The sequence below is a fragment of the Diaphorobacter aerolatus genome (genome assembly GCF_014489535.1).
GTDB lineage: Bacteria > Pseudomonadota > Gammaproteobacteria > Burkholderiales > Burkholderiaceae_C > Diaphorobacter_A > Diaphorobacter_A aerolatus.
The window spans coordinates 3,651,826-3,708,666 of sequence record NZ_CP060783.1; the positions used below are offsets into that span (position 1 = coordinate 3,651,826).

Genomic DNA, 56,841 nt, shown 5'->3' on the forward strand with positions numbered 1-56,841 from the left:
TCGATGATCGGCCTGCGCAAGGGCTCGGAGTATCAGAAGGACATCGACAAGCTCAACCCGGTCCACATCATCGTGGTGGGACTGTTGGGACTGGTTCTGCTGGTCGTGGGCCTGATCGCGCTGGTGAACTGGATCGTCTGAGAAACAACACATAACCGATCACAGAGAATTCGAGAGATACAGGAGCTGACATGAGTGCAACAACCCCGGGCACCACGCCTTATTACTACGTTCCGGCAGATTCGCGTCATCCGGTGATGGCGTCATTCGGACTGTTTCTGGTGATTCTTGGCGCGAGTCAATGGATCAACGGCCATGACTGGGGCAAATATTCGCTCTTCATCGGGCTGGTCTGGTGGCTGTTCGTACTCTGGCAGTGGTTTGGCGACGCGCGCCGCGAGAGCGAGGGCGGCCTCTACAGCACGAAGATCGATCTCTCCTACCGCTGGAGCATGAGCTGGTTCATCTTCTCCGAAGTGATGTTCTTCGGCGCATTTTTCACTGCACTGTGGTGGGCCCGTTCGCACTCGGTACCGGCGCTCGGCAGTCTCGACAACGCCTTGCTCTGGCCCGACTTCAAGGCCGTGTGGCCCAGCGTTGCCGCGGGCGTGACCGCTGCACCCGCAGGGCTGGTCGAACCCTTCCAGACCGTCGGCCCATTCTGGCTGCCCACCATCAACACCGCGCTGCTGCTGACCTCGGGCGTGACGCTGACGATCGCTCACCACGCGCTGCGCGAAAACCATCGCAGCAAGTGCATCACCTTCATGTGGATCACGGTGATTCTGGGCTTCGTGTTCCTCTGCGTGCAGGGCTATGAATACTTCCACCTGTACACCGAGTTGAACCTCAAACTTAACTCCGGCATCTACGGCTCGACCTTCTACATGCTGACCGGCTTTCACGGCTTCCACGTGTTCGTGGGCATGTTGATGCTGTTCTTCATCACACTGCGCCTGATGAAGGGCGACTTCACCGCCGAGAAGCATTTCGGCTTCGAAGGCGCTGCGTGGTACTGGCACTTTGTGGACGTGGTGTGGCTGGGGCTGTACATCCTCGTTTACTGGATGTGACGATCGCCAACGGCGACCGTGCCATCGCAACCAAGAAGAGCGCCCTCGGGCGCTTTTTTTGTCGTGCAGAGGATCCCTAGATCGCTGCCCAAAGCATATGGTCGCCGTCAAACTCGCCAAAGCGCTCGGTGAACACCTCGACCTGGTTCTGCACCCTGCGCGCGCCAAATAGCTGCCGCCTGAACGAGCCTTGAAATTCGAATTCGCGGATATGTTCGATGGCAAATTTGGGCTCGCACGCCAGGCAGGGCTCATCGGGCGAGAAGAACAACAAAACCAGCGGACTCCTGCCGAGGGGGTGGAGAGGAACCAGTCCACGTCGAGGGCTGAGGGCTGGGGTCGCAACAGCCGCGTTCTGGAACATGGAATACGCGTGCTGTCCAGGCCTTGGCCGCTTCTGGGCAGGGTGATGAGGAAGGAATGGAGTTCGCGGGCCGTCTCGCTGGCGACGGGCTGAATCTTTCCGCGACGCAGCCACTTCTGGAGATACCCCTGTTCTAGAACCGGCCGGGCCCGTCCGGCCCGCTGCCTTGCGATTGTGTCGTTCAGAAGCTCTCGAAACATGAGTTCAATAGGGAAGCTGCGAATGTCTCGTAGGACTTGCCGACGCGCGGCGCGGCTGCGAAAAAAATGACCGACCCGAAGGTCGGTCACCTCAGCAAGTTGATACTGGAGTTTCTAAGACCGATCAACCCTTGACGCTGATACCGAGGTTGATTAGCCAAAATACAAGCCCCGGATGACCAATGTATCTAATTTTGGTATTTGAAAATAGTTAATTGTGGCTAATATTTTTGTGATTTTTATTGGGTTAGGCTAATTGATGTAGCGCAAACATAAATTTTATTAATCGGAATAACTTGACTGGTAATACACCTGAAGTAAGTCAACGCCGTGAAGGTTGACGGGTGATCAAATGTAAATAGGCAATGCGTATCGCGTCCAAACCCCATAAACTCAGACACTTCGTCGGTGAATTGGGGTAGCTCAGGATTGGTAAGATCGGCAACTTGCGATATTGTTCAAGAGTTTGCCAAAGTAGTTGGTTTTGGTGATAGCAAATTGGAGCCGCGCGAAAAATGAAGGTGATTAGCGAGTCTTTGCCGAAATTGCGAGCGCCTTGTAGCCGTTCGAATAGTTTGCTGGAGGACGATCTGGACCTGGCCGTACAGCAGCAAACCTTGACGAAGATCACCATCGCCGAGACTTCCGAAGGCTTTTATCTGATCGTGCGTCTGAAATGGGCGGATCAGAAGGACTGGTATCTCTGCACGCGCCGCGACCGGACGCAGCCGCGTCTCTTCAAGGATTTGAACCGGTTGAATGAGCACCTCAAGGAGGCCTACCCGACGGAAAGTCTGGAGTTGCTGCGCAATCAGGGACTGCCGGAACCGGGTTCCGACAAGCGCATCAGCCAGTTGGGCAAAGGCGAGTGACGTGCCCGTTGGCCGGTCAGCCGACGCCGGTGGATCTCGGCAGGCCGGTCGGGTGGAGGTATCCGAGCTTCCATGCCAGCAGGATGCACAGAAAGAGCACAATGGAGAAGGCGACCCGGGCGGTCAACGCATAGGCCATGCGCTTGCTGCGCGAGCGGTCGTCACCTTTGCCGCGCATCATGAAGAACAGCGCGGATCCCAAGCTTGCCAGGATGGCGATGAATGCCAGGGCGACCAGAATTTTCATGGAGTCATTATCTCGTGAACAGTGCGCAGCGTGTGTTGGGTTGGCGTTTCTGGATGATTACGCTGGCGGCACTGGTGACCATGGCCATCACCGCCTCTCTGGGGCGCTGGCAGCTCTCGCGCGCGGCGCAGAAGCAGGCGATGCAGGCGGCCATGGACAGCCGCATGGCGCAGGCGCCGTTGACTGTCCCCCAGCTCCTGGCTCAGCTCTCGCCCCCGCGCACGCCCGATGCCGACGCGCTGACGGACGCAACCACGGACCCGTTGCTGCATCGCCAGGTGGCGCTTGAGGGCCGCTGGCTTGCCGACCGGACGGTTTTTCTCGACAACCGCCAGATGCATGGGCGTCCGGGCTTTTACGTCCTCACACCGCTGCAACTCGATGATGACAAACGTTCGGTGGTGATGGTGCAGCGCGGCTGGGTGCCGCGCAATTTTGAAGACCGGACCCGGCTCCCCGAACTGCGCACCAAGTCGGGCGCGGTGCAGGTTCTGGGCCGTGTCGCGGCTCGCCCGGCGCGGCTCTATGAATTCGACACATCCGGAAACGGCACAAGGGCTTCCGCGATCCGGCAAAATCTCGATCTGGTCACCTTTGGGGCCGAGACGGGTCTGCCGATACTGCCGTTGTCAGTGGTGCAGACGTCGGGCGATGCGGACGATGGCCTGCTGCGCGATTGGCCGGCGGTGGATTCCGGCGTCGACAAGCATTACGGTTACGCATTCCAATGGTTCGGGCTTTGCGCCCTGGTGGCAATTCTCTATGTCTGGTTCCAACTCATCCGACGCTTCCTTCGCCCACGCAGCCAGCCGTCCGCCTGAGGCTGCGGCGGCGCAAAGCCCGCTCGCGTTCACCGTGCACAGCATGCCGCGCGCCGGTGAAGCCATGGCCGACGCCGAGGCGCGCCAGATGCGCACGGGTCGCTGGAAGATGCTCTCCGTGCTGCTGATCTGCGCGGCCCCGGTGATCGCGTCGTACTTCACGTATTACGTGGTTCGTCCGGAAGGTCGCCGCAATTTTGGCGAGCTGATCCAGCCCCAACTCGCGATGCCGCCGCAGGCGATGGTGACCACGCTGGACGGCAAGAACGAGCCGCTCGATCAATTCAAAGGTCAATGGCTGCTGGTGAGCGTGGCGGGCGCCGCGTGCGAGGACGCGTGTCGCGAGAATCTCTATCTGCAGCGCCAGTTGCGCGAGAGTCTGGGCAAGGAGAAGGAACGTGTGGACCGGCTCTGGCTGGTCAGCGATCAGGCGACGATTCCCGCTGAAATCGCGCCCGGTCTCAAGGAGGCCGCCGTGGTGCGCGCCGATCCCGCCCTGATCGCGCAGTGGTTGAAGCCGGCGGACGGGCAGGCCCTGTCGGACCATCTCTATGTGGTCGACCCCATGGGCCACTGGATGATGCGCTTTCCCGCGAAGATGGACCGCAAGAGCGCATCGCAGGCCAAACGCGATCTGGATCGTCTGCTGCGTGCCTCGTCGTCGTGGGACAAAGCCGGGCGGGATGAGGAGATCGTCAAGCCATGAGCGCGGGCGACCTGCAACCGCTGTACGACTTCGCTCCGGTGCTGGAGTTGATGGCGTTCGGCCTCGTCATTGCGCTGGCACCCATCAGCTGGGTATGGCTGCGCAACCGGCACCATGCGCCGGTGCGCAAACTGCAGGCGCTCACGGTGCTCACGCTGTTCCTCACGTTCGATCTGGTGTTGTTCGGCGCCTTCACGCGGCTCACCGATTCGGGCCTTGGCTGCCCCGACTGGCCCGGTTGCTATGGCAGCTCAAGCCCGGTGGGCGCAAAGGCGGAAATCACGGCGGCCGAGACCGCCATGCCCACGGGCCCGGTCACACACGGCAAGGCTTGGGTGGAGATGATTCATCGCTATCTTGCCACTACCGTCGGCGTGCTCATCATCGTGATGACGGCCGGTGCCTGGTGGCAGCGCCACGCGGCCAGACGGCAACGTGCGCCGGAACCTGCCATCAGTCCCTGGTGGCCCACGTTCACACTGTTCTGGGTCTGCCTTCAGGGCGCGTTCGGCGCATGGACGGTGACGATGAAACTGTTCCCCGCCATCGTCACCGCGCACCTGATTGGCGGCTCGGTGCTGCTCATGCTGTTGTGCACGCAGGCAGTGCACAAGACGCTGCAGACCCGCAACCTGCAACCGGTTCCGGTGCCCGTCGGCATTCGTGTGGGCATGGCTGCGACGGCGCTGCTGGTGGTGATCCAAACGCTGCTGGGCGGCTGGGTCAGCACCAACTATGCGGTGCTCGCCTGCACCACCTTTCCCACGTGCCAGGGCAGCTTCTGGCCCGACATGGATTTCTCGCAAGGGTTTCAGATCTGGCGCGAGCTGGGACTGCTCAAAGACGGTAGCCACATCAGTTTTCAGGCGCTGACGGCCATCCACTACGTTCACCGACTCGCGGCATACGTCGTGCTGGCCGCCTTGTTCGCGCTGGCCTGGCGCATGCATCGCGCGCAGGTGCTGCGTGACCCGATGCGCTGGCTCGTCGGACTTGCGCTGTTGCAGTTCCTGACCGGACTGTCGAACGTGGTGCTCGACTGGCCGCTGGTGGCGGCCGTGCTGCACACGGGCGGTGCTGCGGCGCTGCTTGTCGTGTTGACCTGGGGACTGGCTGCAAGCCGATCCGCCGATGCTGCTGAAATCGCCGCGGCTCAAACCCGGCCCGAACAGCAAAAGGTGCGCCTGCGCACCACGAAAGTTTCCGCATGAGCGCAGCTCCCACTTCTTCCGCAACGAAAACCGCTGCATCGCCGGTTGCGCACCTGCCCTCGCGCTTTGCGCAGTTCTACGCGCTCACCAAGCCGCGTGTCGTGCAACTCATCGTGTTCTGTGCCTTCATCGGCATGGTGCTCGCCGTGCCCGGCATGCCGAGCCTGCAGCAATGGGGTTTGATGGCCGTTGCCAGCGCCGGTATCTGGCTCGTGGCGGGGGCCGCAGCCGCGTTCAATTGCATCGTCGAGCAGGGAATCGACGCAAAAATGAAGCGCACCGCCTGGCGTCCCACGGCCAAGGGGGAGCTGTCCAATGTGCAGACCTTGCTGTTCTCCGCCGTGCTCTGCGTGGTCGGCTCGGCGATTCTGTACGTGTTCGTGAATCCGCTCACGATGTGGTTGACGTTCGCCACATTCGTCGGCTATGCGGTGGTCTACACCGTGATCCTGAAACCGCTCACGCCGCAGAACATCGTGATCGGCGGTGCCTCGGGCGCGATGCCTCCGGTGCTCGGTTGGGCCGCGATGACCAACAACGTCGGCCCGAGGCGCTGATCCTTTTTCTCATCATCTTCCTGTGGACCCCGCCGCATTTCTGGGCGCTTGCGCTGTACCGCGTGGAGGACTACCGCAAGTCGGGCCTGCCGATGCTGCCGGTCACGCATGGCAACGAGTTCACACGCCTGCAAGTGTTTCTCTACACCATCATCTTGTTCGCAGGCTGCCTGATGCCGTTCGTCTACGGCATGAGTTCGTGGATCTACCTCGTTGCGGCCATCGCGCTCGGTCTCGGCTTCTGCGCCTATGGCTTTTTGCTGTGGCGCGAGTATTCCGACAAGCTTGCGCGCAAGACCTTCCGTTTTTCGCTGATCCACCTGAGCGTGCTGTTTGCCGCGCTGCTGGTGGATCACTATATCCTGTGATGTGAACAGTGAACCGAGTGAGTGCCAAGCGTATGAAGATCGACAAGCGTGATGCCCTGAAACGAATCGCCCGCGTGGGAGTTGCGACTGCGGCATCGACCGTGTTGATGGCCTGCTCGCCATCCACGAAATCGCCCAAGTTCCAGGGCGTCGATGTGACCGGGGCGGAGTACGCCAGGGACTTCGCGCTGCCCGATCAGGACGGCAAGATGCGCAGCATGAAGGATTTTGCGGGCAAGGTGGTGGTGGTGTTCTTCGGCTACACGCAATGCCCCGACGTCTGCCCGACGACGATGAGCGAGCTGGCAGAAGTCAAACGCTCGCTCGGCGAGGACGGCAAGCGCCTGCAGGGCATCTTCATCACCGTCGACCCCGCGCGCGACACGCCCGAGGTGCTCAAGGCCTATATGGCGAACTTCGATCCGAGCTTCGTGGGATTGACCGGCACGCCCGAGCAGTTGGCCGCCGTCGCCAAGGACTTCAAGATCTACTACAAGAAGGTCGATGGCAAGACACCCACCAGCTACACCATGGACCACTCGGCGGCGAGCTTCATCTTCGATCCCAAGGGCAATGTGCGCGTGTATTCACGCTACGGAAGCGGCGCGCAGGCATTGCAGTCGGACGTGAAGGCGCTGCTCGCCGGTTGAACAGGCGCTATTCCGCCCGGATGTTCTGATCCTTGATGATCTTGCCCATCGTCGCAGTGTCCGCCTTGATGCGATTGGCCAGACCCTCGGGCGATGAGCCCACCGCCTGCCAGCCCTGATTGAACATCTTGCTGCGTACCTCGGGCGAACGCGCGATTTCTATCAGCGCATCGGACAGCCGGGCGCGGATATTCGCGGGCATGCTCGCCGGTGCCGCGAACGCATTCCACAACTCCAGATTCAGCTGGGGAACGCCCGCTTCGGCGAGGCTCGGCACGTCGGGTGTCAAGGTGCTGCGCCCGCCCGCAGTCACACCGATGAGGCGCAGCTTGCCCGCCTTTTCCTGGGCGAGCGCAAGCGCCGGCGGAAGCAGCGCCATCTGCAACTGACCGCCGAGCATCGCCTGCGCCACCTGCGGATAACCGGGGTAGGGCACGTGCACAGGAGCGATCCCGGTGCGCGCCTTCATCAGTTCGGTGCCGATATGGCCGACCGTGCCCACGCCCGGCGTGCCGTAGCTCCACTTGTCGCCCGCCTTACGGGCGGCGTCCAGAAACGCACGCGCGTCCTGCCCATCCGGCGCATCGGGCAGATGCACCGGCGCGGTCAACACGAGCGGTGACACTCCGACGAGCGTGAGTGGTGCCAAATCCTTCTGCGGGTTGTAGGGCACACGCTTGTTGATCAGATTGGCGATGGTGAGGTTGCCGTTGATGAACAGCCCGATCGTGTGATCGTCCTTCGCCTTCGCGATGTAGTCGGCAGCGATGTTGCCGCCTGCGCCGACCTTGTTCTCGACGATCACCGGCTGGCCGATGATCTTCGACAGCGGCTCGGCGAACGTGCGAGCGGTCAGGTCGGGCGATGAGCCACCGGGAAAACCGACGACGATGCGAAGCGGCCTGGCGGGCCAGCCCGGCGTGGCGCTGACATTGCTGCTGCTGGTAGTGCTGGAGTCCGTCGCCGAGAACGCGACGCCGGAAGAGATTGTTGCGGTCAGTGCCAGCGCCAGAACCACGCTGCGGCGAACCATCGGAATAGGAGACATGGAGATGTGATCTTTCATCTGCACAAAAACAAAAGCGCGCAGGGTTTAATCTGCGCGCTTTGGATTATCCACCCTGGCCGGTTGAGGCTCGGGAGGCTCAGGCGTACTCAGCCAACGCCTTCTTCATCTTCTTCATCGCGGCCACCTCGATCTGGCGAATGCGTTCTGCGCTCACGCCATATTCGGAGGCCAGTTCGTGCAGCGTCATGCCGCCCGAGCCGTCATCGTTCACCTTCAACCAGCGCTCCTGCACAATGCGACGGCTGCGATCATCCAGGCTCTCCAAGGCGGTCGTGATGCCGTCGGTTGCCAGCGAATCACGCTGACGGCTCTCGAGCATCGCCGTCGGCTCATGGCTTGCATCCGACAGATAGGCGATCGGGCCGAACGCCTGCTCGCCATCGTCGGACGGAGAAGGGTCAAGCAGCACATCACCACCCGAGAGGCGGGTTTCCATCTCGATCACTTCCTCGCGCTTGACATTCAGCTGTTCGGCCACCATATCAATTTCATGGTCGGTCAGCGTGTCACGAACCACGGCGGCATCGTCCATCGCCGAATCGGCCTTGAACCCCTGCTTCATCGAGCGCAGATTGAAGAACAGCTTGCGCTGAGCCTTGGTGGTCGCCACCTTGACCATGCGCCAATTCTTCAGGATGTATTCGTGAATTTCGGCCTTGATCCAGTGCATGGCGTAGGACACCAGACGCACACCCTGATCAGGGTCGAAACGCTTGACGGCCTTCATCAGACCGACATTGCCCTCCTGGATCAGGTCGCCATGCGGCAACCCGTACCCGAGATATTGGCGAGAAATCGAAACCACGAGACGCAGATGCGAGAGCACCAGGCGACCGGCAGCATCGACATCGCTGTCATTCTTGAGACGCCGCGCATAGCTCTGCTCCTCCTCAGCAGTCAGCAGAGGCAGACGATTCACGGCGGAAATATAAGCATCCAGATTCCCGAGCGGCGGCACCAGCGCCCAAGGGTTGGCAGGCGCCAGAGACGTCGAGGATGATGCGGTTTGCAGGTTCATCAGAGACATCCTTTCAACAGTTCGATCCATATTAGCACTCTGTTGGAGTGAGTGCTAAGGGATAAGTTCCGCACTTTTTTACTTGGGTATTCTTGCTTTGATTTCAATAGCAATAACACTCCAAAAATCGGGGATTCCCCGGAATTTGCCACGAACGCCGATCTCCAAAGCCTGATTTCCAGTAGAGAAATCAGCGTCAGCAGGGGCATTGTGCATCGCAACAGCGACGGGCTCTAGTCGCCCAACTTTGATCTCGTTTGTCGGAAAAGTTCTGGTGTCGGCGTTGAGCCATGAACTTTCTTGGGGGTTGAGCAGGACAACCCGCAAATTGCATGCGCGACAAGTTGTCGAGGGCCGCGTGACAATCAGACATCAATACTTGGTTAGAACATGAAAAAAGCACGGTATTGGGTTGCGCAGTCTTTGGGTGTAATGCAAGACGTAAGCGCGAACCGCGATGATTCATTTATTAAACTTAGTGATTAAGTTTGTGATAATCTCTAATTGATCATTGATGTATATCGAGTCTGCATTAGATAGCTGAGATTCATTTAGAATTAAATCTGCATTAATTTGCTCCAGCTCGCTGACGATTGGAAATATATTAAGATTCCAATTTTCATCATCAATAATATTGCTTATGGCTTCTATTTTTTGGATGAGTCGATTTAGTCGTCCCTGAAATATTCATTTCAGGCGACTCCACCACCGCCCAAGAGTTGCCAGCGCTCGCAGCCCATGACTCGCAGCCAGCGCGAACTGGCCCACTCAAGTCCGGCGAGGGTTGTTCTCTCAACGCGACGCAGCCCTTCTGACGCCAGCGTGCATACGGTGTGCAGCCACAAAAAAATCGCCCACAAAAAGGCAATCCCTTCCTGGCGATCATGCGCAGCAACCACCTGAGGTTGTAGCCCGCCGCGCACAGCACCGCATGCACGCTGTCGCCCTGCTCGCCCTTGAGAGGACAGCGGTTCATGCGGTGGTCGGCCTTGAGGTGCCCGATGATCGGCTCGATGGCCTGGCGGCGCTTGAGTTGTTGCCGCTCCTGTGCGCTGAGCCGTTTGCTCTTTCCCCGGTGCACGATGCGCACATCCGGGTTGTCCGCATCCACACCCCGGTAGCCCAGATCGACAACCACCCTCGTGGGCCGGGCCTGACAGTCCTGCATCAGGATGCGGCACTGCTCCAGTTGTTCGCTCAGCGTGTGGCCGTCATACGGATTGCCCGCAAACGCCCGGGCACCCACGATCAGGTTGCCCCTGAGCGTGCTGGCGATGCCCACCTTCACGCCAAACTCGTAGGGCTGTCTGGCCTTGCCCTTGCTGATGCAGCTGACCTCCGGCGCATGCCATGCGTAGAGCTTGGGCTGCCCCTCAACGGGTTTGCGCTGGCGGCTTTGGGTGGCGATGCGTGCGGCTTTGTCCAGGGTCTCTTGCAGTGCCTGACGCACCGCGTGACCAAGGGCGCTGGCCTTGCGCCCGGTCTCTCGCACCAGCCTGCCCACGATGGTGCGCTGGCGCTTGATGGCCCGGCGCATGCGCTTGAACTGGCGGGCATGGGCGTAGCGTCCGGCCTTGCGGCTGAGTTCCTTGCCTTCCTTGGCGAAGGTCTGTTTGAGTTCAATGCCATTGTCCCTGGCGGCCTGCACCAGCCTGGCGCGTGCTGTCTCCAGCAGGCGGCTGTCGGTGGGGTGGGCAATCGCCTTGGATTGCACGGTGCTGTCCACGATCACCTGGCTGAGCTGCTGAGGGGAGACCAGCTTGAGCTGCACGGCCACCCGAATCGTCTGCGCCAGCAATTCCTCCACGCCTTCTTCGCCCAGCAGTTGGCGGAATTTGACCAGGGTGGTGGCATCGCAGGGCGGGCGATCCTCGTAGTAGGCGCAGCCCGAGAAGAATTGCCAGCGCGGCGTGTCCGCCCAGCGGGCCACCACTGCCTCATCCGATTCGTTGAACGCGTGCTTGAGGTACAGCAGCGAGATCATGATGCGCAGCGGCACGCGCGGTCGCCCCGCATGGCTCGCGCGAGCAGCACGCTGCACCTGTTCGCCGAAAAGATCCAGATCGGGCAGAGCCGCACCTGTGCGCGCCTTGCGAGAAAAGACCTGGGCGACCTGCGCCTCGATCTCCTGCCAGGGCATGCGCGAGGCCAGCACAGCCAGCGGATGGCGCACATCGATCATGTGATCAATGCGCGAGCGGAAGAAATCATCGGTGGCGGGGCAGGCAAACATCACGGCAAAACTCCCAGAAACTGGTGCTATTGGATGGCAAACTGGGAGTTTGGGGGATCGGAAGTTGCCCCGAGAGGCTGTGTGCGGACGGGTTCCTGGGGTTATTCAGGGGCGACGATTTAAATTGGTATGTCCACTCCTGTACTCAAATAGGGCATTTTGCAATATGTCGAATTGGCGATTTTTGACGGTTTGCATTATGTAAAATTACCGCAATGACTTATTGATATCCCGTCGGCGAGATCGCCTGCATTATTATACGAGTATCGCACAATCTAGCGCGAATGCTTTTTTTCGGTGTAATCCGATGCCGAGAAGGTTAAACGAAATGTAACAACCGAAAACGATGCCGCTAACATCGTGGGCTTAAAAGCTTCTAAGTTGTTATTTAAATCCCCTCCAATAATATAACCAAAAAGTATTCCCAAGAAAATTGAGAGTGGAAGCCAAATCCACCAGCGCACCATATTTTTATATCTTACGAAAGTTAAGTATGCTGGCGCGCCGCCAGCGAGATCGAAACGGTAGTGCTGGTTCGCCAAGCCGTGCTGACTGGCCGGTCAAAATCAGTCGTTAGATAATTTTGAAACTTTTAGCCATTCATCCATATAGAAAATATTTTCAGCGTCACCTATTAGGTACATGAGATCGATGGCGGTTCTATTAAATCCATCCAGAAGACTATGGGCTGCTTCATTTTTTAATAGAAATTTAATTATCGTAAGATTGCCTATTCCCGCCGCGTAATGTAATGCCGTATATTTCATTTCATCTTCTGTCTGGACGTTCACATTGCAGTTGTTCACCAGCAATGACCTTAGCTCTATGATAGAGGATCTTCGAGTGGCAATATGAATGGGGAACTCTCCAAATTCATTCGATGTGTTGATGTTGAAATTTTCTTGAGGGAAATTATATTCTTGTGCGTAAATGCCCGCGATTTCCGCAATTGATATTGTTGGGGGATTGGAGTTGTAGCTGCGAATGAGTTCAATTATTTTTTTATTATTAGTTTGTATGGCTAGATCTAGTGGTGTTTTTCCGAATTCATTCTTTATATTTTTAGAAGCTCCCGCATTTAGAAGGGCACTCACGATTTCTATCGATTCAGCCGTTGTCGCTTCATGAAGAGGTGTTTCTTGCATGTCGCCTCTACTATTTACATCAACTCCTCTTTCTATCAACTCGTAGACTGATTTTATATCGCCTCGTGCTGCAGCATAATTCAAAGGATATGTGAGCAAAAGAGGGGAGCGTTTATGGTAATTTTCCGGTTTTTTAAAAAAATCGGGGATTTCGTCAGAATAAAAATCTATCATTTTATGTCTGGTTTGCAATGTCTTTTAATATCGTCGGCGGCGTTCTTGGCTGCCTTCAAAGCATTTTTAATATCATTAACGTGTCTGCCTTTCGCCCATTTATCGTCCCATTCTTGTCGCATTTTTGCACATTCTTCCCAGCGCTCTTTATTAAAAAGCGCCTTTACGCAATTGCTCAAATTATCGTCGGGTTTACCCTCGCATCTTTTCTTGTACGCTTGGTATTCGGACTCCGCCTGAATCTCTTCCGCTGGTGTTCTGTATACTTGATTTTGATTCGGTGTTGAGCCGGGTATGGAAGCTACAGTAACTATACCAGCAGCGGCAAGTAATGATGTCCCCCATGCTGCTAAGCCCTCGAGCGCGGCGGGAATTGCTACAGCTATTGGGATTGCGAATAATCCTACTGGATCAATGTCGAAGACTGGTCGATTATTTGAATAACTATAAAAATTTTTTCCGCCCTTTATTCCTATGGGGTCTTGATTGGTGTATCTCCCAAGATTACTCTGATATAAACGATACCTGTTGTAGTGCAAGCCTGATTCATAATCAAATTGTTGCCCCTGAAGCCTGACCAATTGCTCGATCTCACTGTCATTGCGCTCACAAATCACTGCTCCCCAAGCGTCGAGGTCAATACTCCAGTCTAATATGCCATCGGCCTTCACCAACGCCATCGGCGTCCCCAAATGATCACACTGATAAGCATGCACCAGCCTGCCTTGCATTGAAGGCTCCGGATCCAGCATGGCTTTGAGCACTCCAGGCTGCATCTGCGCCATTTGCATCCACTGCTGCGAGAATGCGCTGAGCCTGCCTCGCCGCAGTTCCTGCTCCAGCCCGTCAAACAGGGACTCGGTATTCCGGTCCAGCCGGATTCCCTGCTGCTCCTGCAGCTTTTGCGCCAGCGTGCGTTTGGGCGGCTGCTTATCTCCCTCCACGCGGATCATCGGCACAAAGCTGCCGGGCTCGTAGATTGTGTGAATCTGCCGGTTGTCCTTTTCCGTGAGGACTAATCTGTCCCCATCCCAGCCGAAGAACGTCGTCTGCACGGGCCCTTGCAGGTTCCCCTCGGCATCGCCTTGCTGCACCTGCTTGACCACGCGCCTGCCGAACGGGTCGTAGTGGTAGTTCGCGCCGCGCACGGCGGTGTCGCACTCCATCTCGAAGCGGATGAGCCGGTGGTTGCTGTCGTAGTGATAGTGGTGCTGCTCGTTGCCTTCGGCCTTGTGCTTGCGCCTGAGGTTGCCCCAAGCGTCGTATTCGTAGTGGAACTCACCGTCATCGGTGATGCGGTTGTCCATCCACTTCGCTGCCGTGTTGTGGTGGTCCTTGGCGGCGTTCTCGCCCAGCGGGTTGAAGCGCTTGTCCCCCATGTGCTGGCGCACGGTCTCTTCCCAGTGCTCAGGGCCTGTGGCGATCCGGGCGTTCTCGAACAGGCGGTTGCCAGCGGGGTCGAACCGGTAGTGCTGCATCGCGAGACCTGGCTGGCTCGCCGCAATCAGGCGTCCCGCCTTGTCGTAGCCGTATTCGTGCGGGCCCCTGGGGGTCTCGATGCGGGTGAGCTGGCCGGCTGCGTCGTAGTGGTGTTGGCGCTGGAGCGTGGATGGGCTCTCCTCTTCTGCGATGAGCGGGCTGTGGGTGTGCAGGTGCGACAGGCGCGAGAGTGCGTCGTAGCTGCGCGTGGTCTGCGTGGGGCCGAACCGGCGCTGGGTCTCCCGGTGCAGCTTGTCGCGCTCGAAGTCGATCACGCTGCGGCCATCGAGCACCATGCCGTGCAGGTGGCCCGGGCCGTAGGTCTGCCACCCGATGGCGGGCAAGCCCGTGTACGTGGTTTGTGATTCGCTGCCGAGTTCGTCGAATTGCCGCCGCACCTCGTGCGTCCAGACCTCGCTGCCATCCGGGCCGGTGATGCTCTGGGTCTCGCGCGTGATCCGGCCAAGGAGGTCTCGCTCAAAGGCCGCAGTGATGGTGTTGCCGCCCAGCTCGGTCACGTGCCATGCCTTCGCGAGCTGGCCGTCTTGTGTGTAGCTGAAGTGCTCCGCGGGAGCCTGATCGCTCTCGCCCATCTGGCGCTTGAGCAGCCTGCCGCCCTTGTCGTAGTGGTAGCGGCTGACGAGTCCTTCGTCATCGCTTCGAAGAAGGTCCCCCACGGCATTGAACTGGTAGTGCTGCGTGCGGCCGTCGAAGTTGACTTGTTTGGTCAGCCGGTCCATCACGTCGTATTCAAACGTGGTGTGTGCGCCGTTTTCGTTGGTCAGGCGCACCATGCGTCCCGCATCGTCGTAGTCGAACCGCTGGGTGTAGCCGCCGTAGTGATAGGCCCTGGGCTGGCCCTGGACGTCGCGCTCGAACTGCACGACGTTGCCATCGGGCGCGGTGATGCGGGCGAGATCGCCTGCTTCGTTGTAGGCATAGCGGGTGGTTTGGCCCAGACCATCCGTTCTGGCAATGACGCGGCCCCGCTCGTCGTAGTCCGCCCTGGCCTGTGCGCCTTCCTCGCCCGTCGTCGCCGTGGTTTGCCCCCAGCGGTCATACCGGTAGCGGGTGACGCTGCCGGAGCAGTCGGTGTAGCTGCAGAGTTGTCCCGCGCTGGTCCACGCGAGGTGTTTTTGGCCACCCCTGGCATCTTCGATGCTCCGGGGCTGCTCACTGCGCTCATCTGCATAGTGATAGCGCGTGACATGGCCCAGCGCGTCGGTGACGCTGGCAAGCCGCGCCATCGCGTCATAGGCAAAGCGGTCGCTCGCACCGTTGGGGCGGGTGCTTTGCTCGATCTGCCCGTGCGCGTTGTAGCTGAAGCGGCTTTGCAGCCCGTCTGGCTGGGTGATGGACAGCAGCGCCCCGGTGGCTACGTCGAGCTCGTAGTGCGTTTCCCGGCCAAGGGCGTCGATGCTGGCGAGCAGGCGTCCGCTGTCGTCAAAGCGGCTTTGCGTGACGCTGTCGTCGGCCTCCTGCAGCTTGACCACGCGCCTGAGCCCGCCTTCGCCCTGAAGTGGTAGATGCTCACACGCCCCAGGCTGTCGGTGACCGTTGTCGAGTCTTGTGCATAGTCAAAGCGGTAGGACAGGGCCCCTTGGCGCAATTGCTCGACCACCTTGCCCGCTTCGTTGTAGACATAGCGCACGGCAGGTCTGCCCGCATACGCATGTGCGGTCATGCGACCGGGCCATTGGGGATGGTATTGGAATGCCCGCCCCTGACTTGCGTCCCGGCCATGGACGGCAACCAGCTCTCCGCGTGGACTGTATTCATAGCGGACCAGTGGCCGAAGCGGCAGGTCAGCCGCGTGGGGGTCGTGCGTCAGATACACCGCCATCAGGCGCACGCCGCAATCCGCGCCCCAGCCGTGCGCACCCCCGTGGGCCACGCCCGGTAGCGTCTTGAGTTCCAGCCGGTATTGGCGACCCACGCCATCCTGCACCGCTGCGATGCGGCCCCCGGCGTCACGCTGGAGTCTTTGCGACTGGCCAAAACGATCATTGAGTCCGAGCAGATGCATGCGCCTGCCCACCATCTCCTCTGCCAGGGAAGACGGCCCACCGAACACCCACCACGGGCCCAGCGGGTTGTTGGTGACGAAAAAGAGCGCAGGATTGCACCGGTCACTTTCGTTCAGGCCCATCCATGCAAGATTCAGGCGGGAAACGGGCAGCTCTTTTTGCAGGTCCAGGCGCTCCCGTCCTCCGCGCACGACCCACAGGTTCTCGCTGCGGCTATACACAGCTTCGCCGGGAGCCAGAGGCCGGAACCGGATGCTGCGGCCCTTGCTGTCATTGAGTGTGAGGGTCTCCTCGGTCTGCACCAGCGAGACTTCGGTGGGCAGCCACCAGCCCGGCCCCAGCAACCCGACCGGTGCGGGCGTGTCGGTCTGGTAACTTGAGTAGTCACGCGAGACGACGAAGGCCAGCGGCCCGGGCAGCGAGACATCCACTTCACCGCCTTGCACCTTCGCGCCCAGCAGCGGGTTGACCGGATTGCCCTTGGCCACACCGCCCGGACAGACGGAGCACGCCACGCCTCCCGAAGTCCCGATGTACACCGTGCGCGAGCCCTGCGTGATCGGCCCTCCCTTGAGCGTCATGTCGGTCTGCCGCGCCGCTGGTAAGCCTGTCATCGGGTCAATCTCCCTGAATGTTGTCGTAGGCAGAACTTTGACCGAAAACAATCTACCTATGGCGTGATGTTATCAATAGTTTTAATTTTTGGATCTACGCTGCCCAGCGTAGGGCACCTTCATCGACCAGAGTCGGGAGAGTGTAGGACCGATGGGCCGAAATCGGCGCCTAGGTCCACAACGCTTCGCCGATTTTGGTCCCTTGAGGCATCACGTTCAACCATTGATGCGCTCGCGGCTTATCACGCCAGCAGCGCCTGTGCGAATTCCTTGGCGCTGAAGGTTTCCAGGTCTTCGACTTTTTCGCCGACGCCTATGAAATACACGGGAATCGGCTTTTCCTGCGCGATGGCTGCGAGCACGCCGCCCTTGGCGGTGCCGTCGAGCTTGGTGACGATCAGGCCGGTGAGCTGCAATGCGTCGTCGAACGCCTTCACCTGGTTCAGCGCGTTCTGTCCGGTGTTGCCGTCGATCACGAGCAGCACCTCGTGCGGCGCGCTTGCGTCGGCCTTGGTGACCACGCGCTTAATCTTCTTGAGTTCTTCCATCAGGTGCAACTGCGTGGGCAGGCGGCCCGCCGTGTCGACCAGCACCACGTCCTTGCCGCGCGCGCGGCCCGCCGAGACGGCGTCGAAGCTCACGGCTGCGGGGTCGCCGCCGTCCTGGCTCACGATCTCGACCGTGTTGCGCGTTGCCCAGACGCCGAGCTGCTCGCGCGCTGCCGCGCGGAAGGTGTCGGCTGCGGCCAGCAGCACGCTCTCGCCATGGTCGGCCAGATGCTTGGTGAGTTTGCCGATCGAGGTGGTCTTGCCCGCGCCGTTCACGCCCGCGACCATGATGACGGTGGGTGTGTGTTGGCCCACGACGAGTGGCTTTTCGAGCGGCTTGAGCAGATCGGCGAGCGCGTCGGCCAGCAGGGCCTTCACGGCGGCCGGGTCGGTCGTTTTGCTGTCCTTCACGCGCTGCTTCAGATCGATCAGCAGATGGCGGGTGGCCTTCACGCCGGTGTCGGCCATGAGCAGCGCGTCTTCAAGCTCCTCGTAGAGCGCGTCGTCGATCTTCGTTCCGGTGAAAATCGTGGAGATGCTGCTGCCGGTCTTGCGCAGACCGACCTTGAGGCGGTCCATCCAGCCCTTGCGATCACCGGGTGCGGTGGGGGCTTGCGGCTTTTCCTGCGGTTCCTGAACTACAGGCGGGGTACTGGAAATGCCCGATGATGGCGGCAGGTTTTCCGACGGCTCGACGTTCTCCTTGCTGGCGAACGGATTGCGCAGCCAGCCTTTGGTGCCTGCGGGAGCGACCGGTTTGTCGGACGTTTGCGGCGCAGGAGCAGGTGCCGAATCGGCCGGGGCGGGCGTTTCGGGCGTGTCGGCAGATTTTTTCTTGAAGAAACTGAACATTGTCGGGTACTTAGAATCCTATCCATTCTATGAAACAAGCCATATCCATTCTTGGCCTGCTGGCCTGCGCGCATGTCGCGGCGTTTGCCGACACGTCCGCCACTCCTGCTTCCAATACCTCCGCGCCCGCTGCTGCGGAGGCTGTGAAACCCGAAGCCACCACGGCCGATGGCGCACAGCTCTTCACGCTCAAAAATGGCATGCAGCTCATCATCAAGCCCGACCGGCGCGCGCCCACGGCGGTGCACATGGTGTGGGTGCGGGTCGGTGCGATGGACGAGGTTGACGGCACGACGGGCGTGGCCCACGCATTGGAACACATGATGTTCAAGGGCACGGAGAAGATCGCGCCGGGTCAGTTCTCCAAGCGCGTGGCGGCGCTGGGCGGTCAGGAAAACGCCTTCACCACGCGTGACTACACCGGCTACTACCAGCAGATTCCGGCGAACCGGCTGAAGGACGTGATGGAACTCGAGTCCGATCGCTTTGCCAACAATCGCTGGCCCGACGAGGAATTCAAAAAGGAAATCGAGGTCATCAAGGAAGAGCGCCGCATGCGCACCGAGGACCAGCCGCGCTCATCGCTCTTCGAGCAGTTGAATGCGACGACGTTCACGTCCTCGCCCTATCGTCGCCCCGTGGTGGGCTGGATGAGCGATCTCGATTCGATGACTCCGCAGGACGTGCGTGACTTTCACAAGGCCTGGTACGTGCCGCAGAACGCCGCCGTGGTGATTGCGGGCGACGTGGATGTGGCCAAGGTCTACGAACTCGCGCAGCAAACCTACGGCCAGATTCCTCAGGGCGCGGTGCCCACGCGCAAGCCGCGTACCGAGCCGGTCCAGAAGGGCATTCGCCGGATCGAGTTCAAGGCCCCTGCCGATCAGGCATTCGTTGCCATGTCGTTTCGCGCGCCGAGCCTGCGCAACATCGACGACAAACTGAGCGAGGAGGACCGCGATGCGCTCTCGCTGCTCATGCTGTCTGCGGTTCTGAGTGGCTACGACGGCGCACGGCTTGATCGCGCGCTGACGCAGGGCGCGGATCGCGTGGCCGACAGCGCAAGCAGCTCGGCCTCCATCATCGGACGCGGTCCCGGCACCTTCATGTTGATGGGCGTGCCCGCCGCAGGCAAGACCGCCAAACAGGTCGAGGACGCCCTGCGCGCGCAGATCACGCGCGTGGCCAAGGATGGAGTGAGCGAGTCGGAGCTTGCGCGCGTGAAGGCGCAGTGGACGGCATCTACCGTCTATGAGCGCGACTCGCTGTTCGGCCAGGCCAACGATCTCGGTGGCAATTGGGCCGAAGGCTTTCCCATGGACGCCGACGACCGCATCCTCAAGCTGCTGCGCACGGTGACGCCCGAGCATGTGAAGTCGGTCGCGCAGCGCTATTTCGGTGACGATCAATTGAACGTGGGCACGCTCGTGCCGCAGCCGGTGGCTCCGGGCAGCAAGCGACCCGCCGCGCAGCCGGGCGGTGGTTCCAGCGGCGATCGCATGCACTGATGGATGGATGGCCACGCGCCAGGAAATGGACGGAAAAAATGATGATGATGTTGTCGCTGACGAAAAACAAGCGCTTCGGAAAAATGACTGCGCGTGCCTGCATTCTGGGCGCGGGCATGGTGATGTACGCTCATTCGGCCTGGGCGCTGTTGCCCATCCAGCACTGGACCGAGGCGAATGGCGCACGCGTGTGGCTGGTGGAGAGCCCTGCGATCCCGATGGTGGACGTGCAGGTCGATTTCGACGCCGGGGCGCGCCGCGATCCGCCACAGCAGATCGGTCTCGCGAGCGCAGCGGCGGCCATGACCTCCAAGGGCGTGCGCGCCGGCGCGGACAACCAGAAGGAAAAGGAGGCCGCGCTCGACGAAAACGCGCTGGGCGAGGCCTGGGCGGATCTGGGTGCGAGCTTTGAAGCCAGCGCCGAGCGCGACGGCTTTGTGTATTCGATGCGTTCGCTGACCGATCCCGAGCTGCTGGCCAAGGCCCTGGCTTTGGCCTCGCGCCAGATTGGCGAGCCGAGCTTCCCGCAGGACGTCTGGCAGCGCGAACGCGCGCGCTGGGAAGCTGCGATCAAGGAGTCCGACACCAAGCCCGCAACCGTGGCCAGCAAGGCGTTTGCGGCCGATGTGTATGGCAAGCACCCCTACGGTTTTCAGACCACGGCGCAGTCGCTTCAGCGCATCAACGCGACCGATCTGCAAGCCTTTCACAAGCGCTATGTGCAGACCTGCGCCGCGCGCGTGAGCATCGTCGGCGCGGTGAACAAGGAGCAGGCACAGCAACTGGTGCGCAAGCTGCTTTCGCGCCTGCCGGCCAAATCGGCGGGCGACTGCGCCAAGCTGCCCGAAGTGCCGCAGGTGAAGCCCCTCGCGAAGGCCGTGGAGCAGGACATTCCGTTTCAATCCGCGCAGTCGCACGTGATCATCGGCCAGCCCGGTATCAAACGCGACAATCCCGATTTTCTCGCGATCCTCGTGGGCAACCACATTCTGGGCGGCGGTGGCTTCACCTCGCGCCTGACGCAGGAAGTGCGTGAAAAACGCGGTCTGAGCTACAGCGTGGGAAGCGGCTTCTCCCCCGGACTCGATGCGGGCGCGTTCGTTGTCGGATTGCAGACGCGTCCCGATCAGGCGGCCGAGGCGGTGAAGGTCTCGCGCGAGGTGGTCAAGAAATTCGTGGAAGAAGGCCCGAGCGACGAGGAACTGCGTGCCGCGAAGGACAATTTGATCGGCGGCTTCGCGCTGCGCATCGACAGCAATCGCAAACTGCTTGGCAACGTCGTCAACATCGCGTGGAACAACCTGCCGCTCGACTACCTTGACCATTGGACGGAACGCGTCGAAGCGCTCACCGTCAACGATATTCGCTCCGCCTTCCAGCGCATGCTGCAGCCCGACCGCATGGTGACCGTGGTCGTCGGAGGCAAGCAATGAGGCCACGCTCCACCATGCTGAGCGAGGCCGCGAAGAAAAAAAACAAGGCAGCAGCAGCCGCCGCCGCGAACGGCACCAAAGCTGCGGCCCCGCGCGCGGCAGGCGAGGTGCGCATCGTCGGCGGCAAGTGGAAACGCACGCGCCTGCCGGTCGCTGACCGCCCCGGCCTGCGCCCGACGCCCGACCGGGTGCGCGAGACGCTGTTCAACTGGCTGGGGCAGGATCTCACGGGCTGGCAGTGTCTGGACGCGTTTGCCGGCACCGGAGCGCTGGGCTTCGAGGCCGCATCACGCGGAGCAAAAGAGGTGCTGATGGTCGAGTCCGACACGGCGCTGGTCGCCCAACTCAAGCTGATTGCAACCAGGCTCTCCGCTGACAACATACGCATCCAGCGCGGCGATGCCATCGCCGCCCTGAAGCAATCCGGCGCAGACAAGAGCCTGCACCTGATTCTGATCGACCCACCTTTCGACAGCGCAGCGCTTTTCAAACCCGCACTCGACGCAGCATCGAGAGCCGTGGCCGAGGATGGCTACATCTATCTCGAAGCGCCACGCGAATGGACAGACGAAGACATCGAGCCCTTGGGACTCTCGCGCTACCGCCACCTGAAAGCCGGCGCCGTACACGCCCATCTGTTCAGCAGGCGCTGAGCCGCGTTAGCCGCGCCCCCAAGGGCAGGCACGAGTGCAGCAAAGTGCCGAACGCACCTCCCCGCATTCCACTGACTCGCGGTGATTGCCCCGCCGGGGGCAGTCCCGGCCTCTCCCCTCGAACAAGCAACAGACGGAAGGACCAGGCTGAAAGATGGAGCCTTGAACTTCATCCCCTTCATCCTTTCAACCCTGGAAAATCCTCTTCATAAAACTCGTATTCCCCCCGCTCCATCCCACGAACCTTCTCTCCCTCGTTCTTGCGCAGCTGCACCCGTCGAATCTTTCCGGAGATGGTCTTGGGCAGCTCGGTCACAAACTCGATCCGCCGCACCCGCTTGTAGGGCGCAAGCCTCGCGCGGGCAAAGGCAAAAATGTCTTCGGCCAGTTCCTTGCCCGGATGCGTGCCCGCCACGAGGATCAGATAGGCTTTTGGCACGGCAAGGCGCACCGGATCGGGACTCGGCACGATCGCGACCTCGGCGATCGCTTCATGTTCCATCAGGGCGCTTTCCAGCTCGAACGGGCTGATGCGGTAGTCGCTGGCCTTGAACACGTCATCGGCCCGGCCCACGAAGGTGATGTAGCCATCGGCATCGCGCTCCGCGGTGTCGCCCGTGTGGTAGTAACCTTCGCGCATCACCTGCGCGGTCTTCTCGGGACTGTCCTCGTAGCCGACCATCAGCCCGAGCGGGCGTGGGTCAAGGCGTAGCGACACCTCGCCTTCGGTGCTTTCCTTGTCGTCCACGTCGAGCAGTACCACATCGTAGCCGGGCAGGGGGCGGCCCATCGAACCGGGTTTGAGCTTCTGGCCGGGCGTGTTGCCGATCTGCGCGCAGGTCTCGGTCTGGCCGAAGCCGTCGCGCAGCGTGAGGCCCCAGGCGTCCTGCACCTGATCGATGATCTCGGGGTTCAGTGGTTCACCTGCACCGATCACCTCGCGCAGCGTGAGGCCCTCGCGCCAGGGAGCCAGGTCTTCCTGAATCATCATGCGCCAGACGGTCGGCGGCGCGCACAGGCTCGTCACCTGATAGTCCTGCATGGCCTGCAGCAGCGCGTTGGCAGAAAAACGCGCGTAGTTGTAGATGAAGATGGTCGCGCCCGCGATCCACGGCGCGAAGAAGCAGCTCCAGGCATGCTTGGCCCATCCGGGCGAGCTGATGTTCAGATGCACGTCGCCGGGTTGCAGTCCGATCCAGTACATGGTCGACAAATGGCCCACCGGATAGCTCTGGTGCGTGTGCAGCACGAGCTTGGGTTTGGAGGTGGTGCCGCTGGTGAAATACAGCAGCAGCGGGTCGTTGGCGAACGTGCGGCCCTCGGGTGTGAACGCGCTGGTGTGCTGCGCGGCGTCGGCAAACGAGTGCCAGCCTTCCTGCCGCACGCCCACGTTGATGCGCGTGTATTCGCCCGACAGATCGCCGAACTTGTCAGTATGTGCGCTCGCGACGATCACGTGGCGCACGTTGCCGCGATAGAGGCGATCCCGCAGATCGTCGGCGGTCAGCAGCATGGTTGCCGGAATCATCACGGCACCGAGCTTGATGCACGCGAGCATCAACTCCCACAGGGCCAACTCGTTGCCGAGCATGAGCAGCACGCGGTCGCCGCGCTTGACGCCGAGGCTGCGCAGCCAGTTCGCCACCTGCGACGAGCGTTCGCTCATCTCGCCGAAATTGCGCCGCGTCTGGCTGCCGTCCTCCTCGACGATGTGCAAGGCCGTGACCTCGTTGCCGCGCGCCATGTGGTCGAAATAGTCGAGGGCCCAGTTGAACTCGCCAAGCTCGGGCCAGCGAAACTCCTTGTAGGCATGGTCGTATTCGGTACGGTGCTTTTGCAGGAAATCGCGCGCCGCGATGAAGGCGTCGCGTGATTGCTCGGGGCTGATGTGGGTGTTCGCGAGACTGGCTGTGGACATGTACGGGGCTCCTTGAATCTGCGTTGCGGGTGCGCGCCTCGGCACGCTCGGGGTCGGTACGTTTTGAAGAAGAGAAGAGGAAAACAGTTCCTGAATGTAGGGCGAATGGATTGCATTGCGAGTCGCCGTTACCGCAACGCTGGTTGCAATATGCGCCAGACGATGGCTCTCATGATCTGCTCGTGACCCGCAATTCTTGAGTGCGTGGCGAGTGCCTGGCTGTCAGTCGATGGATGATTTCGTCACCGCCTGCAAAAAGTCGAGCATCGCGCGCAGCTTTGGCGGAATGCGCGGGCCGGGTGCGTGCACCGCATAGGCCATGCGCGGCGCGTAGCCGCCGGTCAGTTGCCACCGGGGCAGCACTTGAACCAGCCGACCCGCCGCAATGGCCGGTTCGGCGACCACATCCACCACCAGCCCGATGCCGGTATCTGCGTCGCTGCACAGCGCCTGCACAAGGCCGACGCTGCTGGCGATGGTGAGCGGCGTGTTGAGGCGGATCTTGACCGGCGGTGGTGCGACGGACGCCTCCGACGCATCGGCGGGAACGAATTCGACGGCATTTTGAAACGCGCCATAGCCGAGCGTCATGCAGCGATGACGGCTCAGATCGGCAGGCGACTTCAGCGGCGGGTGCGTCTCGAAATAGTCGCGATGCGCCACCAGCAGATAGCGCACCTCACGCAGTGGCTGCGCCACGAGCGACAGCGGGAGGGCTTCGTGCGTGCTGATGCGAATCGCCAGATCGATGCCCTGCGCGTTCAGATCGACCATCGCATCGCTCATGCCGAGCTGCACGTGTACGTCGGGCCATTGGCTGCAAAAACGCGGCAGCAGCGGCGCGAGCCACAGATCGCCGAACACGACCGGCGCGCTGATGCGCAGCACGCCCTGCGGTTGTTGGCGATGGGCACTCGCCATTGCCACGGCCTGCTCGGCATTCATCAACATCTGCATGCAGGCTTCGTGCACTTCGCTGCCGACCTCGGTCAGCGACAGCGCACGGGTGGTGCGGTGCAGGAGCTTGACGCCCAGGCGCAGCTCCAGCCGCCCGATGCTGCGGCTTACCGCAGACGTGGTCAGCCCCATCTCGCGCGCGGCGGCGGCGAATCCACTGCGCGCGACGACATGCGCAAAAACCTCCAGATCGGCCAATGGCAAGGCGTCGTAGTTCATCGTGATGCAGCGTGAATCAATGTTGAAATGAAATCAACAAATCTTTGTTTTGAACGTTCATTGTTGATTTTGAAGGCCTGCGACATCATCCCTCAAACGGCGCAAACGACCAACGGTGTTTGCGAAAAAGAAGGAAGAAAGGAAGCAATAACATGAGCAGTACCCAATCCGTATGCCCGGCCCCGAGTTCTGCGGCCGCGTCGGCAAGCACCGCGAATGCGCGCGGCGGCGGCGTCTGGCGCATGGCGCTGGCCATGGCTTTGTCGGGCACGATTGGTCTGTTCGTGGTCGAGAGCGGTCTTCCGGTGGAGTGGGTGGTGCTTTTGCGCTGCGTGATCGGTGCTGCGGCACTGGGCCTATGGATCGTGGCGCGTCACGAGTGGGTGGCACTCGAAGGCCATGACCTGCGCTGGATGGTGGTGGGTGGCGTGGCATTGGTCATCAACTGGGTGGCGCTGTTTCATGCCTACGCGTTCGCGGGCATCGGCATCGCGACCGTGGTCTACAACGTGCAGCCGTTTTTTCTGGTGCTGGTGGCGGCACTGCAGGGCGAGGTCATCGGATGGCGCAGAGTGCCCTTCATGGTGCTGGCGCTCGCGGGCGTGGTTTTGAGCAGTGGCGCGGTGCATGAGTTGCAGCTTGCGCACACCGCCGCGCCGCATGGGCAAATGGTGTATGGCGTGCTGCTGAGCCTGCTGGCGGCCGCGCTGTACACGCTGACCGTGGTGGCAACGCGGCGCGTCAAGCGCGTGCCGCCGGCGCAGACCGCGATGTTGCAGATGACGGCGGGCGGCGCGCTGCTTGCACTGTGGGCCTTGTCCAGCGTGCTATCGGGCGCGCCATCGCGCTTTGCCAACGTGCCGCTGGCGCAGATGGTGGCATGCATCGTCACGCTCGGGCTGGTGCACACGGCGGTGATGTATGTGCTGATGTATGGCGCGTTCCAGCGACTCGGTGCGGCGGGAATTGCGATCCTGAGCTTCATCTACCCGGCGATTGCGCTGACCGTGGATCTGCTGTGGTTTGGCGTCCGGCCCGATGTCTGGCAATGGCTCGGCATGGCGATGATCGCCCTCGCGATTGCCGGGTACCGCGCCGGGGAATTGCGCGCCGCGCGTGGCTGATTGAGGCTCTACCGCCATGCATAATGCGTCGCAAGGAGATTCGACGCCATGGCGCAAAACGTGCTTGCCATCTATCCAGGAACCTTCGACCCGATCACGCTGGGCCATGAGGACATCGTGCGCCGTGCCGCGCAGCTGTTTGATCGTGTGATCGTTGCCGTGGCCGCCGGTCACCACAAGAAGACGCTGTTCAATCTGGAAGAGCGCATCGCCATGGTGCGCGAGGCCTGCCATCCCTGGCCGCAGGTGCAGGTAGAGAGCTTCGACGGGCTGATGCGCGATTTCGTGGTGGGCCGTGGCGGCAAGGCCATGGTGCGCGGCCTTCGCGCGGTGACGGATTTCGACTACGAGTTCCAGCTTGCGGGCATGAATCGCCATCTGATGCCCGAAGTGGAGACGGTATTCCTCACGCCGGGCGACAAGTACCAGTTCATCAGCAGCACCTTCGTGCGCGAGATCGCATCGCTCGGCGGCGAGGTGGACAAGTTCGTGTCGGCCAACGTGCAGCAAAAACTCGACGAGAAGCTGGCGCTCAAGAAGACGCCGTCATAAAAGGATTCCGCCGCTGCCCGATCCGGGCGAGCCGCACGATCACCAACCCTTTGAACAGACCCACGTGGGTCTGTTGCCGTTGGTGCGTGCAGGGCATGAAGTTCGCGTGCGGACAAGTCAACCTGATTGATAATTGACTTGTCGCCTTTGTGTGATTTTGTTGACATTGATTGCGTTACAAGATGAAATGCGAATGAATGTTATTCGTATTAAATTGATCGCTATATCCATGTCCAATTCAAAACACATTGTCTGGTTTGCCTTGTCTGCTATCGCTTTTGCGGTTCAGGGACTGGCCCAGGCGCAAACCGTCGAGTCCACCGGAGAAGACGCCAAGACACTTCCTGTAACCACCGTGCGTGCCACGGCGGAGCAGGAACTCAAGCAGGCGCTCGGCGTGTCGGTCATCACGCGGCAAGATCTCGAGGAGCGGGCGCCGGCCAACGACCTCTCGGAGTTGATCCGCACCATGCCGGGCGTGAACCTGACGGGCAACTCCGCCTCGGGCCAGTTCGGCAACAGCCGCCAGATCGACCTGCGCGGCATGGGGCCCGAGAACACGATGATCATGATCGACGGGAAACCCGTGCAGTCGCGCAATGCCTCGAAGATGGGCCGGTCCGGCGAACGCGACACGCGTGGTGATTCGAACTGGGTGCCGGTCGAGGCCATCGAAAGCATCGAGGTGATCCGTGGTCCGGCGGCCGCGCGCTACGGTTCGGGCGCGGGGGTGGGGTGGTCAACATCATCACGAAGAAGCCGGGCGACAAGTTCGCCGGATCTGCCACCGTGTACACCAACCGTCCCGAGCATTCCGAGGAAGGCGACACGCGGCGTGCGAGCTTCAACCTCTCGGGGCCGGTGGCCGAGAACTTCTCGTTCCGGCTGTACGGCAACGTGGCCAAGACCGATGCGGATGACACTTCGCTCAACAGCCATGTCTCCGGCCTGAAACTGCCGCCCGCCGGGCGCGAAGGTGTGCGCAATCGCGACCTCAACGCATTGCTGCGCTGGGACCTGACGCCGCAGCAGGTCCTTGAACTCGAAACGGGTGTGAGCCGCCAGGGCAACATCTACACCGGCGAGCGACTGATGGACAGCAACACCAATGCCAACAACATGCTGGCATTGCTCGGTCAGGAAACCAACATCACGCATCGCAACACCGTCGGACTCACGCATCGCGGCCAATGGGACTGGGGAACATCGCGATTGCTGTTCCAGACGGAGAACACCCGCCGCACGCAGTATCCCGTGGGCCTGGCGGGCGGAGCCGAAGGTTCGATCACGTCGACCGCCGCGAGCAACATGGTGACGTCGAGACTCCACAATTATTTTCTGAACGGCGAGGTGAACACGCCGTTCAACCTGGGTGGACAACGGCATATGCTCACCTCGGGCTTTGAATACCGCAACGAAAAGCTCGACGATCCCGGTGCGAACCGGCAGTCGTCCATCAGCAGCTCAGGCGACGACATCTCGCGCCTGACCGGCTCGGGCGGCCAGCGCACCGGCAAGGCCGACGCGCAGACCTGGGCCATTTATGTGGAAGACAACTTCGAGCCGCTCAAGAGCCTGATCGTTACGCCGGGCCTGCGATTCGACCATCACAGTCAGTCCGGCAACAACTGGAGTCCAAGCCTCAACACCACCTACCATCTGAGTGAGCAATGGTCGGTCAAGGGCGGCGTGGCGCGGGCGTTCAAGGCACCGAATCTCTACCAGACCAACTCGAACTATCTCTACTACACGCGCGGCAACGGCTGCCCGCTGAATTCGCCGAGCATCGGCGGCGGCTGCTATATCCGTGGCAATCCCGACCTGCACGCCGAGACCAGCGTCAACAAGGAGCTGGGCCTCGCGTTCAACGGCGGCGAAGGTCTGGACGCAAGCCTGAGCTACTTCCAGAACGACTACCGGAACAAGATCTACGCCGAGATGAACGACAACGCTCCGACCGTGATTGGCCGGACCAAGGTGTTCCAGTGGATGAACGCAAGCCGCGCTGTCGTGCGTGGCGTCGAGGGCAATCTCACGCTGCCGCTGCTCGGCAAGCGCGGTGACACGCTCAAGTGGATCAACAACTTCACCTACATGATCAAGAACCACAACAAGGCCACTCAGCAGCCCTTGTCGGTGATTCCCGAGTACACGGTCAACTCCACGCTTGACTGGCGCGTCACGCCGCAATGGTCGACCCAGTTGTACGCCACGTTCTATGGTCGTCAGAAGCCGCGCACCATCGGCTCCGGAGGTTATGCAGCGACGGGCAATGCGTTGACGGAACTGGGCTCCTACGCCACCTTCGGCCTCGGTGCGCAGTATCAGGTCAGGCGCGAGCTGTCGCTGAACTTCGGCGTCAACAACATCGCAGACAAGCGCCTGTTCCGCAATGCGTCGAATTCCGCGGGCGGTGCCGCCACCTACAACGAACCTGGACGCACGTACTACGTGTCGCTGACGGGCAGGTTCTGAGTCGTCTGGGGCGGCGCGTTGCGTGAGGCGGCTGCGATGCGCTGCTCGCAGACCACCTTATGCACGAAGCGCATTTTCTGCAGCGCCTGCGCGCTGAGCGCAAATGGGTAGGCGTCGTTCTGCCCGAGGCTGCGCGTCAGGCTGTTGAGCAACAAGGTGGTCGGCACCAGGGCCGAGAGCATGCTCTCGAACGGCGGCGGCGGCATGATGAACGGGTCGATCATCGTGAAGTGCCGATCTCCGAGCGGACTCGGCACGTTGATCTCGGTATCGAAACTCTTGGCGGTCTCGAGCAGATCCATCAGGTGCAGATAGTGCGCCCAGGTTTCCGCCCAGTCCTCCCATGGGTGGGCCGTGGCATAGGCGCTCACGTGCGTGTTCTGCCAGGCGTGGTCGGGCATGGGCGTGCGCGCGTAGTAGTCCTCCAGCGACTGGCCGTAGTCCTGCCGTTCGTCACCGAAGATGTGGCGGAATTCTTCGAGCCGTTGATTGCCTGCGCGCCCGATCAGCACGTCCCAGTAGTAGTGGCCGATCTCGTGCCTCAGGTGGCCGAGCAGCGTGCGGTAGGGCTCATGGAACGCGAGCCTTCTGCGTGCGCGCTCGTCGTCGTCGGCCTCGGCGACGTTCAGCGTGATCACGCCCGCCGCATGACCGGTGAGCACCGGCAGCGAGCCGGGCAGGTTGGCCAGGAATTCAAAGACCGGCCCGCGCTCGTCCGGCAGATCGTCAAGGCCCAGGCGCACGTCGATGTAGTAGAGCCTGCGCTTGGCGGTTTCGATGTGACCCCAGCGCCGTATGTTCAGCGGGTCGGAGAGATCGGGCAGCACGCGGGTTTTCTGGCAGGCGGAACACAGCGCGTTGAGCGGCGTCTGCGGCGTTTCGATCAGCGCGAAATTACAGATGTGGTATTGCGTGCGATTGGCGCACATGCGATAGCGCAGATAGGGCGCTTCCTCCTCGCTGACACCGGAGTTGGAGGTGTTTTCGTTGGTCTCGCCCAGCCCCGGGCGCGGCAGACGGCGCTCCCACAACGTGTCGTCATCGGCGACGGGTTGCAGGGCAACCACGTCCATGTGCTCACGCACGAAAGCCAGCGTGCTGCCGCAGTGCACGCATTGAACGCTTTCGAAAAACACGAGAAAGCCGCAATGGCCGCAATGGAATAAACGCATAGTGCGGATTGTGCCGCGCGAAAATGACTTTTTTCAGCACCGCTCAAAAAAGCAATGCCGCACCCGCTTGGCGGGTGCGGCATTGCTGCATGTCGCGAGGTGCGATTTATGGACGCACGATGATGCTGTTGCGAACTTCACGCACACCCTTGGTGCTGCGTGCGATCGACTCGGCGCGATCCTTTTCGGCTTGCGACTTGGCAAAGCCCGACAGTTGCACCGTGCCGTTCAGCGTTTCCACGCTGATCGAGGTGGCTGCAACGGTCTTGTCTTCGGCGAACTTGGCCTTCACGGCGGTGGTGGTGCCTGCGTCATCGACGTAGGCGCCAGCGGTTTGCTGGTCGCGGGCAACGGAGCAACCCGTGATGGTGACGATGGATGCACCTGCCAGTGCAGCGAATGTGAGAGCGCGAACGTACTTCATAGGGGACTCCTTGAGTCAGTGGGGTTAAAAGAGAAAAAAAAGAATCGATCAATCCGTGATCGCGGGAAACCAACCGACGGACTTCGTCGGTCGGCCCTGGCTTATCAACGGCCGTCGCCGCGACCGCCGCGTGTGAGCATGACCAGCACCGCAGCGGCGGCACCGGCAGCAGCAGCAATCGCCAGCGATTTGGCAGGTTGTTCCTGCACATACTGGTTGGTCGCGTCGGCGCACTGATTGAACTGGCGACGAGCGCGTTCGCTGGTCTCCGCCATGTAGTTGATGCCGCGATTGGCGAATTCCTGGGCGCGTGACGCCAAGTCTTCGATGCGCGTGTTCGCGTTCAGTTCATCTTCCCACTGGTCGAGCTTGTCTTCGGCCTTGTCCAGTGCGCGGTTGGCGGCACGGCGAGTGGATTGTGCGGCGCTCTTTGCCGTATCCAGCGCGTCGTCTGCGGTGTCCTTGGCGGCGTTGGCGACGTCCTCGGCAGCTTTGTTGAAATCGCTCATTGAAATTCCTTTCGTTGTAGTCCTGCGCAGCGCAAGGATGTTGCAGGCTGCTTGGCAGGGATCAGTTGGGAGACGGATGCTATGCGCTCGTCCTTCGAGTCATCGTTACTTGCGCTTCACCAATCCGACGATGAACGTGATGACCGCGATGGCGATGAAAACGAAGAAAAGAATTTTCGCAATGCCGACTGCGCCAGATGCGATTCCCCCGAAACCAAACAGGGCGGCGACCAGCGCAATCACCAGAAATACTACTGCGTAATGAAGCATTTGTACGGCCTCTCCAATTGAATGTTTGTGCTCTTTGCGATGGTTGACATCACCGGCAGACGAGTGAACTTTATGGCAGGGGTATGGCGAGAAACGCCGGTGACAAGCCCTTGCGCTTGTAGGAGCAAAGCCCGCAGCGAGCAGGGTCTTTGGGCGCCGCAGGTGGGCACGTCAACTGCTGTGAGGCAGGGTCGCGGAGACCAGGGTTCCTTCGCCCGGAGTCGAGGTCACGGTCAGGCGCCCGCCGGCAGCTTCCACGCGATGGTGCATGCCGGCCAGGCCATGTGCAGCAGGCGAGACCAAATGCGTGTCAAAGCCCGTGCCGTCGTCGCGAACCTGCACGGTCACGTGTGTGGGATAGTCATGCACGGTAATCAGCACCTTGCTCGCGTTGGCGTACTTGCTGATATTGGTGAGGGATTCCTGTATCAACCGGTAAACGGTCAACTGCGTCGAATCGGAGAGTTGCACCGCTTCAAGGCTGATTTCAACGTCGATCTTCGAGCGATCGGAAAACTCGCGGGTCAGGATTTCCAGCGTTGCCGTGAGGCCCAGGTTGGACAACGATGACGGGCGCAGATCCTCGATGATGCGCCGCTTCAATGAAATCACGCTGTTGAGCGTTTCCACCAGATGATTGAGGCGGACGGAAATCTCGGGCACGTCGAGATTCACACGCGATCTCAGCCGCGCCACGTCGAGCTTGGCTGCGGTGAGCAGCGCGCCAAGCTCATCGTGCAATTCGCGCGCAAGATGCCCGCGTTCCTCCTCGCGCACCTGCTGGAGGTGGGTCGCGAGTTTGCCGAGTGAGGCGGTGCGATCACGTACCTGTTGCTCGAGCTGATTGCGTTCATGCGCCTGCACTTCCTTCTCGCGCTCGTTGGCGGCCTGCAATGCGTCGGCCTTGCGCAAATACATATAGAAGGCCAGCAATCCGATGGCCGCGACGGCTGCAATGCCGATGCGCGAGAGCCTCAGCGCGTGAACGATTTCAGTGCTGCTGATCTCGGCGCGGTCGATTGCGCGCTGAATCATGCGCTCCGAAGTCATGCGAATGGCCTGCATGTGCCTGAGTCCCACGTCCGTGGAGAGCACGAATTTCCATGCGTCCTCGTTGCCGTTGCGGCGCAGTTGCAGGCTCAGATCCAGTTCCGAGATGCGGCGCGCGATCTCGCTGGAAAGCTCGATGAAATCGCTGCGGTCTTCCGGCATGCCTTGCAGCAAATCATGCAACTTGTGGATGTTGGTGTCGATGGACTTTGCACTCGCGGCATAGGGCTCGATGTATTGCACATCGCCTGTCAACAGATAGCCGCGCAAACCGCTTTCGATGCTCAGCATTCCGCGCACCAGGCGGTCCAGCGTGCGTCGTGTGGTCTGTGCTTTGTCCAGCCTTTCGATGGCTGCGTGAGAACTCATGAATGCCACCTCGTTCACCGCCACCAACAGCACTGCGGCCAGCAAAGCCAGCAGCATGTTGATCGACATTTTGGTGAATGGGGACTTGCGCATGAATGTTAATCCTCGTAACACAATTCAAAGAAACACGGGTAAAGTCCCGCTCAACCATGGCATCATCCCGCTGGCTTTCCGATATACTGCAGGTCAATAGTAGTCGCTATTTCTTTTGTCGAAATGCACGGCAACTGTTCTAGTACTTAAGGCGTAAGAATGATCAGAGTTGGAATCGTGGACGATCATGCGATTGTCCGGTCTGGGTTGAAGCAGTTCCTGTCGGAACACGTGGATTTGCGTGTAGTCGGTGAGGCTGGAAATGGTCGTGAGGCCATTGATCTGATACGCGCGCAGGAAGTGGACGTGCTGATCATGGACCTGGCCATGCCGGGTCAAAGTGGCCTCGATGCGCTTGCCATGCTTCGCGCCAAGGCGCCGAACATGGGCATCCTCATCCTGAGTGGCTATCCCGAAGAGCATTACGCAATCAACCTCATCCGTCAGGGTGCGAGTGGCTATCTGAACAAGGAGTGCGATCCCAAGGAGATCGTCGAGGCGATCCGCACCATCTCGCTAGGCCGTCGTTATCTCACGCCCGCGGTGGCCGATCTGCTGGCCCAGCAACTGAACCGCAAGGACAACGCGCCGCCGCACGAACAATTGTCCGAGCGCGAATTCCAGGTGTTCCTCAAGCTGGCGCGTGGTGAGACGGCGGGCGAAATCGCCAAGTCGCTTTCGCTGAGCGTCAAGACCGTGAGTACCTACCGCACGCGTCTGATGGAAAAGCTGGGCCTGTCGTCCAACAGCGATCTGACCTACTACGCGCTGAAGAACAAGCTCATCGATTGAAGTGTGATGAGGGCCTTGCGGCTTGATTCCGAAAAGAATCAACGCTGCGCTGAATCTGCTCTGAACGGCAACGTTTCAGAGCATTTTTTATGGCTCTGAGGAGAGCGAGGGGAATGGGATGCGAGAGAGCGAGCGCGGTGCCGGATGGACTGCGGCTGCATGCAGGCTTGCCAGCCAGGTCGCCGAATCAGGACGCGCGGCTCGAGTCCATGTGACCACGACCATGCTCGATGCAATAGTCGACGAGTACTTCGATCTCGTTGGATTTGTCAAACACCGCATCGACGCCCAGTTGCGCGCAACGCATGCGCACGTCCGGCGTGGCGTAGTTGCTGAGCACGACCATCTTCTGCGTCTTGCGGCGCTGTCGGCAGGCTTCCAGCACGCCCAGGCCGCTGCCTTGGCGCAGGAACAGGTCGACAATGGCCAGATCCCAATCCGATGAATTGGCAGTCAGCCAAGCCTTGCCCGCGTCCTCGGTTTCGGCAATGCCGATGGCCTGGACGTCGGCGAGCTCCTCCAAGGTGCCAATGAGATTCTCGCGAATCGTGGCATTGTCTTCAACGATGTATGTTCGCAATTTCACGTCTGCCCAAATGAAGTCGAGTTCCAATCCAGTCGCGTCATCCAACAGGCCGACAACCGGCATTAACGCGCTTTGGCTACTCTACGTCTCTCTTGAGTGACATTTTGCCAGTATCAACAGGCTTGAAGCGTGGGATAGCACCTACTTGTTTGATCGCACGGGCGCCGCGCCGCATACCTGACAATCCGGATCACGCGCCGCGCGCATCTCGGTCCAGTGCATGCTGCGACCATCGAGCATCAGCAGACGCCCGCTGAGCGAGGGACCGGCGGTGCCGACCATCAGCTTGAGCGCCTCGGCCGCCTGCATCGAGCCGATGATGCTGACCATCGGCGCGAACACGCCCATGGTCGAGCATTGCACTTCCTCGAAGCTGTCGCTGGGCGAAAACAGGCAGGCGTAGCAGGGCGACGACTCGTCGCGCGGATCGAAGACGCTGATCTGTCCGTCCATGCGAATCGCCGCCCGGCCACGAGCGGCTTGCGCTGGCGCACGCAGGCCGCGTTGATGGCGTGGCGTGTGCGGTAGTTGTCGGTGCAGTCCAGCACCACGGTGGCCGAGTGCACGAGGGGCTCAAGCGCGGCGCTGTCCATGCGCTGGCGGAGGGTGTGCACGTTCACTTCCGGATTGATGGCGAGCATCGCGATGCGGGCCGACTCCACCTTGTCCATGCCCACGCGCGCGGTCGTATGGGCGATCTGGCGCTGCAGGTTGGTGAGGTCGACCTGATCGTCATCGACGAGCGTGACCGTGCCCACACCGGCGGCCGCGAGAATCATCGCCACGGGCGAGCCCAGGCCACCCGCTCCGATCACCAGCGCGTGGGCCGCGAGTATGCGCTCCTGACCCTCGATACCGATGTCGTCGAGCAGGATGTGGCGCGAGTAGCGCAGGAGTTGATCGTCGTTCATGGTGAGATGTCGGGCCGCATCGTCAAGCGCGTCAAGGAAAAAGGCCGGAGAAGCTCCGGCCTTTGGTGTCTCAACGCATTGCCGTTGCTGTCAATGCGTCACTCTTCCTTCTTCTCTTCGGGACGCTCGGTCTTGGACTTGCTGACCAGCACGGTCTGGCCGCGCAGCTTGTTGAGCGCCTGATTGAGCTGGAAATCCTTCTCAGAGCCGAATTCGGGCAGGCGATCCTTCTTAGCCTTTTCCTTGTCCTTCGATTCTTCTTCGAGGCGCTTCATGGCCGCCTCGCGCGCCTTTTCGCGGGCTGCGTCCTTGATTTCCTCGCCCTGGCCGCTCGAGAGGTGCTTTTCCAGATCCGCCTCGCGTGGACGCAGGGACGCGTACAGGTCGCCATCGGGCGTTTCATCGACCCACACGTCGGGCACGATGCCCTTGGCCTGGATCGAACGACCGCTCGGGGTGTAGTAGCGCGCGGTCGTCAGCTTGATGCCGGTGTCCGGCCCGAGCGGACGCACGGTCTGCACCGAGCCCTTGCCGAAGGTCTGGGCGCCCATGATGGTGGCGCGCTTGTGGTCCTGCAACGCACCGGCCACGATTTCGCTGGCCGAGGCCGAGCCTTCGTTGACCAGCACCACGAGCGGTACCTTCTTGAGCGCCGCGGGGAGGCTGCGCAGCGGGTCGTTGCCGCGGCGCGAATAGTCCGAGGGAATCGATTTGAAGCTCGACTTGCTCTCGGATAGCTGGCCGTTGGTGCTCACCACCGTCACGTTCTCGGGCAGGAAGGCGGCAGAGATCGCCACCGCAGCGTCGAGCAGGCCGCCCGGATCGTTGCGCAGGTCGAGCACCATGCCCTTGATGTTGGGGTCCTGCTTGTAAAGGTCGTCCACCTTGCGCACGAAGTCATCGACCGTGCGTTCCTGGAACTGCGACAGGCGCACCCAGGCGTAGCCGGGCTGAACCATCCTGGCCTTGACCGATTGGGTCTTGATTTCTTCGCGCGTGATCGTCACCGGGAAGCTGCGGCTTTCATCCTTGCGCAGGATCGTCAGCGTGACCTTGGTGTTCGGTTCGCCGCGCATCCTCTTGACGGCGTCGTTGAGCGACAGGCCCTTGACGGCCGTGTCGTCGATCTTGGTGATCAGGTCGTTGGTCTTGAGACCGGCGCGATCGGCTGGCGAGCCCTCGATCGGCGAAACGATCTTGATCAGGCCGTCTTCCTGAGTGATTTCGATGCCGACGCCCACGAAACGACCGCTCGTGCCTTCGCGGAATTCCTTGAACGACTTCTTGTCGAAGTACTGCGAATGCGGATCGAGGCTCGCCACCATGCCGGAGATGGCATCGGTGATCAGCTTGCGGTCGTCGACCTGATCGACGTAGTCGGTCTTGATCAGTCCAAAAACTGCCGACAGTTGCTGAATCTCTTCCAGAGGCAGGGGCGCCATGCCGCTGCGCGCCACCGTCTGCAAAGACACGGTGGTCAGCGCGCCAGCGAACACGCCAACGGAAATCCAACCTGCAATTTTGAGTTTTTGGCCCATATAAATGTCACCTTGACCGAACGATATACATCTTAGTGCGGTATTGACCTCGGGCAGTTCCCGGGTTCCTTTGCCTGACAACTTGTTGCCCGCAAACCGGGGCCTGCGGGCAACGTCGAAAGCTTTCGAGGCACTTGATGTCGCGCGAACTTCGGTGAAATCGCGGGGAATCAGGCGCAAAGACAAGCATTGTGACGCAAAGTGGGGGTTTCCCGCCCGCAATCAAGGCTTGTTCGCATACGCCGGTCGGAAATCCAACACCGGCGCGCGCCAGATCAGGCTTTTCCTTGCGAAGCCACGGCGGCTGCGGCCCTGGCGGCCGCTTGCGCGTCGCCAAGGTAGTAGTGGCGGATCGGCTTGAGGTCGTCGTCCAACTCATATACCAGCGGAATTCCGTTGGGTATGTTCAGGCTGACGATCTCGTCGTCCGAAATATTGTCCAGGTACTTGACCAGTGCACGGATCGAGTTTCCGTGCGCGGCGATCACCACGCGCTTGCCCGAGCGGATGGACGGAGCAATCGTGTCGTTCCAGTACGGAAGCACGCGGGCCACGGTGTCCTTGAGGCACTCGGTGAGCGGGATTTGAGCCGGGTCGAGACCGGCGTAGCGAATGTCGCCGCGTTCGCTGCGCGGGTCGTTGGCTTCAAGCGCCGGTGGAGGCGTGTCGTAGCTGCGGCGCCAGATCAGCACCTGCTCGTCACCATATTGCTTGGCCATGTCGGCCTTGTTCAGACCCTGCAGCCCGCCGTAGTGGCGCTCGTTCAGGCGCCAGCTGTGCTCCACGGGCAGCCAGGTGCGATCCATCTCGTCGAGCGTGTGCCAGAGCGTGCGGGTGGCGCGCTTGAGGACGCTGGTATAGGCCAGATCGAATTCATAGCCTTCTGCCTTGAGCAGGCGACCGGCATTTTTTGCCTGTTCGACGCCGGTCGGTGTGAGATCGACGTCGGTCCAGCCGGTGAAGCGATTCTCAAGATTCCAAGTCGATTCACCATGGCGAATCAGTACCAGTTTGTGCATGGGTTACCCTCGAAAGAACAGGCCAAAACCCGACATTCTAGAATTACGGGGTTTGCCAATCCCAAGGACGTTCGTGAAATTCATCTTAGACAACTGGTATTTGATCCTCATAGCGCTGATTTCGGGTGCCATGCTGCTCGCTCCCATGATCAAGGGCGGGGGCGTGGGCGCGCTCTCGACGGCTCAGGCGATTCAACTGATCAACCGCGAGAAGGCAATGGTTATCGATGTGTGCGAACCTGAGGAATTCGCGACCGGTCATGTGAAGGGCGCGAGGAACGTGCCGCTCGGCCAGCTGGAGGAAAAGCTGCCACAGGTCGTCAAGAACAAGGCCCTGCCCGTGATTCTTGTATGTGCCAAGGGCGCGCGTGCGAGCCGCGCCGTCGGCATCGCCAAGAAGCTCGGCTACGACAACGCACAGTCACTCTCGGGCGGGCTCACCGCCTGGCGTGCCGCATCGCTGCCGGTCGAAAAGGCCTGAAAAAACTGGTTTGAGGCGGGGGCCGCTGCTCTCGCGCCGCCAAAGATGAGAATGGAAAGGATGCCCTCATGCAAGTCGTAAAGATGTACACCACCGCCGTCTGCCCCTATTGCGTTCGCGCCAAGCAGATTCTCAAATCCAAGGGCGTGGAGCAGATCGAGGAAATCCGCGTGGACACGAATCCGGACGAGCGCATGAAGATGATGGAAATCACCGGTCAGCGCACCGTTCCGCAGATCTTCATCGGTGACACCCATGTCGGCGGTCACGACGATCTGGTCGCGCTCGATGGCCGTGGCGGCTTGATGCCGCTGCTGCAGGGCGCCTGAAAATCGGGCGAAGTGCCCGCGCACTGCATAATGCTGCGTTGCGCCCGGAAAGTTGGTTTTCGGGCGAGCCCGTTTCAGACTGAAAGACCCAATCGACCATGGCGACCGAAGACACCCCAGTGTTCCAGATTCAACGCGTTTATCTGAAGGACATGTCCCTGGAGCAACCCAACTCTCCGGCCATCTTGCTGGAGCAGGAACAGCCCAATGTGGACATCCAGCTTGGCGTCGAAGCCAACCCCGTGGCTGAAGGCGTTTTCGAAATCGCCGTGACCGCGACCGTGCAGACCAAGATCAAGGACAAGACCGTGTTCCTGGTCGAAGCCAAGCAAGCCGGCATCTTCGAAATCCGCAACATCCCCGAAGACCAGATGGGTGCCATCGTCGGCATCGCCTGCCCGCAGATCGTGTATCCCTACCTGCGCGGCAACGTGGCAGACGTGATCACCCGCGCCGGTTTCCCGCCCGTGCACCTGGCTGAAATCAACTTCCAGGCGATGTACGAGCAGCAGCAGGCAGCAGCACAAGGCGGCAACGAGACGGCGCAGTAACTCCCGGCCTCCGCGCTCGCAACGCAATCCCCGCGAATGGCCAGGCCACCGCGGGGATTGGTTTTTTCGGCGAGCAGATTCTTCATCGTTTTCACGCGAAACTCTTGTTATTCTTGGCGGCATGAAGATTTTCGTCATCGGTGCCGGAGCCTGGGGCACGGCCATTGCCATGAGTGCCGCGGGCAACAGGGCAGGCGCTCATTCCGTCACACTCTGGGCGCGGGACGCGGCGCAGGCGCAGCACATGCAGCAGGCACGCGCCAACGCACGCTACTTGCGCGGGGCCGTGTTTCCCGATTCGCTTGAGGTGGTGAGCGGCCACATCGCGCAGCACGTCGCCGACGCCGAGTTGATCGTGCTGGGAACGCCGATGGCGGCGCTGCGCGAATGGCTGGTGCAACTGGCCGACGTGCAGGCGCCGGTCGTCTGGCTATGCAAGGGCTTCGAGGCCGTCCCCGCCAATGCTCCTGCGGGCGCGGTGGGACTGATGGCGCATGAGGTGTGCAGGCAGGTGGCACCGCAACTGCGCAACGGCGTTCTCAGTGGCCCGAGCTTTGCCGACGAGGTCGCGCGCCAGCAACCCACGGCACTGGTTGCGGCGAGCGCGCATGCCGAAGTCGCCGAGCTTTTGGTGGCCGCGTTTCACAGCGACACGCTGCGCGTCTATGCCAACAGCGACATCGTCGGCGTCGAGGTAGGCGGAGCGGTCAAGAACGTTCTCGCCATTGCCACCGGCCTGTGCGATGGCCTGCAACTGGGCCTGAACGCGCGCGCGGCGCTGATCACGCGCGGCCTAGCCGAGATGACGCGCCTTGGCATGGCGCTTGGCGCGAAGCCGCAAACCTTCATGGGGCTGTCGGGGCTTGGCGATCTGGTGCTGACGGCCACCGGTGATTTGTCGCGCAATCGCAAGGTCGGCCTGCTGCTTGCGAAGGGCATGACGCTGGAGCAGGCCGTGCAGTCGCTCGGCCATGTGGCCGAAGGCGTCTACAGCGCACGCACGGTACTGGCGCGCGCGCAATTGCTGGATGTGGAAATGCCGATCACCGAAACCGTGGTCGACCTGCTCGATGGGCGCATTGCAGCGAGCGACGCCGTGCGCGCGCTGATGACGCGCGAGCCGCGCGAGGAAGAGGGCGCGGCGGGCTGAGTCGGCGCGGTCAGAGCCCCAGTTCCAGCGCCAGCAACTCGTCCACCGTCTGGCGGCGGCGAATCAACCGCGCCTTGCCCGCGTCCACCAGCACCTCGGCGGCCAGAGGGCGCGTGTTGTAGTTGCTCGACATCGAGGCACCATAGGCACCCGTGTCGTGGATCACGAGCAGATCACCCACGTCGGCACCGGCCAGCTCGCGCGGCTGCACCACGCCGCCATCGCCCTGCGTGAACACGTCGCCCGATTCGCACAGCGGGCCCGCCACCACACTGGGCGCAGAGGGCAACTGCGTGCCGTCGCGGCGCAGCACCTGCATGGCATGAAAGCTGCCGTACATCGCGGGCCGCATGAGTTCGTTGAAGCCGGTGTCCACCAGCACGAAGTGGTTGTGGCCCGCGTTCTTGGTCGCGCGCACGGTGCCGAGCAACACGCCGGATTCGGCCACGAGAAAACGGCCCGGCTCGATCTCGAGCCCGAGCACATGACCGACGATGGCTTCGGCCTGCTTGCGTGCCGCATCCCACAGACCGTGGTAGTGCGCGGTGTCGATGCTCGCGTCGCCCGTGCGATAGGGAATCGACAGACCACCACCGGCCGAGATCGCCCGCAGATCGTGCCCGGCATCTCTGGTGATCTGCACCAGCTTGACCATGGCGCCGCAGACCTCCTGCAGATGCCCGTAGTCCACGCCCGAGCCGATGTGCATATGCAGACCCGCAAGCACCAGACCGCCCGCGCGAATTGCATCCAGCGCCGCGTTCAGGTCGGTGTGCCAGATGCCGTGCTTGCTGTGTTCGCCACCGGTATTGGTCTTGTTGCTGTGACCATGCCCGAAGCCCGGATTGATGCGCAGCCACACGTGGTGGCCCGGTGACGCCCCGGCCAGTTGATACAGCATGTCGATGGAACCCGCGTTGACCGGCACCTGGTGCTCGACCACGGTGGCAAGGGTGGCCTCGTCCATCACGTCGGCGGTGAAGACGATGTCGCTGGGCTCGCCGAAGCCGGGCTTGAATCCGGCGGCAATCGCCCGCAGGATTTCGCCGCGCGAGACCGAATCCACCTTCACGCCCTGACCCCGCATCAGCCCGAGGATGTGGATGTTGGAGCAGGCCTTCTGCGCAAAGCGGATGGTGTCGAAGCTCTTCAACTGCGCGATGCGCGCGCGAATGGTCTCGGCGTCGTACACCCACAGCGGGGTGCCGAATTCATCGGCCAGTTGCCACAGCAGAGAGGGGGAAAACGGGTTGCTCATGGTGCGCGACTCAATAGGTGAATGGATGAATGCGTTCGATGATCGTCCATCAAGGATATTTAGTCGAATACTTTGATTTCAAGAATTCATTCATTTCTGATATGGTTTGTCCACCATGGCAAAACCACCCGTCAGCACTGCCCACGCCCCATTGACCGATGCTGAGCCGCGCATCGGTCATCGCCACATCGAGGTCTTTCGCGCGGTCATGCTCGCGGGCGGTGTGACCGGTGCCGCGCGCCTGCTCTACACGTCGCAGCCCACCATCAGTCGCGAACTTGCGCGACTCGAATCCCTGCTGGGCTATGCGTTGTTCGACCGCGTGCAGGGCCGCCTGCGCGCCACCGCCAAGGCGCTGTCGTTGTGGGACGAGGTGCAGCGAAGCTGGCAGGGGCTGGATCATGTGATCGAGCACGCGCTGGCGCTTGCGCAACCGAATCATTCGCTGATCAGCGTGCTCAGCATGCCCGCGCTCAGCCACGCGCTGCTGCCCGGCGCTCTGGCACGCCTGCATGCCGCGCACGGACCGCTCGCACTCAGCGTGGCAACGCAGGACGGCCCCTTGCTGCTCGAATGGATGTCGGCCCAGCGGTTTGATATCGGACTGACCGAACAGGCCGACGCGCCCCCGGGCACGCGCGCCATCGCGCTACCCGCGCTGGACGAGGTGGCCGTGCTGCCTGCGGCACATCCGCTCGCGCGCAAGCGGCGTTTGAAAGCATCGGACTTTGCGGGACTGTCCTTCATCAGCCTCGCGCGCGAGGACCAGTACCGTCAGCGCATCGATGCCGAGTTCGCGCGCGCGGGAGTCGAGCGGCAGCTTTTGCTGGAGGCCCACAGCGCCATCGCCATCTGCGCGATGGTGCAGCACGGCCTTGGCGTTGCCATCGTGAATCCGCTCACCGCGCGTGCATGCGAGGGCGAGCATCTCGTGGTGCGGCCACTCGCGTTTGCGATTGCGTTTCAGGTGCAGGCGCTGTTGCCGCTTCACCGCCCGGCGGTGGCTGGCGTGGACTGGTTGCTCGACGCGCTGGCGCAGGAAGTCGCGGCATCGGGTTGAGCGGCTGGCGTCCAGGGCCTGTACACGCATCTCAAAGATCCCGAAATTCAAAACTCGAGGTTGTCGATCAAGCGCGTGTTGCCAAGTCGCGCCGCGCCGAGCGCCACCAGTGGCGTGTCGGCCGCCACGTATGCGTCGGCGGGCGCGAGCAGATCGCTGCGATTGCGCACGGTGAGGTAGTCCGGCGCCCAGCCCTTGGCGCGCAGGTCCTGCATCGCCTGCGCTTCCAGCGCGGCCAGCGGCGTGTCGCCACGGCGCGCCGCCTCGGCCAGCGCCTTCAGGGCTTGCGACAGGCCCATCGCCTGTTCGCGCTCCGTCGCGCTCAGATAACCGTTGCGCGAACTCAGCGCGAGTCCGTCCGCCGCGCGTGTCGTGCTGCCCGCGATGATTTCGATGGGCATGGCGAACTGTTGCACCATGCGGCGGATCACCATGAGCTGCTGGTAGTCCTTCATGCCGAACACCGCAGCGCCACCGCCGGTGGTGGCGAACACGCTGGAGAACAGTTTCATCACGACGGTGCACACCCCCGTGAAAAAGCCGGGGCGGAACTCGCCCTCCAGCATGTCGGCGAGCAGGGGGTCGGGCAGGATCTTGAACACCTGCGGCTCGGGGTACAGATCCTTCTCGCGCGGCGCAAACAATACGTCGCATCCGGCCCATTCGAGCTTGGCGCAGTCTGCATCCCAGGTGCGCGGATAGCTGTCGAAGTCTTCGTGCGGCAAGAACTGCAGCCGGTTCACGAAGATGCTCGCCACGGTCACGTCGCCGTGCTGTCCGGCAAGGCGCATCAGCGACAGATGTCCGTCATGCAGATTGCCCATCGTCGGCACAAATGCAGGCTTGCCGCGCTGGGCGAGCGCGGCGCGGAGTTCGGGGATCGAGTGGGTGATTTGCATGGCGGTGGAGGGTTGAACAGCGGTTCGACGGCCGGAGTCTACTGAATTGACGGGGCATGCGGGTGCAGTTTCTGCGAACGAGGGGCCGTTTGCACTCACCGGCCGCATCACGGCCGTAGGGATCGCTTACCACGCATGGGCTTGATCATCGGGGAACACCCCGGATTTCACCGCCCGGACATAGGCCTCGAACGCGCCGCGAACCGAGCCCGCATCCTCCATGAAATTGCGCACGAATCTGGCGTTCTTGCCGAGGTTCACACCGAGCATGTCGTGCATGACGAGCACCTGTCCCGCCGTGCCACTGCCCGCGCCGATGCCGATGGTGTGGCAGGTGGCAAGCGCCTGCGTGAGTTCGCGCGCCAGTTGTGCGGGCACCATCTCGAGCACCAGCATCGATGCGCCCGCATCCTGCAACTCGGCAGCCTGGCGGCGCAGCGTGGCAGCGGCTACGTCGTCGCGACCCTGCACGCGGTAGCCGCCGAGCGCATGCACGGTTTGCGGCGTGAGGCCGAGATGGGCGCACACCGGCACGCCGCGCTCGACGAGGAATTGCACCGTGGCTGCGGTCCAGCCGCCGCCTTCGAGTTTGACCATGTGCGCACCGGCCTGCATCAGGCGGCTGGCGCTGCGCAGGGCCTGCTCCCGGTTTTCGGCATAGCTGCCATAGGGCAGATCGCTGATCAGCCAGGCCGTGCCCTGCGCGCGATGCAGTCCGCGCGCCACGCATTCGGTGTGATAGGCCATGGCGTCGAGCGACACGCCCACCGTGCTGTGCAAGCCCTGGCAGACCATGCCGAGCGAGTCGCCGACCAGAATGCATTCGACCCCGGCGGCATCGGCCACCGCCGCGTATGTGGCGTCGTAGGCGGTGAGCATGGTGATCTTCTCGCCCGCTTCGCGCATCTGCGCGAGACGCGGCAGGCTGATCGGTTTGCGCTGCGGCATCGGGGATGCAGGCGGAATCGTTCCGTAAGGGGTGCCGCCAGCATTCGCGGGGTTGGAAGGTGTTGCTGCGTTCATGGAAGTAGCCTCCTTGCGTGGTCGAATTGGAGGCGAGTCTATAAGAGACCTCGCTACCGCGCCAATTGGAATGCTCATGGAATAATTTGCGCCCCATGCCTGCCACAGAGATTGACTTCCCCGATCCGCACGACGCGAGCGCGCCGCGCCTGCAAGTTCGTTTCGACGGCGAGCCGCTGCGTGTCTGGCAGGCCCATCGTCCCGATGAGGTGCACGCCGTGCTGCAGGCGGTCGAGGACGCGGCTCGGGCCGGGCGCTGGTGTGTCGGCGGACTCGCCTACGAGGCTGCGGTGGCGTTTGACCCGGCCTTTTGCACACACGCTCCCGAAGCAGGATTGCCGCTTGCCTGGTTTGCCGAATATGCGGCCCCGCTGGACGGCGCTTGCGCTGTGCGGCGCGGCACCGGCGATGCGGAGCCTGCGCACATCCACTGGCATGCCGGTGCCCACGACGAGCAGGCGCGCGGCGCTTTCGAGCACGCGTTGGCACGCATTCATGCGGCGATTGCTGCCGGCGAGTGTTATCAGATCAACTACACCGCGCCGCTGCATGGCCGCTTGTTCGGGTCGCGAGAGACCTTGTTCGAGGCCCTGAAATCCGCGCAACCCGATGGCTATGTGGCGAGCATGAGCTGGGATGGCGAGCAGATTCTGAGCCTCTCGCCCGAGCTGTTCTTCGATTGGGACGGCGATGCGCTGCTCACCCGCCCGATGAAGGGCACGGCCCCGCGCGGCGCATCCCCCGAGGAAGACAGTGCGCGCGCCGACCATCTGCGCACGTCGCCGAAGGAGCGCGCGGAAAACGTGATGATCGTCGATCTGCTGCGCAACGACGTCTCGCGCATCGCCATGCCGCACAGCGTGAAAGTGCCGCGCCTTTTTCACGTCCAGGCCCTGCCTACCGTGTGGCAGATGACCTCGGACGTGGTGGCGCGCACGCGTGAACACACGCGGTTGGTGGACGTGTTTGCGGCGCTGTTTCCGTGCGGCTCGGTCACCGGTGCGCCCAAGGTGCAGGCAATGCGCCTGATCGCAGAGCTTGAGGGCAGGGCGCGCGGCGTGTACTGCGGGGCTCTCGGGGTAGTACGGCCGGGACGCACGCAAGGCAGTCTGCGCGCCACCTTCAACGTGCCGATTCGCACGCTCGCGTTGCGCGGTGCACAGGTGCGCTGCGGCATCGGCAGCGGCATCACTTCGAGCGCCAATGCCGCCGACGAGTGGCAGGAGTGGCGGCACAAGCGCGCGTTCATCGAGCGCGCACTTGTGTCTCCGTTGCAGTTGCTAGAAACACTGGCGCTTCACGATGGGCAATTCAGGAATCTCGACCGGCACCTTGCTCGCATGCGGGCGTCAGCCGCGCATTTTGAGATCGACTGGCCCGAGCGCCATATCGCGCAAACGTTGAACACCGTGCGCGGCGAGCATGCCGAAGGCGAATGGCGGGTGCGGCTGCTGCTCGGCGAGGAGGATGGTGTCTTCAGTGCGCAGACCTTTGCTTTCGGCGCCACAACGCAGCCCGTGGCGCTCGCCCTCGCGCGCCGCGCATTCATGGCCGCGCACAGCGATTTCGTGCGCCACAAGACCACGCGCCGCAGCCACTATGCGGCGTTTGAACCTGCGGCAGGCAGCGGGCTTTTCGACGTGATCCTGTGGAATGAAGCCGGCGAGATCACCGAGTGCACGCGAGGCAACATCGCCATGCAACTCGACGAGGACGGAAGCTGGATCACGCCGCCTCTCGCGTGTGGATTGCTGCCGGGCGTGGGGCGCGCCATCGCCCTGGAGTCGGGCCGCGTGCGTGAACAGGCGCTGCACGTGCGCGACATCGGCAAGGTTCGCGCGTGGGCATTCGTCAACAGTCTGCGCGGCTGGCTGGACGCGCGGGTGAGTTGAACAAGGACGCGAGAGACGTACATAACGCACGCGCGTCATAGCACTTCAAAATGTCGCTTTACCCAATCCGCCATGACAAACAGGGTTGCGGGGTGAATGACAGCAATTTGTCACAGATAGTCACTCAAATTGACCTGTCCCGATTTCGGGCGGGCCGGTTGCATGACCGGCCGACGTCATTCAACCAACTTCTGAACAGCATGAAAAAGACATTCCTTGCCATCGCCGCATTGCTCGCGACGGCGGGTGCATCGGCACAATCGACTTCCTCCGTGACGCTTTTTGGCGTGGCAGACGTTTCCATTGCCCATCTCAAGAGCGACACCAACAAGCTCACGGGCATGTCGAGCGGCGGTCTCTCCAGCAGCCGTCTCGGCTTTCGCGGCATCGAAGACCTGGGCGGCGGCCTCAAGGCCGGGTTCTGGTTCGAGGGCGGCATTCCCGTGGACAACGGCGGCAGCGGCTTCAAGTTTGATCGCCGCTCCACGGTCAGCCTGATGGGCGGCTTCGGCGAAGTGCGCCTTGGCCGCGACAAGACGCCTGCCTACCTCAACATCGAGACCTTCGACCCGTTCGGCGACGTGGGCGTGGGTGCGGTCAGCGGCTCCAATCTGATCGGCGGCAGCAGCGTGGCCGTGGGCACGCCGGAGGGCAGCGGCCACAAGCGTGTGAGTAACAGCGTCAACTACATTCTTCCGAAGATGGGCGGATTCTTCGGTCAGGTGCAATACGGTTTTGGCGAGAAGCCGGACGGCATTGCCAATGATCGCCTCGCCAGTTCGGCTGCCCTGCGTCTGGGCTACGCCAACGGTCCGCTGAACGTGGCGGCGGCCTACGGCGTGACGCGCGGCGGCACCGATGCCAGGGGCGTTGACTACAAGGCCTGGAACCTTGGCGCGTCGTACAACTTCGGCATGGTCAAGCCCATGGCGCAATTCGCTACAGAGCGCGGCAATCATCTGCGCGTGGACATGTACCTGGTCGGTGCGACGGTGCCGCTCGGCGCGGGCGAACTGCGCGCTGCCTACTCGCAGATCAGCACCAAGCACGCGAGCGACGCCGACACGCAGCGCTTTGCCATCGGTTATGGCTACAACCTTTCCAAGCGCACGCAACTGTACGCGGCCATCGCCCACATCAAGAACGACGATAAGGCCAAGCGCGGCTTCGGCGTGTCGTCGTCGTCGCTGGTCAACCCGACCGTGGCCAATGGCGACAGCGCCACGGGTTACGAATTTGGCGTGCGCCACAGTTTCTGAGGTGAGGGCAACCGTTCGCTGTTGCTTTAAAATGAGCCCAAGACCCTGCGTCTGATCCGTCCTGGTGGGGAGAGCGAGCAGGCGACAAGGTCTTGTATTCAAACGGAAAAGGCCGCTGTGCACGCTGTTTTCACGACAGCGGCCAGCGGCCTTTGCATATCGAATGCGGTTTGAATCGCCGACTCTTCAGAGCCGCTCTTTCACATAGCTCGCGCGATCCATGTCCAGAATCTCCACGCTGAGCTGGACCAGCATGCCGGCCGGGTGAGGCGTGTGCTTGCGCAGCACGACTGCGATGCGCTCGGCGAGATCCTTCTTCGTTTCGGGCGAGCGCCCTGCCAGCAGGCGCAATTGGGCGTGCACGAAGCCACGGTTCGCGGGCTGGTTGCCGATCTCGAAATGGGCGATGCGGTTGGTGCGGCTCTTCACATCGGCCTCGTCCTTGATTTCGGGACTCTTGCACAGCGCGGCATTCACGTCCTTGAGGATCTGGGCCTCGGGAAAATCGGTGAGGTTGGCGCTGAAATCGATGACGAGGTGCGGCATGGGGAAGTGTCTCTCTTGATGGAAGATGGGAATGGCGTAGCAACAACGCGTCAGACCGGCGTATACGCCAATCGCACGTAGATCGGCGCGAACGCCTCAGCCTGCGTGATCTCGATGAGCGTTTCCTTGGCCAGTTCGAGTAACGCGATGAAGGTCACGACCAGCACGGTGCTGCCTTTTTCGGGTTGGAACAATTCTTCGAATTCGACGAAACGGCGACCCTGCAGGGTCTTGAGCACATTGCTCATGTACTCGCGCACCGAGAGTTCCTCGCGCGTGATCTTGTGGTGTTGCACGAGTTTGGCGCGCTTCAGGATGTCGCGCCAGGCATCCTGCAGATCGACCAGTTCCACGTCGGGAAAGCGTGGCTGCAGGCTTTGTTCGATGTAGACCTGCGCGCGCAGAAAATCGCGTCCATATTGCGGCACCGCACCAAGGCGCTGGCTTGCGAGCTTCATTTGCTCGTATTCGAGCAGGCGGCGCACCAGCTCGGCGCGCGGGTCTTCGGGCTCGGCGTCGCCCTCCTGCTTCTTGGGCGGCAGCAGCATGCGCGACTTGATCTCGATGAGCATCGCCGCCATCAGCAGGTATTCGGCAGCGAGCTCGAGATTGCGGCTGCGGATTTCATCCACATAGCTCAGGTACTGCTGCGTCACCTTGAGCATCGGAATGTCGAGAATGTTGAAGTTCTGCTTGCGGATCAGATAGAGCAGCAGATCGAGCGGGCCTTCAAACGCCTCAAGAAAAATTTCGAGCGCGTCGGGCGGAATGTACAGATCCTGGGTAGTGCGAACAGCGGCTCGCCATAAAGCCGCGCGAGCGCCACCTGATCGACCACGTCGGGCAGCCCGCTGGCGCCCGGCAACCGCTCGGGCGCATCGTCATCGGCGACGGAGGGATCGTTGTCGGCCACGGATTGCGCTCAGGCGATCAGGCGCAAACGGCGCATCAGGAGTTGGTCTGATAGACGTAAGGCTTCTGCGCCACGCGGCCTTCGCGATATTCCTTCTGCACTTCGCGGTCGATCTGCTTGTCCCACAACAGCGAGCGGCCATATTGCTGCTGCGCATCAAGCTCGGGCTTTTGTTCCTTGAGCTTGTTGATGAACTGCGTGGTGTCGGACTGGTAGTCGGGGCGGCGAAAGAAGGACATGGCTCTTTGGATCAGATGGATGATCGACCCACAAGGTGAGGCGAAAGGGGATAGCGGGCCATTTTAGCCGGTGTGCGGATTCCGCCAAGTACCTTCGGCAGCGCATGGGGCGGCTGGTGATGCGGCGTGTACTCCGCTGCATGTCATTGTATTTTCATGTATTTTGGTAATTATTTGCATTATTGGCAAAACTATCAATTTACCCACTGAAACTGCCGCCAGGCAAGAGGATGCAATGAAACCGAATTGGCGATTACTTTGGGCTGCGGGAGCATTGGCCGCCAGCGGCCTGTCCCAGGCTCAGACCATGCTGCTGGAGCAGAACTTCGACGCGTCGGTAACGAGCGCGACGATTGGCGATGTCCCGCCCACCGGCTGGACGCTTGGGACTTTCCACGCAGATGGTTCACCGGGCGATGTCTCGGTGACGCAGGGCGAGGCGACGTGGCTCGGCTGGAAATTTCTGACGCCGGCCACGTGGGCCGCCCTCAAGAAGGCCGATGCCAGCACCAGGCGAGGTGATTTCAAGCGGGGCACGGGTGGCATTGCGCTGATCGAGTCGGATGGCCTGCGAGCGGCCAAGCCGTACAGCGCGTCCCTGACCAGCCCTCTTTTTGCGGTGACCGGGCTGAAGAACTACGCACTCACGTTCGACAGCCACTACCGTCAGGGCCAAGCTCCGCAGACCGCGGACGTGACCGTCACCTTCGACAAGGGCAGTCCATTCGTTCACACCTTGTCGGCCGACGCACTCAATCAACAGGTAGTGCTGAAATTTGCGGCGCCGCAGGGCGCTGGATCGGCGCGGGTGAGCTGGAACTACCGCACTACCAGCAACAACTGGTATTGGGCGCTCGACAATGTGAAACTGCATGGCGACGACGCCGAATTGCCAGCGCCTTTCGAGACGTCCTCGTTGCCCACAACCAGCGAAAAACCACGGCTCACGGTCGGGCCGACCTTGCAGAATCCTGGGCCCGACCACATGGCAGTGATGATCGAGACCAGCGAACCGTCACCGACCGTATGGCTGCGCAAGGCTGGCAGTTCCGAGCCCTTCACGATCGTGAAGGCGGTCAATGCCGAAGGCGACTTTCGCGATGCAAACATTTTCTTCGGCGATCTGAAGGGGCTTGCGTCGAACACGCTTTATGATTACGCGTTGGTGACCGGCACCAGCACGGCTCCCAAGCTCGCCGGTCCCTTCCAGTTTAAGACCTGGCCGCGCGAAACCGACAAGGTCACGAGCGCCAGATTCGCCGTGGTGTCGGACACGCAGGACGGCAAGCTCAACCGTTTCCGGAACATTGTTCAGGGCCTCGTCGCCAATGACTGCGAGGGCAAACCGGCCCAATGTGCGCAAACGCTTGCGGGCTTCGTCGTACCGGGTGATCTGGTGAACAGCGGCAGTTCCCGCACGCACTGGGCCGCGCATTTCTTCACGCCACTCAGCGCCATTTCCGCTTATGTGCCACTGCTGCCTGCGATGGGCAATCACGAATACTTTGGCGAACAGGCGAGTGAAGGCGCCGACAAAGGCTGGGCCCGAACCTATCGCAAATATTTCAACCGCTTGCCCGCCAACGGCTCCGCATCACACCCACTGCACTGGTACCACGTCGACTACCTCGGCCTGCGCATTGTCGGCAGTGATTTCAATCCCGCATCTGCCATGCACAACACCGGTGGCTGGACGGGCTACGACCAGGGTCGTGGACTGTTTCGTGCCGACTACATGAAGGAGCACCTGGACTGGTTCACCCAACTGATGCAGTCCACACGCAGCGAGAAGAAGCCCTATGTCTTGCTGCTCAATCACCATCCCTGCCTGAGCGAAAAGTGGCGGCAGGGCGAGGTGATCGGAGCGTGTGACTTCATCGCGCAACTCGAAGACTATGGCCGCAGCACCGGCGCGATCACGGCCAACGTGAACGGCCATGTGCACTTCTACGAACGCGGCAATTCGATGAACAGTCGGCATCTGTGGTTGAACGTGGCATCGGGCGCTGGCGATCTTGAGGGCGCGAAGCAGGAAGACGATTCCGATCTTGACGTTTTTGCCAACACCAAACTCTCCTTCGGCTACGGTACGCTGCAGGTGGGCTTCGGCGGCGCGGTTCCGTCCCTGGAGTGGAAGCGCTACGACCTGGCCCGCGACGGCGCGAGCATGAGCGCGACGGCGGACGATTCCATCCGGGTGACCAGCGAGCGATTTGCCGCGACACCCAAGCTGGCGCAGGCGAGACTCGGAAAGATCGATCCGGCCACGCTCCAGTTGGGCTACGTGATCGATGGCTCACCCACGATCTACGAGGCTCAATGGCAACTCTCGAAGGCCGCGAAGTTCGACGACGTGCACCCGGTCTATGACGTGTGGGGTAACGACACTCGGCGGGAGAACTGGACGTATCTGAGCGGCGTGCGCGTCAACACGCAAGACGGTGCGGACCTCTCTGTGCTGCAGCTCGGCAACATGCTGGCCCGTCCCAAACGGGTGTATCCCAATGTCGGCGCCAATACCCGGCGCGCCAAGGTTATGAGCGCCATCGTGGCGGGTGGCGACAGCCTGCTCGACCGCTATCACTGCGCCTATAAATGGGACGAGTTCGGTGACGTGGGCGACCTGCGTCAGGGCGGGCGTCAGTGTTTTGCACGCCTGGTGCAACCGAACGGCGAGAAGGGATCGGCCTGGGATCCATTCAACGGCAAGCCCGCGCAAACGCTGGGCTTGGGTAACGACGAACGCTGGTACTGGCGCGTGCGTGTCCGCGATGAACACCTGAACTGGTCGGACTGGAGCGAAGCGGGTCTTTCGAGATTGGCAATCCCGAACCCGAGGTTGTCCCGAATCCCAAACCATCGGTGCTGATCGACACGCAGGTGAATGCACCCGCGCCGGGACTGCCCGCCATCGGACTTCATGTGGAATCGCTCGCGAAATGCCAGCGGGCCACTTCCCACGGTGGTGTCGTTCCGGCAGATATTCTGCCAAAGGGTTGGAGCGCGGCGAGCGGGCTGATTGCGTTCAGCTTGCTCGACTGCGACAGTCCTGGATTCAAGGCGGATATCGCTCTGACATTACCCACACCATTGCCTGCTGGCAGCAAGTTGATGAAGATTTCTCGCGGAACCGATGGCAAAACGCGCGTATCGGAAATCGCCACGGCCACGATCACTGGCAACGTGGTGCGCTACAGCGTGACCGATGGCGGTGAGCTTGATGAAGACGGCCAGGTGAACGCGTCAATGGTGGACCCGGTGGTGTTGGCACGGCCTGCAAGCGTCGATCCCACGGTGCCAGATGTGCAGTCCGTGCCGGTCAACAATCCGCTCGTGCTGTCGCTTGCGGCCTTGTTGATGGCGGTTTGCGCTGCGGCGATTCCAAACCGTCGCCGCAGGCGATGAATCCCGGGGCGGTCTTCGCATATGCTTGGAACCGCCTCGAGTTTTATGACCTGAAAGACAACACCACTTTCCATGTTGCAAGAAGACCGGTTCGCGCGCATCCAGTTTCTGCTCTCTTCCCTTGACAGGGTGCGTACGGAGCAGCTCATTCAGGACATGCAGGTGTCGCGCGAAACCGTGCGCCTCGATCTGCTGGCGCTGGAATCGCTTGGGCTGGTGCGGCGCGTGCATGGCGGCGTCGCCCGGGTGGCGCCGCAGGAGCCGCCGTTCGTGCAGCGTCAGCAGCAACGTGTGAGCGAAAAGCGCGCCATTGCGAGGGCGGCGCTCAAGCGTCTCCAACTAGGTCAGATGGTTTTCGTGGATGCGGGAACGACCACGGCCATTCTGGCGCAGGAACTGTGTCTGCTGAGCAATCTGGTGGTCGTCACGAATTCGATCACCGTTGCACTCACGCTGGCTTCCTCGCAGGCCAGTGCGAAGAGCGCCATCGGTGCAGCGAATGGCGGCGTCCACGGAGTCCGCGTGATCCTGCTCGGTGGCGATGTCCATTCCGAGACTCAGAGTACCTACGGTGAGGTGACGCTGAACGAAATCCGCAAGTACCGCGCCGATGTCGCACTGCTCTCACCCGTGGGCATCAGCGCTGCCGAAGGCGTGACTTTCTACAGCCCGCACGAGGCCAGCATCGCCGCCGCGATGATCGGGCAATCGGCATCGCTTCAGATTCTGGCCGACTACAGCAAGATCGGCGCGTGCGGCCGACATGTGGTCGCGACTGCGGCGCAGACCGATATCTTGTTGACCAATGCTCACGCCGCCAACGAAGCGGCGCTGGAGGGCTTGCGCGCGGCGGGCGTGGAGGTCATCGCGGTTTAGGGCCTGTTCGCATGCCCATGGCGTTCGCGACGAGTGGTTCATCGGGCGGCGACTGCAACCAGCGCCAGAGCGTCGATCGGCTCACGCCCAGTTTTTTTGCGGCAAGGCCGGGGCGGCCGCCGCTGGATTCCATGGCTTCGCGGATGCGTTGCGCCAGCGGGGTGTCGCGGGCGTCGTCTTCGTGCTCGCCAAACAGTTCCGGGCAGTCGCTGCGCAGGCCGTCGAAGCGAATGTCCTCGACGCGCGCGAATGGCAGCAGGAACACCGCGATGCGCTCGGCGATGTTTTCGAGTTCCCGCACATTGCCGGGCCAGTCGTGCGCGGCGATGCGGTCCATGATGCTGGCGAGTGCCGGTTCTGCGGGCAGGCTTGAGCCAAGCCGCGCAAGACACCGCGTGACCAGCGGCGTGATGATGGCGGGAATGTCCTCGGGCCGCTCGCGCAGCGCGGGCAATGCGAGGCGCAGGGTGTTGAGTCGGTAATACAGGTCTTGCCGAAAGCGCTGCTCTTGGATCAGCGTGGCCAGCGGCTGATGGGTGGCGGCGATCACGCGCACGTCGATGGGGATCGGTGCCGTGGCACCGAGGCGCATGATCTCGCGCTCCTGCAGAACCCGCAACAACCGGGTTTGCAGCGGCAAGGGCATGTCGCCGATTTCGTCGAGAAACAGCGTGCCGGTATGTGCCGCCTCGATCAGGCCCGGCTTGCCGCCGCGCCGCGAGCCGGTGAATGCGCCTTCCTCGTAACCGAAGAGTTCGCTTTCGAGCAGCGTCTCGGGGAACGATGCGCAATTGACCGCGACGAATGGCTTGCCGGTGCGCGCGCTGGCGTTGTGCATGGCCTGCGCGAAAAGCTCCTTGCCGGTGCCGCTCTCGCCGGTGATCAGCACGTTCAGATCGGTGGGCGCGAAGCGGCGTGCGCTCGACTTTGCCTGTTCGAGCGCGGCGCTCGTGCCGACCAGGCTTTCAAACGTATGGCGCGCAGCATGCTGCTGCCTGCGCTGCAATATCCGCAGGCTGGTGTCGGCCGCCTGGATCGTGCGCGCGTCGTTGAGGGTGAGCGCTGCGCCCACGATGCTGCCTTGCTCGACCATCGGTGTGCGGTGTGCGACCCAGTCGCGCTGCGCAAAGCGGATCGCGACGGCGCGGTCGATCTGGCCGCTCTTGAGCGTCGCCCGCAGCGAGAATTCGGGGGCCAGATCGGATAGCACCCGGCCATCCAGCCTGACGCCCGGACCGGCCAGCAATTGCTGCATCGCCGGATTGGCGGTGATGATGCGCTCCTGTTGATCGACCGCCACCACGGCCTCCTGCAGGTTGTGCAGCACGCTGTGCAGTTGCTCATAGCGGCTGGCCTCGAGCCGCGCCACGCGCGCCAGTTCGAGCGCATCGTCAAAGCCCTTGCGCACGCTGTCCAGCGAATAGGCGAGCAGGCCGTGCAGGCCCGCCTGTTGCGCCAGATCGACCACGAGGCTCGAACCGACGATGACCTCGAAGCCCTCGCGGCGCAATGCATCGAAGCGCTGGCGTGCATCTTCGGGCGTGCGATAGGCGTGCTGGCTGATCTCGATGTTGAGCAGCTCCTTGACGGCTTCCAGCTCGGGGATCGTGTGCCCGTACATCACCACACCCACGCGCGGCGCGATGCGGCGCGCGCGGATCAGCGCCTGAAACAGATCGAAGCCGCTGAGCTGGATGGTCGCGACCGGCAATTGCAGGCCCGCTCGCAGGATGCTCGCGTTCGAGCCCGCGCTCACGAACACATCGACCTCGTCATGGTCGATGCGGCTTTGCGCGACGGAGAGCGCCTGGCCGAAGGTGCCATCGACCACGTCGATACGCGCGCGGTCGGCGTATTCGGCGATCACCGGCATGGCGAATTCGCGAATCTGGCGATAGCTCACAAAACACAGTCGTGGCAGGCGCGTGGGCGTGGCTGGGACGGAGGGCATTTTGTCTCGTTTGAAACGTTGATTGTTTCAAAAGTGTTGCATGAAACGTGAATCCTTGGCGAGTCGATGGTTTGTTTCAAGCAAATCAACCACTTGCGGCGCAACGGCACGCTGGCACGGCTTGTGCAACCTCATTCGTAAACGATTTTCGGAGAGATCAATTGGCACTCGAACACATCACGGTTCTGGATTTGACGCACATGCTCTCGGGGCCCTACGGCACCATGCTGCTTGCCGATCTCGGGGCCAGAACCATCAAGGTCGAGCCGCCCGAAACGGGTGAGGGCACACGTCGCCTGCTCGAGCACGATCCCGACTATTCGCGTGACGGCATGGGTGCCTATTTCCTCACGCTCAATCGCAACAAGCAAAGCGTCTGCGTCGATCTCAAGAGCGAGGCCGGACGCGCCGTGTTTCTCGATCTCGTGAAGCGCGCCGACGTGGTGTTCGACAACTTCAGCGTCGGCGTCACGCAGCGCCTGGGCATCGATTTCGAATCGCTCTCCAAGGTGAATCCGCGCATCATCACCTGCTCGGTCAGCGGCTTCGGGCAGACAGGGCCTGCAACGCAGCGCCCGGCGTTCGATCAGGTGGTGCAGGGCATGGGTGGCGGGATGTCGATCACGGGAACGCCGGAGACCGGTCCCACACGCAGCGGCATTCCCATCGGCGATCTCGGTGGCGGCATCTTCGGCGCGCTCGGCGTGCTGGCTGCGCTCGCCCAGCGCGAGCGCACGGGTGTCGGCCAGCATGTGGACGTGTCCATGCTCGACGTGCAGATCTCCCTGCTCAACTATATGGCGACGATGCACCTGATGTCCGGCATCGTGCCCGAGGGCATAGGCAACGGCCACTTCGTGCACGTGCCCTACAACAGCTATCCGACCTCGGACGGCCACATCATCATCGCCTGTATCGGAGATCCGTTCTTCGTGCGTTTCGTGGACTGCATCGGCATCGACGAGTTGCGTGATCCCGAATATCGCAAGCAACCCGTGCGCTATGCAGCCAAGGCGGAAATTGACGCACTGGTCAGCGCCAAGCTGCGCGAGCACAGCACCGCGCACTGGCTCAAGCTGTTGAGCGATGCGCGCATTCCGTGCGGCCCGGTGAACAACTTCGCGCAGGCACTCAGCGATCCACAGGTTCTGGCCCGCGACATGGTGGCCGAGGTCGCGCTACCGAGTGGCGAGCGGCTGCGCATGCCGG

Annotated in this window: 49 protein-coding genes and 5 pseudogenes (2 of these 54 cut by a window edge); 27 read left to right on the forward strand and 27 right to left on the reverse strand. The window is 61.7% G+C overall.

What is annotated here, in order from left to right:
• A protein-coding gene (locus H9K75_RS16985; protein ID WP_187726082.1) for a DUF2970 domain-containing protein crosses the window boundary here: on the forward strand, positions 1-141 show its 3' portion. It extends 90 nt beyond the left edge of the window; 141 of the gene's 231 nt are visible here — the last part of the coding sequence; the start codon falls outside the window, past its left edge; its stop codon occupies positions 139-141.
• Between the two features lie 50 nt (positions 142-191).
• Entirely contained in the window at positions 192-1,073 is an 882-nt protein-coding gene (locus tag H9K75_RS16990; protein ID WP_187723508.1) for a cytochrome c oxidase subunit 3, read from the forward strand.
• 76 nt (positions 1,074-1,149) lie between these two features.
• Here H9K75_RS16990 and H9K75_RS16995 read toward each other — a convergent pair whose 3' ends face one another.
• Entirely contained in the window at positions 1,150-1,437 is a 288-nt protein-coding gene (locus H9K75_RS16995) for a hypothetical protein (RefSeq protein WP_187723509.1), read from the reverse strand.
• An 817-nt stretch (positions 1,438-2,254) separates the two neighbouring features.
• On the opposite strand from H9K75_RS16995, the gene H9K75_RS17000 reads away from it, so the two are divergent.
• Positions 2,255-2,509 (forward strand): hypothetical protein, encoded by a 255-nt coding sequence (locus H9K75_RS17000; protein WP_187723510.1) that lies wholly within the window; start codon positions 2,255-2,257, stop codon positions 2,507-2,509.
• A 16-nt stretch (positions 2,510-2,525) separates the two neighbouring features.
• Here the strand turns inward: H9K75_RS17000 and H9K75_RS17005 are convergent, their stop codons facing one another.
• Positions 2,526-2,756: a twin transmembrane helix small protein gene (locus tag H9K75_RS17005; protein ID WP_187723511.1), complete on the reverse strand. Its 231-nt coding sequence runs from the start codon at positions 2,754-2,756 to the stop codon at positions 2,526-2,528.
• 80 nt (positions 2,757-2,836) lie between these two features.
• Here H9K75_RS17005 and H9K75_RS17010 point away from each other — a divergent pair, with 80 nt between their 5' ends.
• From H9K75_RS17010 to H9K75_RS17030, 5 genes and pseudogenes are all read left to right on the forward strand, one after another.
• The gene (locus tag H9K75_RS17010) at positions 2,837-3,577 is read left to right on the forward strand and encodes an SURF1 family protein (RefSeq protein WP_404826357.1); all 741 of its coding nucleotides are present in this window, start codon (positions 2,837-2,839) and stop codon (positions 3,575-3,577) included.
• A complete protein-coding gene (locus H9K75_RS17015; RefSeq protein ID WP_187723513.1) occupies positions 3,519-4,283 on the forward strand; it encodes an SCO family protein in 765 nt (254 codons plus the stop codon). Before H9K75_RS17010 ends, H9K75_RS17015 begins: the two co-directional genes overlap by 59 nt.
• Positions 4,280-5,494, forward strand: coding sequence for a COX15/CtaA family protein (locus H9K75_RS17020; protein WP_187723514.1), 1,215 nt, complete (start codon positions 4,280-4,282; stop codon positions 5,492-5,494). Before H9K75_RS17015 ends, H9K75_RS17020 begins: the two co-directional genes overlap by 4 nt.
• Positions 5,491-6,419, forward strand: a pseudogene (gene cyoE / locus H9K75_RS17025) (heme o synthase). The gene H9K75_RS17020 and the pseudogene cyoE overlap by 4 nt, the downstream one beginning before the upstream one ends.
• A gap of 107 nt (positions 6,420-6,526) precedes the next feature.
• A complete protein-coding gene (locus H9K75_RS17030; protein WP_226858751.1) occupies positions 6,527-7,069 on the forward strand; it encodes an SCO family protein in 543 nt (180 codons plus the stop codon).
• 7 nt (positions 7,070-7,076) lie between these two features.
• Here the strand turns inward: H9K75_RS17030 and H9K75_RS17035 are convergent, their stop codons facing one another.
• The 7 genes and pseudogenes from H9K75_RS17035 to ftsY all read right to left on the reverse strand — a co-directional run bounded on the left by H9K75_RS17035 (position 7,077) and on the right by ftsY (position 18,228).
• Positions 7,077-8,117, reverse strand: a complete 1,041-nt coding sequence (locus H9K75_RS17035) for a Bug family tripartite tricarboxylate transporter substrate binding protein (protein ID WP_187723515.1) — start codon at positions 8,115-8,117, stop codon at positions 7,077-7,079.
• A gap of 97 nt (positions 8,118-8,214) precedes the next feature.
• The gene (gene rpoH, locus H9K75_RS17040; RefSeq protein ID WP_187723516.1) at positions 8,215-9,156 is read right to left on the reverse strand and encodes an RNA polymerase sigma factor RpoH; all 942 of its coding nucleotides are present in this window, start codon (positions 9,154-9,156) and stop codon (positions 8,215-8,217) included.
• 865 nt (positions 9,157-10,021) lie between these two features.
• A pseudogene (locus H9K75_RS17045) lies at positions 10,022-11,389 on the reverse strand (IS5 family transposase); the annotation flags it as partial.
• A gap of 566 nt (positions 11,390-11,955) precedes the next feature.
• On the reverse strand, positions 11,956-12,708 hold the full coding sequence (locus tag H9K75_RS17050; RefSeq protein ID WP_187723517.1) for an ankyrin repeat domain-containing protein: 753 nt from the start codon (positions 12,706-12,708) through the stop codon (positions 11,956-11,958).
• The gene (locus tag H9K75_RS17055) at positions 12,705-15,680 is read right to left on the reverse strand and encodes an RHS repeat domain-containing protein (RefSeq protein ID WP_187723518.1); all 2,976 of its coding nucleotides are present in this window, start codon (positions 15,678-15,680) and stop codon (positions 12,705-12,707) included. The genes H9K75_RS17050 and H9K75_RS17055 overlap by 4 nt, the downstream gene beginning before the upstream one ends.
• The gene (locus H9K75_RS17060; RefSeq protein WP_187723519.1) at positions 15,563-16,828 is read right to left on the reverse strand and encodes a DUF6531 domain-containing protein; all 1,266 of its coding nucleotides are present in this window, start codon (positions 16,826-16,828) and stop codon (positions 15,563-15,565) included. The genes H9K75_RS17055 and H9K75_RS17060 overlap by 118 nt, the downstream gene beginning before the upstream one ends.
• Before the next feature lie 242 nt (positions 16,829-17,070).
• On the reverse strand, positions 17,071-18,228 hold the full coding sequence (gene ftsY, locus H9K75_RS17065; RefSeq protein ID WP_187723520.1) for a signal recognition particle-docking protein FtsY: 1,158 nt from the start codon (positions 18,226-18,228) through the stop codon (positions 17,071-17,073).
• A 29-nt stretch (positions 18,229-18,257) separates the two neighbouring features.
• Between ftsY and H9K75_RS17070 the strand changes: the two genes are divergently transcribed.
• The 3 genes from H9K75_RS17070 to rsmD all read left to right on the forward strand — a co-directional run bounded on the left by H9K75_RS17070 (position 18,258) and on the right by rsmD (position 21,822).
• Positions 18,258-19,736 (forward strand): M16 family metallopeptidase, encoded by a 1,479-nt coding sequence (locus tag H9K75_RS17070; RefSeq protein WP_187723521.1) that lies wholly within the window; start codon positions 18,258-18,260, stop codon positions 19,734-19,736.
• A gap of 83 nt (positions 19,737-19,819) precedes the next feature.
• Positions 19,820-21,169 carry a M16 family metallopeptidase gene (locus tag H9K75_RS17075; RefSeq protein WP_226858282.1) on the forward strand — a complete coding sequence of 450 codons (1,350 nt, stop codon included), beginning with the start codon at positions 19,820-19,822 and terminating at the stop codon, positions 21,167-21,169.
• Entirely contained in the window at positions 21,166-21,822 is a 657-nt protein-coding gene (gene rsmD / locus H9K75_RS17080) for a 16S rRNA (guanine(966)-N(2))-methyltransferase RsmD (RefSeq protein ID WP_187723522.1), read from the forward strand. Before H9K75_RS17075 ends, rsmD begins: the two co-directional genes overlap by 4 nt.
• Positions 21,823-22,000: 178 nt before the next feature.
• On the opposite strand, the gene H9K75_RS17085 is transcribed toward rsmD, so the two are convergent.
• Both H9K75_RS17085 and H9K75_RS17090 read right to left on the reverse strand, forming a co-directional pair.
• Positions 22,001-23,740, reverse strand: coding sequence for an AMP-binding protein (locus H9K75_RS17085; protein ID WP_187723523.1), 1,740 nt, complete (start codon positions 23,738-23,740; stop codon positions 22,001-22,003).
• A gap of 222 nt (positions 23,741-23,962) precedes the next feature.
• A complete protein-coding gene (locus tag H9K75_RS17090; protein WP_226858283.1) occupies positions 23,963-24,916 on the reverse strand; it encodes a LysR family transcriptional regulator in 954 nt (317 codons plus the stop codon).
• 152 nt (positions 24,917-25,068) lie between these two features.
• Here H9K75_RS17090 and H9K75_RS17095 point away from each other — a divergent pair, with 152 nt between their 5' ends.
• From H9K75_RS17095 to H9K75_RS17105, 4 genes and pseudogenes are all read left to right on the forward strand, one after another.
• The gene (locus tag H9K75_RS17095) at positions 25,069-26,040 is read left to right on the forward strand and encodes a DMT family transporter (protein WP_226858284.1); all 972 of its coding nucleotides are present in this window, start codon (positions 25,069-25,071) and stop codon (positions 26,038-26,040) included.
• 48 nt (positions 26,041-26,088) lie between these two features.
• A complete protein-coding gene (gene coaD, locus H9K75_RS17100; protein WP_187723524.1) occupies positions 26,089-26,592 on the forward strand; it encodes a pantetheine-phosphate adenylyltransferase in 504 nt (167 codons plus the stop codon).
• A 229-nt stretch (positions 26,593-26,821) separates the two neighbouring features.
• A pseudogene (locus H9K75_RS24115) lies at positions 26,822-27,268 on the forward strand (TonB-dependent receptor plug domain-containing protein); the annotation flags it as partial.
• A gap of 59 nt (positions 27,269-27,327) precedes the next feature.
• On the forward strand, positions 27,328-29,067 hold the full coding sequence (locus H9K75_RS17105) for a FepA family TonB-dependent siderophore receptor (RefSeq protein ID WP_264293830.1): 1,740 nt from the start codon (positions 27,328-27,330) through the stop codon (positions 29,065-29,067).
• Here H9K75_RS17105 and H9K75_RS17110 read toward each other — a convergent pair.
• The 5 genes from H9K75_RS17110 to H9K75_RS17130 form a co-directional block, all read right to left on the reverse strand.
• Positions 29,040-30,179, reverse strand: a complete 1,140-nt coding sequence (locus tag H9K75_RS17110) for a zinc-binding metallopeptidase family protein (RefSeq protein ID WP_404826359.1) — start codon at positions 30,177-30,179, stop codon at positions 29,040-29,042. The two genes, H9K75_RS17105 and H9K75_RS17110, sit on opposite strands and share 28 nt — an antisense overlap.
• A gap of 166 nt (positions 30,180-30,345) precedes the next feature.
• Positions 30,346-30,663 (reverse strand): BON domain-containing protein, encoded by a 318-nt coding sequence (locus H9K75_RS17115; protein WP_187723526.1) that lies wholly within the window; start codon positions 30,661-30,663, stop codon positions 30,346-30,348.
• A gap of 104 nt (positions 30,664-30,767) precedes the next feature.
• A complete protein-coding gene (locus tag H9K75_RS17120; protein ID WP_187723527.1) occupies positions 30,768-31,172 on the reverse strand; it encodes a DUF883 family protein in 405 nt (134 codons plus the stop codon).
• A 105-nt stretch (positions 31,173-31,277) separates the two neighbouring features.
• On the reverse strand, positions 31,278-31,442 hold the full coding sequence (locus H9K75_RS17125) for a DUF1328 domain-containing protein (protein WP_187723528.1): 165 nt from the start codon (positions 31,440-31,442) through the stop codon (positions 31,278-31,280).
• Positions 31,443-31,613: 171 nt separating this feature from the next.
• Positions 31,614-32,954, reverse strand: a complete 1,341-nt coding sequence (locus H9K75_RS17130) for a sensor histidine kinase (RefSeq protein ID WP_187723529.1) — start codon at positions 32,952-32,954, stop codon at positions 31,614-31,616.
• 159 nt (positions 32,955-33,113) lie between these two features.
• On the opposite strand from H9K75_RS17130, the gene H9K75_RS17135 reads away from it, so the two are divergent.
• The gene (locus H9K75_RS17135; protein WP_187723530.1) at positions 33,114-33,746 is read left to right on the forward strand and encodes a response regulator; all 633 of its coding nucleotides are present in this window, start codon (positions 33,114-33,116) and stop codon (positions 33,744-33,746) included.
• A 187-nt stretch (positions 33,747-33,933) separates the two neighbouring features.
• On the opposite strand, the gene H9K75_RS17140 is transcribed toward H9K75_RS17135, so the two are convergent.
• The 4 genes and pseudogenes from H9K75_RS17140 to gpmA all read right to left on the reverse strand — a co-directional run bounded on the left by H9K75_RS17140 (position 33,934) and on the right by gpmA (position 37,800).
• Positions 33,934-34,332: a response regulator gene (locus H9K75_RS17140; RefSeq protein WP_187723531.1), complete on the reverse strand. Its 399-nt coding sequence runs from the start codon at positions 34,330-34,332 to the stop codon at positions 33,934-33,936.
• A gap of 141 nt (positions 34,333-34,473) precedes the next feature.
• Positions 34,474-35,243: pseudogene (locus H9K75_RS17145) on the reverse strand (HesA/MoeB/ThiF family protein).
• Positions 35,244-35,341: 98 nt separating this feature from the next.
• Entirely contained in the window at positions 35,342-36,781 is a 1,440-nt protein-coding gene (locus H9K75_RS17150; protein WP_187723532.1) for a S41 family peptidase, read from the reverse strand.
• A 275-nt stretch (positions 36,782-37,056) separates the two neighbouring features.
• Positions 37,057-37,800 carry a 2,3-diphosphoglycerate-dependent phosphoglycerate mutase gene (gpmA, locus tag H9K75_RS17155; RefSeq protein WP_187723533.1) on the reverse strand — a complete coding sequence of 248 codons (744 nt, stop codon included), beginning with the start codon at positions 37,798-37,800 and terminating at the stop codon, positions 37,057-37,059.
• Between the two features lie 73 nt (positions 37,801-37,873).
• Between gpmA and H9K75_RS17160 the strand changes: the two genes are divergently transcribed.
• The 4 genes from H9K75_RS17160 (at position 37,874) to H9K75_RS17175 (ending at position 40,311) form a co-directional block, all read left to right on the forward strand.
• Complete coding sequence (locus H9K75_RS17160; protein ID WP_187723534.1) at positions 37,874-38,281, forward strand: rhodanese-like domain-containing protein; 408 nt, start codon at positions 37,874-37,876, stop codon at positions 38,279-38,281.
• A gap of 68 nt (positions 38,282-38,349) precedes the next feature.
• A complete protein-coding gene (gene grxC, locus H9K75_RS17165; RefSeq protein WP_187723535.1) occupies positions 38,350-38,610 on the forward strand; it encodes a glutaredoxin 3 in 261 nt (86 codons plus the stop codon).
• 98 nt (positions 38,611-38,708) lie between these two features.
• The gene (gene secB, locus H9K75_RS17170) at positions 38,709-39,161 is read left to right on the forward strand and encodes a protein-export chaperone SecB (RefSeq protein WP_187723536.1); all 453 of its coding nucleotides are present in this window, start codon (positions 38,709-38,711) and stop codon (positions 39,159-39,161) included.
• A gap of 121 nt (positions 39,162-39,282) precedes the next feature.
• Positions 39,283-40,311, forward strand: a complete 1,029-nt coding sequence (locus tag H9K75_RS17175; RefSeq protein WP_187723537.1) for an NAD(P)H-dependent glycerol-3-phosphate dehydrogenase — start codon at positions 39,283-39,285, stop codon at positions 40,309-40,311.
• Positions 40,312-40,321: 10 nt separating this feature from the next.
• Here H9K75_RS17175 and lysA read toward each other — a convergent pair whose 3' ends face one another.
• On the reverse strand, positions 40,322-41,569 hold the full coding sequence (gene lysA / locus H9K75_RS17180) for a diaminopimelate decarboxylase (RefSeq protein WP_187723538.1): 1,248 nt from the start codon (positions 41,567-41,569) through the stop codon (positions 40,322-40,324).
• Between the two features lie 115 nt (positions 41,570-41,684).
• On the opposite strand from lysA, the gene H9K75_RS17185 reads away from it, so the two are divergent.
• A complete protein-coding gene (locus H9K75_RS17185; RefSeq protein WP_187723539.1) occupies positions 41,685-42,629 on the forward strand; it encodes a LysR family transcriptional regulator in 945 nt (314 codons plus the stop codon).
• 47 nt (positions 42,630-42,676) lie between these two features.
• Here H9K75_RS17185 and panC read toward each other — a convergent pair whose 3' ends face one another.
• Together panC and panB are read right to left on the reverse strand one after the other, a co-directional pair.
• Positions 42,677-43,528, reverse strand: coding sequence for a pantoate--beta-alanine ligase (gene panC / locus H9K75_RS17190; RefSeq protein ID WP_187723540.1), 852 nt, complete (start codon positions 43,526-43,528; stop codon positions 42,677-42,679).
• A gap of 126 nt (positions 43,529-43,654) precedes the next feature.
• Positions 43,655-44,551 (reverse strand): 3-methyl-2-oxobutanoate hydroxymethyltransferase, encoded by an 897-nt coding sequence (gene panB / locus H9K75_RS17195; RefSeq protein WP_187723541.1) that lies wholly within the window; start codon positions 44,549-44,551, stop codon positions 43,655-43,657.
• A 95-nt stretch (positions 44,552-44,646) separates the two neighbouring features.
• On the opposite strand from panB, the gene H9K75_RS17200 reads away from it, so the two are divergent.
• Both H9K75_RS17200 and H9K75_RS17205 read left to right on the forward strand, forming a co-directional pair.
• Positions 44,647-46,443, forward strand: a complete 1,797-nt coding sequence (locus H9K75_RS17200) for a chorismate-binding protein (protein WP_187723542.1) — start codon at positions 44,647-44,649, stop codon at positions 46,441-46,443.
• Positions 46,444-46,643: 200 nt separating this feature from the next.
• Positions 46,644-47,702 (forward strand): porin, encoded by a 1,059-nt coding sequence (locus H9K75_RS17205; RefSeq protein WP_187723543.1) that lies wholly within the window; start codon positions 46,644-46,646, stop codon positions 47,700-47,702.
• 186 nt (positions 47,703-47,888) lie between these two features.
• Here H9K75_RS17205 and H9K75_RS17210 read toward each other — a convergent pair whose 3' ends face one another.
• The 3 genes and pseudogenes from H9K75_RS17210 to H9K75_RS17220 all read right to left on the reverse strand — a co-directional run bounded on the left by H9K75_RS17210 (position 47,889) and on the right by H9K75_RS17220 (position 49,400).
• On the reverse strand, positions 47,889-48,248 hold the full coding sequence (locus H9K75_RS17210; protein ID WP_187723544.1) for a 5-carboxymethyl-2-hydroxymuconate Delta-isomerase: 360 nt from the start codon (positions 48,246-48,248) through the stop codon (positions 47,889-47,891).
• Between the two features lie 50 nt (positions 48,249-48,298).
• A pseudogene (locus tag H9K75_RS17215) lies at positions 48,299-49,113 on the reverse strand (segregation and condensation protein A).
• 83 nt (positions 49,114-49,196) lie between these two features.
• Positions 49,197-49,400, reverse strand: coding sequence for a DUF3460 family protein (locus H9K75_RS17220; protein WP_187723545.1), 204 nt, complete (start codon positions 49,398-49,400; stop codon positions 49,197-49,199).
• A gap of 235 nt (positions 49,401-49,635) precedes the next feature.
• Between H9K75_RS17220 and H9K75_RS17225 the strand changes: the two genes are divergently transcribed.
• From H9K75_RS17225 to H9K75_RS17235, 3 genes are all read left to right on the forward strand, one after another.
• Positions 49,636-52,269 (forward strand): metallophosphoesterase family protein, encoded by a 2,634-nt coding sequence (locus tag H9K75_RS17225; RefSeq protein WP_187723546.1) that lies wholly within the window; start codon positions 49,636-49,638, stop codon positions 52,267-52,269.
• A complete protein-coding gene (locus tag H9K75_RS17230) occupies positions 52,263-52,805 on the forward strand; it encodes a choice-of-anchor U domain-containing protein (RefSeq protein ID WP_187723547.1) in 543 nt (180 codons plus the stop codon). Before H9K75_RS17225 ends, H9K75_RS17230 begins: the two co-directional genes overlap by 7 nt.
• Before the next feature lie 72 nt (positions 52,806-52,877).
• Entirely contained in the window at positions 52,878-53,681 is an 804-nt protein-coding gene (locus tag H9K75_RS17235) for a DeoR/GlpR family DNA-binding transcription regulator (RefSeq protein ID WP_187723548.1), read from the forward strand.
• Here H9K75_RS17235 and prpR read toward each other — a convergent pair.
• Complete coding sequence (gene prpR, locus H9K75_RS17240) at positions 53,668-55,632, reverse strand: propionate catabolism operon regulatory protein PrpR (protein WP_187723549.1); 1,965 nt, start codon at positions 55,630-55,632, stop codon at positions 53,668-53,670. The two genes, H9K75_RS17235 and prpR, sit on opposite strands and share 14 nt — an antisense overlap.
• A gap of 161 nt (positions 55,633-55,793) precedes the next feature.
• Between prpR and H9K75_RS17245 the strand changes: the two genes are divergently transcribed.
• Positions 55,794-56,841, forward strand: the 5' portion of a protein-coding gene (locus H9K75_RS17245; protein WP_187723550.1) for a CaiB/BaiF CoA transferase family protein. The gene runs 149 nt beyond the window's last position; 1,048 of the gene's 1,197 nt are visible here — the first part of the coding sequence; it begins with the start codon at positions 55,794-55,796; its stop codon lies off the right edge, out of view.

Bases quoted from the DNA above. Each gene is read 5' to 3' on its own strand.
- H9K75_RS16990 (WP_187723508.1), top strand. From the start codon at position 192: ATGAGTGCAACAACCCCGGGCACCACGCCTTATTACTACGTTCCGGCA.
- H9K75_RS16995 (WP_187723509.1), bottom strand. From the start codon at position 1,437: ATGTTCCAGAACGCGGCTGTTGCGACCCCAGCCCTCAGCCCTCGACGT.
- H9K75_RS17005 (WP_187723511.1), bottom strand. From the start codon at position 2,756: ATGAAAATTCTGGTCGCCCTGGCATTCATCGCCATCCTGGCAAGCTTG.
- H9K75_RS17010 (WP_404826357.1), top strand. From the start codon at position 2,837: ATGGCCATCACCGCCTCTCTGGGGCGCTGGCAGCTCTCGCGCGCGGCG.
- H9K75_RS17015 (WP_187723513.1), top strand. From the start codon at position 3,519: ATGTCTGGTTCCAACTCATCCGACGCTTCCTTCGCCCACGCAGCCAGC.
- H9K75_RS17020 (WP_187723514.1), top strand. From the start codon at position 4,280: ATGAGCGCGGGCGACCTGCAACCGCTGTACGACTTCGCTCCGGTGCTG.
- H9K75_RS17030 (WP_226858751.1), top strand. From the start codon at position 6,527: ATGGCCTGCTCGCCATCCACGAAATCGCCCAAGTTCCAGGGCGTCGAT.
- H9K75_RS17035 (WP_187723515.1), bottom strand. From the start codon at position 8,117: ATGTCTCCTATTCCGATGGTTCGCCGCAGCGTGGTTCTGGCGCTGGCA.
- rpoH (WP_187723516.1), bottom strand. From the start codon at position 9,156: ATGAACCTGCAAACCGCATCATCCTCGACGTCTCTGGCGCCTGCCAAC.
- H9K75_RS17050 (WP_187723517.1), bottom strand. From the start codon at position 12,708: ATGATAGATTTTTATTCTGACGAAATCCCCGATTTTTTTAAAAAACCG.
- H9K75_RS17060 (WP_187723519.1), bottom strand. From the start codon at position 16,828: ATGACAGGCTTACCAGCGGCGCGGCAGACCGACATGACGCTCAAGGGA.
- ftsY (WP_187723520.1), bottom strand. From the start codon at position 18,228: ATGTTCAGTTTCTTCAAGAAAAAATCTGCCGACACGCCCGAAACGCCC.
- H9K75_RS17070 (WP_187723521.1), top strand. From the start codon at position 18,258: ATGAAACAAGCCATATCCATTCTTGGCCTGCTGGCCTGCGCGCATGTC.
- H9K75_RS17075 (WP_226858282.1), top strand. From the start codon at position 19,820: ATGACTGCGCGTGCCTGCATTCTGGGCGCGGGCATGGTGATGTACGCT.
- rsmD (WP_187723522.1), top strand. From the start codon at position 21,166: ATGAGGCCACGCTCCACCATGCTGAGCGAGGCCGCGAAGAAAAAAAAC.
- H9K75_RS17085 (WP_187723523.1), bottom strand. From the start codon at position 23,740: ATGTCCACAGCCAGTCTCGCGAACACCCACATCAGCCCCGAGCAATCA.
- H9K75_RS17090 (WP_226858283.1), bottom strand. From the start codon at position 24,916: ATGAACTACGACGCCTTGCCATTGGCCGATCTGGAGGTTTTTGCGCAT.
- H9K75_RS17095 (WP_226858284.1), top strand. From the start codon at position 25,069: ATGAGCAGTACCCAATCCGTATGCCCGGCCCCGAGTTCTGCGGCCGCG.
- coaD (WP_187723524.1), top strand. From the start codon at position 26,089: ATGGCGCAAAACGTGCTTGCCATCTATCCAGGAACCTTCGACCCGATC.
- H9K75_RS17115 (WP_187723526.1), bottom strand. From the start codon at position 30,663: ATGAAGTACGTTCGCGCTCTCACATTCGCTGCACTGGCAGGTGCATCC.
- H9K75_RS17120 (WP_187723527.1), bottom strand. From the start codon at position 31,172: ATGAGCGATTTCAACAAAGCTGCCGAGGACGTCGCCAACGCCGCCAAG.
- H9K75_RS17125 (WP_187723528.1), bottom strand. From the start codon at position 31,442: ATGCTTCATTACGCAGTAGTATTTCTGGTGATTGCGCTGGTCGCCGCC.
- H9K75_RS17130 (WP_187723529.1), bottom strand. From the start codon at position 32,954: ATGCGCAAGTCCCCATTCACCAAAATGTCGATCAACATGCTGCTGGCT.
- H9K75_RS17135 (WP_187723530.1), top strand. From the start codon at position 33,114: ATGATCAGAGTTGGAATCGTGGACGATCATGCGATTGTCCGGTCTGGG.
- H9K75_RS17150 (WP_187723532.1), bottom strand. From the start codon at position 36,781: ATGGGCCAAAAACTCAAAATTGCAGGTTGGATTTCCGTTGGCGTGTTC.
- gpmA (WP_187723533.1), bottom strand. From the start codon at position 37,800: ATGCACAAACTGGTACTGATTCGCCATGGTGAATCGACTTGGAATCTT.
- grxC (WP_187723535.1), top strand. From the start codon at position 38,350: ATGCAAGTCGTAAAGATGTACACCACCGCCGTCTGCCCCTATTGCGTT.
- secB (WP_187723536.1), top strand. From the start codon at position 38,709: ATGGCGACCGAAGACACCCCAGTGTTCCAGATTCAACGCGTTTATCTG.
- H9K75_RS17175 (WP_187723537.1), top strand. From the start codon at position 39,283: ATGAAGATTTTCGTCATCGGTGCCGGAGCCTGGGGCACGGCCATTGCC.
- lysA (WP_187723538.1), bottom strand. From the start codon at position 41,569: ATGAGCAACCCGTTTTCCCCCTCTCTGCTGTGGCAACTGGCCGATGAA.
- H9K75_RS17185 (WP_187723539.1), top strand. From the start codon at position 41,685: ATGGCAAAACCACCCGTCAGCACTGCCCACGCCCCATTGACCGATGCT.
- panC (WP_187723540.1), bottom strand. From the start codon at position 43,528: ATGCAAATCACCCACTCGATCCCCGAACTCCGCGCCGCGCTCGCCCAG.
- panB (WP_187723541.1), bottom strand. From the start codon at position 44,551: ATGAACGCAGCAACACCTTCCAACCCCGCGAATGCTGGCGGCACCCCT.
- H9K75_RS17200 (WP_187723542.1), top strand. From the start codon at position 44,647: ATGCCTGCCACAGAGATTGACTTCCCCGATCCGCACGACGCGAGCGCG.
- H9K75_RS17205 (WP_187723543.1), top strand. From the start codon at position 46,644: ATGAAAAAGACATTCCTTGCCATCGCCGCATTGCTCGCGACGGCGGGT.
- H9K75_RS17210 (WP_187723544.1), bottom strand. From the start codon at position 48,248: ATGCCGCACCTCGTCATCGATTTCAGCGCCAACCTCACCGATTTTCCC.
- H9K75_RS17220 (WP_187723545.1), bottom strand. From the start codon at position 49,400: ATGTCCTTCTTTCGCCGCCCCGACTACCAGTCCGACACCACGCAGTTC.
- H9K75_RS17225 (WP_187723546.1), top strand. From the start codon at position 49,636: ATGAAACCGAATTGGCGATTACTTTGGGCTGCGGGAGCATTGGCCGCC.
- H9K75_RS17235 (WP_187723548.1), top strand. From the start codon at position 52,878: ATGTTGCAAGAAGACCGGTTCGCGCGCATCCAGTTTCTGCTCTCTTCC.
- prpR (WP_187723549.1), bottom strand. From the start codon at position 55,632: ATGCCCTCCGTCCCAGCCACGCCCACGCGCCTGCCACGACTGTGTTTT.